Below are 40,640 nucleotides of genomic sequence, written 5' to 3'. Positions count from 1 at the left end.
TGAAACAGTCAGGGCTGGGGCGTGAAGGCGGGCATGAAGGCATGCTCGAATTCATGGAAACGCAATACATCTCGGCCAGCTGGTGAATGTGATGACAGATGTAATCGCCTCTCCTTCCGTCCGCACCCTAGCAGGTCAAAAAGGCATTGATCTGGAAAAACTGGCCCGCGATCTGGGCCGGACCACCATCGCCCGCGAGGATCTGACGGGCGATGCCAAGCCCGCATCACCCCAAAGCGATCACACCAAATACTGGGATGTGGATCACAGCCAGTTCGGCCCTGTGACCGAAGAACCGCTGAGCCGGTTTGCCCAGGTTGCGGCCGGAAACCTTGGTGCTGCAAACACCATGATCCCGCAGGTCACCCACCACGACCGCGCTGATGTCTCGGCGATTGAGGCACTGCGCAAAGAGTTGAAACCGGAGGCGCAGGCACGCGGTGTCAAGCTCACCGCCCTTGCCTTTCAGGTCAAGGCACTGGCACGGGCCCTGCGTGAATTCCCGCGTTTCAATGCGTCGCTGACACCGGATGGCAAGACACTGATCCTCAAGGATTATGCCCATATCGGGATCGCCGTTGATACCGCCCACGGTCTTATGGTGCCTGTGATCCGTGATGCGGACCGCAAGGGTCTTTGGCAAATCGCAAGCGAGATCACCGATCTGGCGACGCGCGCACAAGCCCGCAAGGTGGGCCCCGATGAAATGGGCGGCGCGTCCATGTCGATCAGCAATCTGGGCGGGATCGGCGGCACAGCCTTTACCCCCATCGTGAACCCGCCCGAGGTGGCAATCCTTGGCCTGACGCGTACCGAAATCACGCCCGTCTGGGATGGCGAGGCCTTTCAGCCCAAACCGATGGTGCCACTTGACCTGAGCTATGATCACCGCGTGATCAATGGCGCGGAGGCCGCTCGCTTTGTCAGCTATCTGGCCGGTCTACTGGGTGATCCCCGCAGGATTATGATTTAACGGACAAGCCACCGATCCGCTAGCCGTCAGGCGAAAGCAAATGATCCCGCTGGTCTCGCAAAGCGGCATTTCCACTTTGATCAAAGCGCTCTAGGGTGCGGCTATGCAGGATCAACTGACGCAGATTTTTGTACTACTGGGCTTCGTTTTCGCGCTGCTTGTCTGGGGGCGTATCCGATACGATCTGGTGGCATTTGGCGCACTTATCATCGCGGCGACAATCGGGCTTGTCCCCACCGAGGAGATTTTTTCGGGGTTCGGGCATGCGGCTGTGGCGATTATTGCACTGGTCCTGATTGTCAGCCGTGGTCTGTCATCGTCCGGTGCAGTGGAACTGATCGCGTCGCGGCTGATCAACCCTGACCGGCCCGTCCAGTTGCATATCGCTGTTGTCGGCGCGCTGGCTGCGGGATTGTCCGCCATCATCAATAATGTGGCCGCCCTCGCACTGCTCATGCCGCTTGATGTTGAAGCCGCAAAGAAGGCCAAGCGCGCGGCAGGGCAAACGCTGATGCCGCTCTCTTTTGCGACGATCCTCGGCGGCATGATCACCTTGATCGGCACGCCCCCGAATATTGTCATATCCGAATACCGACAGAGTGCCCTTGGCGAACCCTACGGTATGTTTGATTTTGCCCCTGTCGGCCTTGCCGTGGCCGTTGCAGGCATTGCATTTGTCTCGCTGTTCGGTTGGCGGCTTTTGCCGTCGCGTACTGCGGTCATGGACCAGAAAAAAGAGGTCAGTCAGGGCCGCTATATCGCGGAACTGCGGATCGGCGAACAATCCTTGCAAGACGGGATGGTGGTCGCTGATCTTTACCCCAAAGCGAATGATGCCGACGTCCATATTCTCGGCCTGATCCGGCGCGGCAAACGTATCCGTGGCCTTGCGCGCCGCGTTGAGCTGCGGTCGGGTGATTTTCTTGTGGTCGAAGGTGATCCCAAGGCAATCGAGGCCTTCATGGGTCAGGCTGGGCTTGATTTTGCAGGGTCCGAAAAACACGAAGGCGGTGTCGTCGCACCTGGTCTTACGCTGACCGAGGCCATCGTACCCGAAGGTGCGCGCATTGACGGGCGCACGGCGCGCAGCCTCAATCTGTTGCAACGCCATGCGGTGACGCTTTTGGGTGTGTCGCGGGGTGGGCGGAATTTTCAGGACCGTGTGCGCCTTTTGCCGATCCGGCCCGGTGATGTGCTGCTTCTGCTCGGGCCACCGGACCGCGTGGCGGACGCCATGGATTGGCTTGGCGTGTTCCCTCTTGAAGGACGCCAGACCGAGGTTGTCCAGCGGAGCAAGGCGGGCCTGTCCATTGCGGTCTTTCTGGCCGCTGTCGGATTGGCGGTTTTGGGGCTCGTGCCTTTGTCGGTTGCGCTGGGTGGTGCGGTGATCGCCTATGTCGCGTTCGGCCTTGTCAGTGCCCGCGAGGTCTATGCCTCGGTGGAATGGAAGGTCATTGTCCTGCTGGCCAGCCTGATCCCGCTGGCTGAGGCGTTCGACCATTTCGGAGGTGCCGATCTGGTCGCAAGAGAAATTGTGAGCCTGAGCGAAGGATACCCTGCCTGGGTGTCGCTTGTCGCGCTGATGGTCGTGACGATGACCCTGTCAGATTTCCTGAACAACGTCGCAACCACATTGATCGCCGCCCCGATCTCGATGTCGATCGCAACCGCGACGGGCACAAACCCCGACACTTACCTGATGACCGTTGCGGTCGCCGCATCCTGCGCGTTCCTCACTCCTATCGGGCACAAGAACAACACCCTTATTCTGGGCCCGGGCGGATATCGTTTCGGCGACTACTGGCGCATGGGCCTTCCGCTGGAAATCATCGTGATCTGCGTTGCAGTGCCGACAATCCTTGTGGTCTGGCCCTTATAAACAGACATTTCCTGGCAGGTTCCCGCAGCCATGTTCCGCAATGTGGCTACCGCAAGAGATTGAGGTCATCCATGTCGATCCCGAGTGGTGTGCTCAGATCGTCGATGGAATCGTAAAGAAGCTCCAGCGTGTATTGCGGATTATGCGCATAATTGCCCGGATCGGCGGTGACCAGTTTCCAGTTGAAGGCAGTCCGCAGGCTTCTGGGGGTCCATGCCTCGTAGGCGACGGGCGCACCGTCAACCATATCAATAACGCCGTCACCGTTCGCATCCGTAAAGAAATAGGGGTAACGCGTGCCGTCATAGATCACCGGCACCCCGACCACCTCACGTGAATAATCTTCGATCATGTCCAGCAGAGTGTCGGCATTCGCCATGATGTCGGACCGGATCCCGACAGATGTGTCACCGCTGCCGTCATAGCTTTGGCGTGCAATCCGGATATCCTGCGGGCTGTTGGCTTCGTGGCAGGTCAGGCAGGGCTCGAAAGCAACCTCAAGCGTGTGTGGTTCATGACATGAATTGCAACTGGCGACGGGGCGTGCGTGAAAGAAGCGCCCGCTGTAGGTACGGTCTTCATATTGAAAGCCGGCGCGCCCGTAGCCGCCCAGCCAGGTTGCGGCAGCCGTCGCATAATGCGGGTTAATGAACCGCAACGTGCTGTCTGGCGCATCAAGCGCCTTATCTGCTGTTGCCCGTTCGACAGTCAGACCAGCAGCGCGGCCTTGGTGGCAGGTCAGGCAAGAGGCTTCGACACCTGTGACCGGATGCACGATACCGCTTGGAAATGTCACTTCGGAAATCTCTGCCAGTCCGGCATTGTGGCAAGTCCCGCAATCGACAACACCGCCCACATCAATTGTCCCGTTCACGACGCCGACCTCTGTTCCGTCCAGACCGTGAAAGTCCCGGAATCCTTCGCCCGAATGACAGGTCGCACAGGCGGCGCGCACCTCGCCGTCATCATCCCAATGGCTGAATGCCTCTGAGGCGGCATTGGCATGGGCCGAGCGGAACCAGTCGCTAATCGCCTTGTCATTCCCGATCTCGATCTCCGCCGGTGTGAACGGTCCTGATTTGGGCAAAGCGAAGGGAATAAGCGCATGGTCATCCTGCACTTCTTGCGCTGTCTGGCTCGCGGCCTGACTGAAATAAAAGACAGCGGCAAGTCCGGCAGCAAGACACAAAGACATTGAGAAATTGGATGAAGGCAAAGGCATGAACGGTCTCCTGTGCTGGAACCTCAAAGGTTGTTTTAAACCATACCGTGCAAGCAACCGCTCGCTTTGATCTATGTCATGTCTTGGATCGCCTTCAGGCTGTAGACGTTGAGGGAGTGATGCGCGGGGGTTGCTGCGCGCAGCAGGCGTTGGCACATGTGATCGGAGGGCAGATGCAAATTCTTGGTTCCGGGACAGGTTTAAACCCGGACTTTCCGTCTCCGCCGGTGACACCAGGGATACAGGACGTGGTCACCGAGGAAGCGGCGGTGGCCGCTCCGGAAGGCTCTGAACTGAAAGTAACCACGCTTGTCAAAGAAGGTGATCCTGTTGCGCAGGGTGCGGCTGTCGCATGTCTGCGGCATGCCCCGGACGTCTGTTTTGTTGCGCCCTTTGCTGGCCGCGTGGCACGAATTTCGCTCCTGGCGGGAAAAAAGCTGTCTGAAATCGTTCTGTTTCGCGAAGCTTCGGATGCGGTCGAAACGCACGATGTGACAGGTACCAAGACCGATGCCGGATTGCGTCATCTGATGCAAAGCGCGGGCCTCTGGCCATTGCTGCGCCGCAGACCTTTCGGGGGTTTGCCCTATCCGTCAGAGAAACCCGCCGCAATCGTTGTCATGGCAACGGATACCCGACCGTTTGCGCCTGATCCGCAGATTGCCCTTGAGGGACGCGAGGATGACTTCGCGCGCGGTCTGGCTGCGCTGGCACAGCTGACCGAAGGGCCGGTTCTTGTGTGTCAGCAAGCAGATGCGCCGGTTCTTGCACCTCCCAAAGGTGACAATAAGTTCAGGTGCGTCACCTGTGGCCCGCGTCATCCACAAGGTCTGGCTGGTCTGCCCATCCATCAACTCTTTCCCGCAGGTCTTGATGCGCCCGTCTGGGACATCCATGCCGAAGATACCGCAGCCCTTGGCGCGCTTTTGAAAACCGGCGTGTTGCCAATGACACGGCTTGTCAGCATTGCCGGACAAGCGCTGCGCGAGGCACAACTGCTGCGCACACATCCGGGTGCCGACCTGCGGCAACTGACGCAGCGCATCGTTCTGCCCGGACCGCATCTACTGATGACGGGATCACCACTGGATGGCCATCCGGCAAGATGGCTGGCACCCCGCGACAGGCAGGTCACGGCGCTGCCCCGCGAGACAGCGCAAAACAGACCCCACTGGTTCATCGCCGCCCTGACGCGGTCTGCGGGCAAGACACCTGCCATCCCGACCGCCGCATTGACCCAGTCTTTCGGGGCCGGTCTTCCGGCTATCCCTTTTTTGCATGCGCTCAGTGCAGGCGACGATGAAACCGCGCTCAGCCTTGGCATTCTTTCACTGCTGGAAGAGGATGTGGCGCTTGCCGACTATGTGCTCAGTGAAAACGGGCAAATCACCGCGCAGTTGCGTGCCATGCTTGACCGGATCAAGACGGAATTTGCAGCATGAACCGCGGTTTGTGGAACCGCGAAACCGTCGCAGCCATCCTGATCGCGGCCTATCTTCCAATGGCACTATTCTGGCTTTGGCTGGAAGGCACCGACGCGTTGGCGCGGCTGGGTTTCACCGCGCTTGTCATCGCTGTCTGGCACTTGGTCTTCATGTTGACGCGCGCGCAGGCGCCTTCCCTCGCAGCCGTCACCGCCGCATTTGCAATCGCGATGCTGGCGCCAGAGGACCTTGGGATCTTCCGTTTGGCGCTTGGCATCAGCTTTGGTGTGGTGATGGGTGAGCTTGTGTTCGGCGGATGGGGGCGCAACGTCGTGCATCCGGCAACCGTTGCGCTGTCGTTTCTGGGATACGGCTTTCCAACTGCTGCATGGCCGGTGCTGGACGCGCCCATCGCATGGGCCGCAATTCCTGCCGCACTGATCGGCATGGCAACCGGGGTGATGCCCGCGCAGGTTATTGCTGGCGCGGTTCTCGTTGCTGGCGGGGCGGCGGCGGCGGGCCTTTTGGGGGAACCCGCGCTTTTGGCCGGAGGCATTGTTTTGGTGCTTCTGGTGGCTGATCCGGTCACCAGCGCGATCACCCTGCCCGGGCGCTGGATCAACGGCGCACTCTATGCCGCGCTTCTAACACTTTTTGCAACCGGCTGGGCCGGGGCTGCCCCCATTCAAATCGCAGTGGCCGCGGCCCTGCTCACATCACTTGCGGCCCCGCTTTTGGACGAAGCCGTGTTGGCGCTTTGGGTTGCACAACGTCGGAGGCGACATGGCAGGACGTGAATGGAACCCCTGGCGGCGCCTGTTGGCCTTGCCAAATGAAAGCCGCGCGAAAACAGTGATCATTGCCTTTCTGGTGTCAGCGGTTTGTGCGGCATTGGTCAGTAGCGCGACAGTGGTGCTGCGCCCGATCCAGACGGCCAATCGCGCGGCAGAGGAACAGGCCCGCATTGCCGCACTGGTACAGGGCATCCCCGGGATGGCGACACTTCTCGAACAGTCGGGCGGCACGCTCTCGACCGTTGTGATCAACCTCGAGACCGGTCGTGCCGCCACCGCCGTGACACCCGCGAACCTTGAGGCAACGTTGCGTGATCAAACAAACTGGACCGAGCTGGATGCCGCACAGGATTTGGCCGGTCTCGGACAGCGGCCCGATTTTGCGCAGGTGTTCTTGCTGCGTGAAAATGACAGGGTCTCGCTGGTGCTTTTGCCGATCAGCGGTCAGGGCTATGGCGGGCGAATTGATGCGATCATTGCGCTGCATGGTGACATGAACACCATCGCGGGGATTGCGGTAACGCAACACGCCGAGACACCCGGTCTCGGGGGGCGGATCCAGGAGGCATCATGGCAAGGCACATTCCCCGGGACGGCATTGCGCGATGAAAACGGTGACATGCGTTTTGAAATGGCGCGCGGTCCTGCCTCTACCGCCTATGAGGTTGATGGCATTACCGGGGCCACGCGCACCGGACGCGGGGTAACACAGATGGTGCGGTTCTGGCTGGGGCCGGACGGTTACGGCCCTTTGCTTGACGCAATCCAGCGGCGGGAGTTCTGAGCGATGCCGCAAGTCCCCTCATATTGGAGCACTCTGACGACGCCGCTCATCCGGCAGAATCCGGTGACTTTGCAGATTCTCGGGATTTGCTCGGCGCTTGCGGTGACGACCTCGCTTGTGACCGCCCTGACCATGTCGGTATCCCTGACTGTGGTTCTTACGCTTGCCGCAGGTCTTGTCAGTGTCATCCGCCGCCATATCCCCGATACAATCCGGCTGATTGTGCAGATCGTGATTGTCGCCTCTCTCGTGATCGTCATCGACCAGATTTTACAGGCCTATTTCGCCGAAATCAGCCGTGCACTTTCGGTCTATGTTGGCCTGATCACGACCAATTGCCTCGTGCTGGGCCGGACCGAGGCCTATGCCAGACACCACCCCCCGCTGCCTGCGATGGTTGACGCGTTTGGCAACGGGCTTGGCTATTCCCTGATCCTGATCGTGATCGGCGGGCTGCGCGAGCTTCTGGGAAAAGGTCAGCTCTTGGGCGCGCAGGTTCTGCCGCTTGCGGATGCTGGCGGGTGGTTTACGCCGCTCAGCCTGATGCTGCTTGCGCCATCGGCCTTTTTCCTGCTGGGCCTCCTGGTGTGGGCCGTGCGCAGCCTCTATCCTGCGCAAATCGAGCAGCCTGAATATGCGCCAGCACAACTAAAAAGCCCCGCCGAATGACGGGGCTGTGGGATATCTTTGTGACTGCGGCTTTTGTCGACAACATGCCGCTGACGCTTTTTCTGGGCCTGTGCACCTTTCTGGCCCTGTCCAAACGCCCCGAGGCCGCATTGGGCCTTGGCGTGGCAATGACGGGCGTGCTGGGGTTCACGGTGCCGCTGAATTACCTGATTTACCAAGGCCTTCTGGCACCCGGCGCATGGGTTTGGGCGGGCCTGCCGGACTTGGACCTGTCCTATTTGGCCCTGATTGCATTCATCGGGGTGATCGCAGCGGCGGTACAGCTTCTTGAGATGGTGCTGGACCGGTTCTTTCCAAAAATCCACGCGGCGTTTGGTGTCTTTCTGCCACTTCTGACAGTGCAATGCGCGATCCTTGCCGGCAGCCTTTTCATGGTCGAGCGGAGCTATAACCTCGCAGAGTCCGCAGCGTTTGGCTTTGGCAGCGGGCTGGGCTTTGCCCTGGCCGTTGCCATGCTTGGCGCAATCCGCAAACGGCTTGTCTATGCTGACCTGCCGGCTGGTTTGCGCGGCCTCGGGATCGCGTTCTTACTTGCAGGGCTGATGTCGCTGGGGTTTGCCTCTTTCGCGCAGATGGCGGTGGCGCAATGACAGAGGTTCTTTTTGGCAGTCTGATCATCGTGGTCCTGATTTTGGGGCTCACGTCCGTGCTCTTGCTGCTCAAGGCGCGTCTTGTGCCCGATCACGGTCTGGACGTCGCGGTGAACAGCGATTTGCACCTGACGGCACGTCGCGGTGATCGGCTTTTGGGTGTGCTGCATAACGCAGGCATCATGATCCCTGCGGCGTGTGGTGGCACAGGCACCTGCGGGCTGTGTCGCGTCACTGTGACGGGACAAGGCGCAGGCCAGCCACAGGCCACCGAACGCGGCGTGTTGTCGCCCCGTGACCGCCGCGCGCATATCCGGCTCGCCTGCCAGACCACATTGCGCGGCGATTGCGCAGTCAAAGTCCCCGATGACATCCTGAGCGCGGGCGGCGGGTTTACGTGCAAAGTGTCTTCCACCCGCATGCTGGCGCCGCTGATCCGCGAGATCATGGTGGACCTTCCGACCGATCACGCCTCCGACTTTCGCGCGGGGGATTTCATGCAAATCACCGCACCACCCTATCAGCTGGACTTCGACACGCTCGCCCTTCCCGAGGCCTTCCGCGATGCATGGCAAATCGCAGGATGGCGCAGCATGCGGGTCGGCTCCGACACAGAGGTAACACGCGCCTATTCCCTTGCCAGCAGGCCCGAGGACAAAGGCCGCGCCGTGTTCAACATCCGCCTCGCCGTCCCCCCCGCAGGGCGTGAGAACGAGGTCCCGCCAGGTATTGTGTCGTCATGGCTCTTCTCGGTGGCGTCGGGCGACGATATCACACTCTCGGGTCCGTTCGGCGATTTCCATGTGCAACCGACCACGCGGGAAATGGTCTTTGTGGGCGGCGGTGTCGGCATGGCGCCACTGCGCGCGATGATCCATCAGGAACTCGGCAGGGGTACCAAGCGGCGGGTGCGGTATTTCTACGGTGCGCGTGCAGCGATTGATTTGCTCTATGCCGACGAATTCGCAGCACTGGCCGAACGGCACAAGAACTTCAGTTGGACGCCTGCCTTGTCCGATCCTGCCCCGGGTGATCGCTGGACCGGGGCCACCGGTTTCATACACGAGACACTGCGTGCCGAAATGGGTAGCCATCCCGCACCCGAGGATTGCGAATACTACCTGTGTGGCCCCCCTGTGATGATCTCGGCTGTCCTGTCCACCTTGGGTCAGCTTGGGGTCGACCCTTCTTCAATCTTTTACGATGATTTCGGAGCTTGAGCATGATGCAACCTGTCTTTCAGCCCTCCCGCCGCAGCGCACTGACGATGCTCGGGGCCGCGCTGCTCGCGCCGCGTGTCAGCCTTGCGGCCCCTGTCGAAATCATGTCAGGCGCAGCGTTCGGCACATATTGGCAAATCAGCGCACCCGGTGGCGGCGGCGCATCGGAACTTGCCGCAGACATTCAGCAGTTATTTGATGGCATCGACACAGTGTTTTCACCGTGGCGGGCCGACAGCACAATCAGCCGGTTCAATCGTGGTCGTGCCCGCGCGACCGATCATGCGTTCATAGAGGTGACAACGGCCGCGCTTGACATCGCGCGCAAAAGTGAGGGCGCCTTTGATCCCACGGTGGGGCCGTTGGTCGCGCAGTGGGGCTTTGGCCCTGTGATGCAAGGCAGCGCACCGGATTGGCGGGCGTTGTCGGTCGGTCCCGATCTACTGACAAAGGCGCGCGCTGATCTGACGCTTGATCTTTGCGGAATTGCCAAAGGCTGGGCACTCGACCGTGCTGCTGGGCTGGCACGCGACGCGGGCTTTGACAACCTACTGATAGACCTTGGCGGAGAGCTTTATGCACAGGGACAACACCCCGCAGGCCGCGACTGGCATGTCGCCATTGAGGCGCCATTGCCAATGCACAGCGCACCTGCGGTGCTTAGGTTGCCGACGGGGGCCGCTGTTGCCACATCCGGTACGCGGGCCCAGAGCTATCAACTCAACGGGCGGACCTATAGCCATATTATTGATCCCCTGACGCGCGCCCCTGCGTCGGGTGGTTTGCGATCTGTGACCGTCGTAGCGCCCGACGCCATGACCGCTGACGGGTGGGCCACGGCATTATGTGCGGCTGGTGCCAGCGCCGGTCCGGACCTTGCGATGACGCAAGACATCACGGCGCTTTTCCTGATCGAACAGGACAGTGCGTTGCGGGCTGTGCGCACCGGCCAGATCTCCCAGTTCATTCTATAGGGGGCGTCAAATGGAAGTCTTGTTCGCCATTGTCATTATCAGCCTTGCTGCAGGTGGGATCGGTCTCGGGCTCGCTCTGGGGCGGGGTCCGGCGCGGACAAGTTGCGGTGCGGCAGATGATCTTGCTGTCGGGCGGTGTGCGGATTGCCCGTTGCGACGGCGCGGCGCACGAAAGGAACCGACATGACCGAATACACAATCAGTGCGATCATGCGCACCGATATCATCACACTGACCGGCGAGACACCGATCCGGCGCGCAGTTGCTGCTCTGGTTGACGCCAAGACGCCAGCGGCACCTGTGCTTGATGAAAACGGGAACCTCGTTGGCATCCTGACCCAAAAGGACTGTTTCCGCCCGACACTGCATGCCAGCTATCACCGCGAATGGACCGGTCAGGTTGCCGATTTCATGTCGCGCGACGTGGTCTGTGTTGATGTCACCGATGAAGTCATTCGTATCGCGGAGATGTTTGTCAAAGAACCGCACCGTGTCTTTCCGGTACTGAGAGCCGGTCAGGTTGTGGGGCTCGTCCATCGCTCGGATATACTGGCATTCCTGACGCGGTTCGGCTGAGACGCCACTGCCGGATTGATATCGGTCAATGCCGCGCGCATCTGACGTGCAAGACTCCGTCTCAAGTGCTGCAATCTGCGGCAGGGAGAGGAGGACCATGCCTGTTCAACGCATCCGAAAAGCCGTGACCCAAGCCAACATGTCTGACTATGATGCCTTGCGCGACAGTTTCGATTGGTCAGACGCACAAGCATTGCTGGATGGTCTGCCTGACGGGCACCTCAACATCGCCCACGAAGCACTCGACCGGCATGTGGCGGCGGGGCACGGTGATCAGGTTGCGCTGCGCTGGATCGACAAGTCAGGCAATCGCACCGACTACACATATGTTGACCTCGCGCAGCAAGCGAACCGCTTTGCCAATGTCTTGCACGCGCGCGGACTGCAAAAGGGTGACACGGTCTATAGTCTGCTGGGACGCGTGCCAGAGCTTTACATCGCGGCACTTGGTACACTGAAAGCAGGCTGCGTTTTCTGCCCCTTGTTTTCCGCCTTTGGACCAGAGCCTGTTCAGGCGCGTTTGCAGATCGGTGAAGCGCGCGCGCTGGTCACGTCCACCCGGCTTTATAAACGCAAGGTCGCTGGTATCCGTGATACCGTGGCAACCCTCAAGGATGTGTTCACCATTGACGGTGCGGCAGAGGGCACGACCGACCTTGCGCCATTGATGGCTACAGCCTCGGACATATTCACAACCGCTCTGACCCTGCCCGAAGACCCTGCCCTGCTGCATTTCACATCAGGGACAACCGGCAAACCCAAAGGCGTGGTGCATGTGCACCAAGCCGTTGTGGCCCACGATACGACCGGCAGGATCGCCCTCGATCTGCGCGCCGGTGATGTCTACTGGTGCACGGCCGATCCGGGCTGGGTGACGGGCACATCCTACGGGATCATCGCGCCGCTGACGAACCGCGCCACAATGATCGTGGATGAAGCAGAATTTGATGTGACCCGCTGGTACGACATCCTCAGCACCGAGGGCGTGAACGTCTGGTATACTGCCCCTACAGCCATCCGCATGTTGATGAAGGCCGGGGCCGATGCCATCGGCGTGCGCAGCTTTCCGGACCTGCGGTTCATGGCCAGCGTGGGCGAGCCATTGAACCCCGAGGCTGTCATGTGGAGCAATGACACCTTCGGGATGCCATTCCACGACAATTGGTGGCAGACCGAGACAGGCGGCATCATGATCGCCAATTACGCCGCGATGGATGTCAAACCGGGCTCCATGGGCAAACCGCTGCCCGGCATTACCGCGGGAATTGTCGAGGTTTCGGGCGATACCGTCACCGAATTGACCGCGCCTATGGCCATGGGTGAACTGGCGCTGCGCCCCGGCTGGCCGTCGATGATGCGGGCCTATCTTCACGAGGAGGCGCGCTATCAGAAGTGCTTTAAGGATGGCTGGTATCTCAGCGGCGATCTCGCGATGCGCGATGCCGACGGCTATTATTGGTTTGTGGGCCGCGCGGATGATCTGATCAAGAGTGCGGGCCATTTGATTGGCCCCTTCGAGGTGGAAAGCGCCTTGATGGAGCATGAAGCCGTCGCCGAGGTCGGGGTGATCGGGTTGCCGGATGAAACCGCCGGCCAAATCGTCAAAGCCTATGTTGCGCTGAAACCGGGCTATGCGCCAACCGATGACCTGCGTCTTGACCTGATGGGTCATGCCCGCAAGCGGCTGGGACCGGCCGTTGCCCCCAAAGAGATCGCCTTTCGCAAGAACCTGCCGAAAACACGTAGTGGCAAGATCATGAGACGCCTGTTGAAGGCCCGCGAAATGGGGCTGCCCGAGGGCGATATTTCAACGCTGGAGAGTGACGAGACATGACCGTGACCCGCACGAAGCCCCGTCTTGATAGCGCCCACGTGCGCGAACTGCTGCACAGCATGCTGCGTATCCGCATGTTCGAGGAGAAATGTGCCGAGGCCTATACGCAGGAAAAAATCCGCGGGTTTCTGCATCTTTATGACGGGGAGGAAGCGATCGCTGCGGGCATCATTCCTTTGCTGGAGGATCACGACAGGCTTGTTGCGACCTACCGCGAACACGGCCATGCGCTGGTACGCGGTGTGCCCATGGGGGCTGTGCTCGCCGAGATGTACGGCAAATCGAATGGCTGCGCGGGCGGGCGCGGCGGGTCGATGCATCTGTTCGATGCGGATCGCAACTTCTATGGCGGGAATGCGATTGTGGGGGGCGGTTTGCCGCTTGCCGTGGGGCTTGCGCTTGCCGATCGCATGCAGGGCAGACAAGCGACAACCGCCTGTTTTTTTGGCGAAGGCGCCGTCGCCGAGGGGGAATTCCACGAAAGCCTGAACCTCGCCAAGCTGTGGGGACTTCCGGTTCTGTTTGTCTGCGAAAACAACGGCTATGCGATGGGCACACGGCTGGACCTGACCGAGGCCGAAATCGATATCACAACCAAAGCGCGGAGTTATGCGATTACGGCAGAAGCCGTTGACGGGATGGATGTTGTTGCTGTCGAGGCCGCGGCCCGCAGGGCCCTGCAAACCATCGCGGAGACCGGCAAGCCCTACTTTCTGGAGTGCCGCACATACCGGTTCCGCGCCCATTCCATGTTCGATGCCCAGCTTTATCGCCCCAAAGAGGAAGTGGCCGCTTGGCGCGAGAAAGGCCCGATTGTGCGGTTTCAGAAATGGGCCTTGCAAAGCGGGCTTTTGCACGCGCATGACATCGATGAAATCAAGGCCGGGATCGCGACCAACATCAGTGATGCCGTTGCATTTGCCGAGGCTGGCGCGGATGAACCGCTGGATCATCTGACCCATTTCGTCATGGCCCCTGACCGCCCCGCCCCGCCCAAAGTCGCAGTGCCGGCAAAGATGATCGAGACCACCTACCGCGAGGCTGTCAAGGCGGCGATCACGGACGCGATGACCCGCGACGACCGTGTGTTTCTGATGGGTGAGGACGTGGGCCATTACGGCGGGTGCTATGCCGTAAGCAAGGGCCTGCTTGACCGGTTCGGTCCGGACCGTATCCGCGATACGCCTTTGTCGGAATCCGGATTTACCGGTGCGGGTATCGGGGCGGCCATCGCGGGTATGCGCCCGATTGTCGAGGTGATGACAGTGAACTTTTCCTTGCTGGCGCTAGATCAGATCATGAACACAGCCGCCACCCTGCGGCATATGTCCAACAACCAGTTCGGCGTACCTGTAGTGATCCGCATGGCAACAGGTGCCGGCAAACAGCTCGCCGCGCAGCACTCGCATTCATTGGAAGGTTGGTATGCCCACATTCCCGGCCTGCGCGTGCTGGCCCCTGCCAGCATGGAAGATGCGCGCGGGATGCTTTGGACCGCCCTGCAAGATCCCGATCCGGTGCTGATCTTTGAAAATGTCATGCTCTATAATCGCACGGGCGAACTGGCCGAGAACGCAGGCCCCGTTGATATTGACCGTGCCGTGGTGCGGCGCGCGGGGCGCGATATCACGCTGATCACATATGGCGGATCGCTGTTCAAAACGCTTGAGGCCGCCGAAGCGCTGGCGCGCGACGGTATTGATGCCGAGGTGATTGACCTGCGCAGCCTGCGACCGCTGGATATGGCGACGATCAAGGCTTCGGTTGCCCGCACCCACAGGGCGTTGATGGTGGATGAAGGCTGGCGCACAGGGAGCCTTGCAGCCGAAATCGGGATGCAACTGGCCGAGGATGCGTTCTACGACCTTGATGCGCCTCTCGCGCGGGTCTGTAGCGCCGAGGTGCCGATCCCCTATGCGGCCCACCTTGAACAGGCTGCCATCCCGCAAGTGGACAGCATCATTACCGCAGTAAAACAGGTCATGGAGGATAAGCCGTGAGTACATTCCTCATGCCCTCTCTTGGCGCAGACATGGAGGACGGAACCTTGGTTGAACAACTCGTAAACCCTGGCGATGCGGTCACGCGTGGCGATATCATCGCAGCGGTTGAGACCCAGAAAGGGGTGATTGAAATCGAAGTCTTCGAAGACGGGTTTCTGGATAAATGGCTGGTCCCGCTTGGCACGAAAGTCCCTGTCGGAATGCCCATTGCGATGATCCGTGCCAGCCAAGACCCTGACGAACCCGCGGTCCCGCAACCCGCCGATCCGGCCCCTGCACCGCCACCGCCTGAGGCCCCACAGCCCGAAGATCCTGTTGCGCCGCCCACCATGCCGGAAGAGCCGCCCGCCGCGCCAGAGCAACCAGCCGAGCCGCCGCAGGAGCTGTCACAACCGATCCGCCAGCGTGTCAGTCCCGCCGCCCGCAGACGGGCCGCACAAACGGGGTTTGATCTGGCAAGTCTCGGGACAGGCAGGATTATCTCACTTGCCGATGTTCCCGACGCCACGGACAAGCCCGACACGGAACCCCTCTCGGCGATGCGGCAGGCGATTTCGGCGGCAATGACGCGCGCGAAACGCGAGATCCCGCACTATTACCTGTCTGATACGATTGACCTGACGTTGGCAGAGGCGTTCATCGGTAACTACAATGCCGATAAACCGCCCGATGCCCGTCTCGCGCTGAGCGTGCTCTATATCCGTGCGGTTGCCCTGGCCGCCCGAAAGTACCCCGACTTCAACGGCCATTTCGAAAATGACCAGTTCAGCCCTGCCGACGCCGTGCATCTGGGTATGGCGATCAACCTGCGCGGTGGCGGGCTTGTCGCCCCTGCCCTGCATGATGCGGACAAAGGCGACCTCGCAACACTGATGACACGGCTCAGAGACCTTGTGACGCGCGTGCGTCAGGGGCGGTTTCGGGCGCGTGAATTATCAGACCCGACAATCACCCTGACCAGTCTGGGCGACCGAGGTGTGGCCGGCATCACCGGCGTGATTTTTCCGCCGCAGGTGGCCATTGTCGGGATTGGCACACCCGGCCTCCGGCCAGCGGTTGTTGACGACAAGGTTCAGCCGCGCCGCCTTGCACAAATTACCCTTGCCGCCGATCACCGCGTCAGTGACGGACACCAGGGGGCAAAGTTCCTCCGCACGATCATCAAACACATGCAGACACCGGAGCAGCTATGACTGACGATCCCCTACGCGACTTGCTGATCAGACATCTGGGGCGCATCGCCCCCGACATTTCCTTGGACGACGTCGATACGGGCGCCGATCTGCGCGAGGAATACGACATCGATTCGATGGATTTCATGACACTGATCACTGCTTTGGGCAAAGAGCTTTCCTTGCCGATGCCAGAGGCTGATTACGACCAGATGCGCAGCTTTGATGATCTGCTCGCCTATCTCCACCGTCAAAGCTCGACACAGGCCAAACCGACATAGAAAGGCCCAGATGATCGCTTTACGCCTCACTGACATCCAGAAAACCTATGGCGATAACCACGTCCTCTGCGACGTGAACCTGACCATTGAAGACGGAGAGTTCATCGTCATCGTCGGCCCCTCAGGATGTGGCAAGACAACCCTGCTGCGCGTGATCGCAGGGTTGGAAACACCCGATGCAGGCGAGATCATGCTTTTTGATACAGTCGTGAACGAAATGTCGCCCGCCCAGCGCGAGGTTGCGATGGTGTTCCAGTCCTACGCACTCTACCCGCATTTGACCGTCTTCAAGAACTTTGAGTTTGCGCTGAAGCTGGCAGGCATGACGTCGGAGCAGATACAGCAACGCATTAATGAGGTGGCGCAAACCCTTTCGCTCTCAGACTATCTTGATCGCAGACCGTCAGAGCTCTCGGGCGGGCAGCGTCAGCGTGTGGCCTTGGGCCGTGCGCTTGTGCGTAAGCCGCGCATGTTCTTGTTTGACGAACCCTTGTCCAATCTTGATGCCGCTTTGCGTATGAATACCCGCATCGAGATTGCCGATCTGCACCGGACCCTGAATACACCCATTCTCTACGTCACCCACGACCAGACAGAGGCAATGACGCTGGCTGACCGGATTGTGGTTATGCGCGCGGGCCGGATTGAACAAATCGGCGCGCCGCTTGAGCTTTATAATACGCCCAATAACCGTTTCGTGGCCGGTTTCATCGGATCACCTGCGATGAATTTCATCGAACCTGATCTTCTGCCGGGCCTGGAGGCCGCATGCATTGGCGTGCGCCCCGAACACTTGTTTATTGCCGAAGATGGCCGCTTGTCCGGCAAAGTGCTGTTGCCCGGGCAATGGGAATTCGAGCGCGGCGCGCCCATCGCCTTTGACTTCGCTAATGCAGATGCGGTGCTCTTTGATGCGCAAGGCGACCGGATCGTCTCAGATCGGGAAGCCCTCTAGCGTTTGCTGCCCGGCCTCTTCGGGTCGAGCCGGAAAATCAGCGGAACAATGGCGATGACGCAGACCGCCGCCAAGAGGAAGGGCGCACCCGGCAGATAAAGCCCCTCATCATTGACCGATCTTTCAAACACACCTGTCAGAAACAGCGGTGCCGTGACGGCCGCGACTGACGACAAGGATGCGATCACACCCTGCACCAACCCTTGCTGGTCTTCGTCCACCCGATTGGCGGCGAAAGCGGTAATCAAAGGGGGCGCCATATCCGACAAGGCTGCGATGGGCAGGAACAAGAACACCGCCCAGACCGCAGTTGTTGCGCCGAACCCCACCAGTCCGATGATGGCGGCGGCAGTCGCGATCAGCAGTGTCTGGTAGTCACCATAGCGCCCCGTCAGACGCGGCAGAATACCTGCCTGCACCAATGCGATCAGAATACCATAGCCCGAGAGCGTCAGCCCGATCGTGAAACCGTCCCAACTGAACACCTCGCGTCCCCAGAACGCCCAGAGCGTCGGGTAGACCATATTGGCAAATTCGAACACAAAGATACAAACCAGCGGCACAGCAAGTCCCGGAATAAGAAAGGCACGCATTATGGTGCCGAAGGGGTTCAGATCGCGCCGCCCGAAGGGACGCCGGTTTTCGGGTTTGAGCGATTCAGGCAGCAGGAAGAACCCGAAGGCCACATTGAGCGCAGACAAACCCGCAGCGATCCAGAATGGTGCTGTGATATGCCACCCCGATGCCAAACCGCCAAGTGCGGGGCCCATGACAAACCCCACACCGAAAGCCGCGCCGATCATACCAAAGGCCGCCCCCCGCTCCTCGGGTTTTGCAATATCAGCGATATAGGCCGTGGCCGTGATGTAGGTGGCACCCGCCATCCCTGCGAGGACACGGCCCACAAGCAAAACCCAATAGGTCCCTGCCAGCGCCATGATCACATAGTCGATGGTCAGCGTCACCAATGCGAAAATCAGGACAGGCCTGCGGCCATAGGCATCTGACAAGCTGCCGATAATTGGGCCGAAAAGGAACATGGCGGCCGCATAGGCCGACATCATGATGCCGCCTAATAACGCGCCCTCCGCAGTGCTGGTGGCACCAACACGGTCCATCAGATCGGGCATAATGGGAAAGACAATACCCACCCCGATGGCATCGATCACGAGCGTCATCAGGATGAAAAGAAAGGGGCCGTTCAACTTCATGCCACACCGGACACGCTAAACGCGAGTGAGACAACCCTTAAAACGCAAATCTGTCAAAAAGTTACAGATTTTCGGGTCATGCCGTGACGGGGGACACATCCGAGATGAGGATATAGCCTGCGCCGTAGATCGTCTTGATGATCTTGGGGTCTTTGGTGCTGTCCTTGAGCTTGGCGCGCAAGCGGGAGAGGCGCACATCAATCGCACGATCAAAGGATTCCGCGTCGCTTTTTTCGTTCAACTCGTCACGCAATTGATCACGGGTGATCAACCTATTTGGACGGGACAGGAAAATACGCAACAGCATCGCCTCGCTGGCCGACACCCGCGTGCTGTTGCCGTCTGCGTCGATCAGGTTGAATTGAGCAAAATCTATCGTCCAACCCGAAAACGTCAGCTTCTCGGCCTCATTCTTGGCCGTTGTCGGAGCCTTGCGCCGCAAGAGCGCACGCACCCTTGCGATCACTTCGCGTATCTCGAAAGGCTTGGCGAGATAATCATCCGCCCCCAGTTCAAGGCCGACGATCTTGTCTTGCAGGGTCGAACGGCCCGAAATCACCAAGGTGGCCGTCGCGCTGTTGGCCAAAGCCGCAACTATGCTCAGGCCGTCCTTGTCAGGCAGGCCCAGATCGACGACGCAGACTTCGGGCTGTTTGGTGGCGAGCGCGCGTTCAAAATCCGCAGCACGGGCAAAGCTTTGCGTCGTGAAACCCGCATCGGTCAACGCCGCCGACAACATATGCCGGATATCGGGGTTGTCGTCGATGATGGCGACATAGCCTTGCGTGCTCATAGACTGGCCCTCAAAAATGCGGCCTCGAATGTGGCGAAATCGAACGGTTTTGGCAGAACCGGATGCGCGGCCTTGGCTTTTTGATGCAAAGCGTCAGAGGGCGGCAAACCGGTCACGATCAGGACCGGTATGCCTGACGGCGCTTTCTCTGCGACATCAAGGCCCGAGCCCTCGCCGATCGCCAGATCCGTAACAACATGTGTCAGCCCTTCAAGCGACATCAGCTTTTGCGCCTCCTCGACCGAGGCCGCCTCAACCACAGCATGGCCCGAGCGGCGCAGGAAACTGCGCATGGTCTGGCGCACATCAAGCGTGTCATCCACCAAGAGCACCAGCCCCGCCTCGACGGTACGTGCGGGTGTGTAAGGTATGCGCAGTGTCACAACAGCGCCGCCCGAGGCATGGTTGCGCAAGCGCACAGTGCCACCACTTGATTTGGCAAAATCGAATGCGGTTGTCAGACCCAGACCGCGCCCGATCTTGCCGCTTTTGGTGGAATAGAACGGGGCCAACGCATTGGCGAGCGCGTCTTCAGAAAACCCGGGTCCATTATCGGCAACGATGATTTCCAGCATCCCGTCCGCTGCCCGATGCATGCGCGTGGTGATCGTCGCGGGCCCGTCCTGCGCCTCGGCGGCATTGAGAACAAGGTTCAGAATGGCATCCTGCGCAAAGCCCGGATCAAAGGTGAGGCGCGCATCGGGTATATCATAATTGATCTTCAGCACAGCATCATCCGGCACAGCTGCACGCGCCAATTGCAGCACATCAGCGACAAAATCGGCAACCTTGACGGACACCGGATTGAGGCTGCGATGTGCTTCGATCCTTGAGAGGTTTTCAATCAGCTCGCCACCGCGTTTCGCCGCCGAATTGATCGTCGCGGATACCTCGGCCAGGGCCGGATGAAGTGACGCCAACTCATCCAGCTTGGCCTGTTGGCCCAGAATGATCGTCAGAAGATTGGCGAAATCATGAGCCATCCCGCTGGTTAGTTGGGTGGCCAGTTCCTTGCGCCGCGCATGGGCAAGGGCCGCACGGGCCGAGACTTCTTCGGTTACATCAACTGTCAGGATATAGGCCCCCTGAACAGTGCCATCCCCCGCCATGTCGGGGGTCATCGCAAGACGCATGAAACGTCCCGATGCCTCGTCACGGATTTCCGATGTGGTCGGTTTGCCTTGCAGGACCCGCGCGAATTGCGGGGCAACCTGCGCCCAGACAAACGGACCCAGCACATTTTCAAACGACTGCCCGACAATTTTGCGCTCACCCACAGGCAGGATCGTGGGCAGGTTGCCGTTCGAGTGGGTATAGACCCCTGCCGCATTCACATGCGCGATATGGCCCGGTGTCATCGTGTTCATCAGTGCCAGATGTTCGCGACTATCCGTGACCTCTTGCTTGGCCACTTCCAGCGCATTCACTGTGGCCGACAAGGCCCTGTTGGCCAGCGCAAGGTCTTCGGAGCGCTGCAACAGCTTTTCGGAAAGGGTTTCGGTATGCGAGCGGAAGAAATTCTCTTGCCGCTTGGTTTCGGTGATATCCGTGTAGACCGAAATCCAGCCACCCTGCTGGAACGGGCTGCCTTCGACCGAGATGGCCGTTCCGTTTGAACGCGTGCGTTCGAAATAATGCGGCTTGAAGGTAAAGGCGAGACGGACCTTTTCATCTACAAAACCGGCAATGTCATCGACGTGCCCGTATTCGCCCTGTTCCGTCAGGTACATCACAATATCACGAAACTCGGCCCCGGGAGCGACAAGCCTGTCCGGCAAGGAAAACATCTGTTGAAAACGCCTGTTGGCGGCAACAAGGCGCAGTTCCTCGTCATGCAAGGAAATCGCCTGCTTGATCAGGTTCAGCCCCGACAGGATCATGTCGTGGCGCGATATGTCGGTCACTCCCATGACAGAATTTCTAGCAGCAAAGCCTTGCAATGTGACAGCGGAAAGAGCGCTGTAAGAATTCGTTAGGATTTAGAAGAAAACTAGCAAGGATCACAGATTACCCCTAGTCTTGTCAGAAGGGGGGAATTTCATGACAACAGACGTGTCGCGTGATGCACCACAGTCCTTGCCGGCCTTGCTGGCACGTAACGTTGCACGTTTTCCCGACAAACCTGCCTTTCGTGAAAAGGAATTCGGCATCTGGCAAAGCTGGACATGGGCCGAAACAGCAAAAGAAATTGATGCCTTCGCCCTTGGCCTGCTGACCCTTGGGGCCAGCGAGGGTGACCATATCGCCATTATCGGGCGCAACCGCCCTGCGCTTTACTGGGCGATGGTTGCGGCGCAAAAGGTGGGCTGTATTCCTGTCCCGCTCTATCAGGATGCCGCCGCGGAAGAGATCGCCTATGCGCTGAACCACTGCGGCGCGCGCTATGCCGTGGTGGGTGATCAGGAACAGGTGGACAAGATCGCCGATGTCCGCGCCGATGTGACGGCACTCGAGCACGTGATCTACCTCGATGGGCGCGGTCTGCGCAAATACGACCACAGCCATATGACATCTTACGCAGACATTGCAGCCAAGGGCGGCGACCGCGCGGAGATGGAGCGCCGGACAAATGCACTGACCTATGATCATACCAGCGTGATGCTTTATACCTCTGGCACCACAGGGCGCCCGAAAGGGGTAGTGCTGTCGAACCGCAATGTGATCGAGACCGCCAAGAATTCCTCCGAGTTTGATCACCTCCTGCCGACAGATGAAGTCCTCGCCTATTTGCCAATGGCTTGGGTCGGGGATTTTATCTTCTCTGTCGGGCAAGCAATGTGGACGGGTTTCTGTGTGAACTGCCCCGAGTCTGAGCACACCATGCTGACCGATCTGCGCGAAATCGGGCCCACGTATTTCTTTGCACCACCCCGCGTATTCGAAAACCAGCTGACCTCGGTCATGATCCGGATGGAGGACGCGGGCCGGTTCAAGAAGTGGCTGTTTGACCATTACATGCGCGTCGCGCGGCGGGTTGGCCCCGCCTTGCTGGATGGCAAACCTGTCAGCTTTGGCGACAGGCTTTCCTATGCGCTTGGCAATATTCTGGTCTATGGCCCGCTGAAAAACACACTGGGCCTGAGCCGTATTCGTATTGGATATACCGCTGGCGAGGCCATCGGCCCCGAGATTTTCGATTTCTACCGCGCGCTCGGGATCAACCTCAAACAGCTCTATGGCCAGACCGAGGCGACTGTCTATATCACCCAGCAACCCGATGGCGAGGTGCGCTCGGATACGGTTGGTGTGCCCTCGCCCGGTGTCGAGTTGAAGATCGCGGACAATGGCGAGGTATTTTATCGCTCACCCGGTGTGTTCGTGGAATACTATAAAAACGCGGAAAGCACCGCATCGACCAAAGATGCCGAAGGCTGGGTCGCCACGGGCGATGCGGGCTTTATCGAGGAAGGCACAGGGCATCTGCGCATCATCGACCGCGCCAAGGATGTGGGCAAAATGGCGGATGGATCGCTTTTCGCGCCCAAGTATGTTGAAAACAAACTGAAATTCTATCCCAACATCCTTGAGGCCGTTGTCTTTGGCGCTGGCCGCGACCGCTGCTGCGCCTTTATCAATATTGACCTGACGGCGGTCGGCAACTGGGCCGAGCGGAACAATATCGCCTATTCCTCCTATCAGGAATTGTCCCAGCACCCGCGAGTGCTGGAGATGATCGACGGGCATGTAGCCGAGGTGAATGCCTCTGTCGCGCAGGATGAAATGCTGGCGGGCTGCCAGATCCACCGCTTCCTTGTGCTGCACAAGGAACTGGACGCCGACGACGGCGAAATGACCCGCACCCGCAAGGTGCGCCGCGCTGTTGTGGGGCAAAAGTTCGATGACCTTGTGAACGCGCTCTATAGCGATGCGACCGAGATCTACACAGAGACAGAAGTCACCTATGAGGACGGCCGCAAGGGTAAGATCAAGGCAACGCTGAGCATCCGTGATGCGATTGTCGCCCCCACGATGAAGGTGGCTGCGGAATGAAAGATATGCTGACACCCTATGTGACCGATGATGGCCGCCAGATTGGCGAAACCCTGATGGATATGCGCAATATTACCCTGCGTTTCGGCGGTGTTGAGGCGATCAAGGATATCTCTTTCAATATCCAGGAGGGCGAGATCCGCGCGATTATCGGCCCGAACGGGGCTGGCAAATCGTCCATGCTGAACGTGATCTCCGGCTTCTATAACCCACAGGAAGGCGAGGTCTGGTTCCGCGGCAAGAAACGCCCGCCGATGAAGCCGTTTCAGGTCGCCCGCCTTGGCATCGCCCGCACCTTCCAGAACATCGCACTGTTCGAGGGCATGTCCGTGCTGGATAACGTCATGACGGGCCGGTTGAACCACATGAACGCGGGCCTGTTTTCGCAGGCGCTTTGGAAGGGTCGCGCGGAACGTGAAGAAACCGAGAACCGCGAGGCGGTGGAACGGGTCATTGATTTTCTGGAAATTCAGGCGATCCGCAAGACACCCGTCGGCCGCCTGCCCTATGGCTTGAAAAAACGGGTCGAACTGGCCCGCGCGTTGGCGGCGGAACCAAAACTGTTGCTGCTGGACGAGCCGATGGCAGGCATGAACGTCGAGGAAAAAGAGGACATGAGCCGCTTTATTCTGGACGTGAACGATGAATTCGGCACCACGATTGCGCTTATCGAACATGACATGGGTGTCGTGATGGACCTGTCAGACCGCGTCATCGTGATGGATTACGGCCGCAAGATCGGCGACGGCACACCCGACGAGGTGCGCAACAATCAAGAGGTGATTGATGCCTATCTGGGGGTGGCGCATGACTAAGGGGGGCGGTCGCGATGTCAGCTGATTTTCTTTACGGCATTGAAGTTATCATCAACGGGCTGATGGCCGGTGTGCTTTATGCGCTGGTGGCGCTCGGGTTCGTGCTAATCTTCAAGGCATCCGGAATTTTCAACTATGCCCAAGGGGTTATGGCGCTTTTTGCAGCTCTTACGCTGGTCGGCATTATGGAAGGCGAAGTCCCGTTTTCCCATCTTATCAACGCCGTCTTCGGCACGGAGATTCACCACTTCGGGTGGGAGGTCCCCGCTCTACTCGCGATCCTGTTGACGCTGGTGGTGATGATCTTCTTTGCATGGGCGGTGCAGCATTTCGTGTTCCGGCATCTGGTGGGTCAAGAACCGATCATCCTGTTCATGGCAACCATCGGTCTGGCCTATTTCCTTGAAGGCGTGGGTGATCTGATGTGGGGGTCGGACATCAAGACGCTGGCACTTGGCTTGCCGCAGGGCGGCTCGCTCTGGGTGGAAGATATAACATCGGGCCTGGGCGGCGATGATTTCTACGGCTTCTTTATCGACAAGCTCGACATGGTGGCGACTGTCGTGGCGATTGTGCTGGTGACCGGCCTGATCCTCTTTGCGCAATACACCAAGCAGGGCCGCGCCATGCGCGCAGTGGCCGATGACCATCAGGCGGCCCTGTCTGTCGGCATCTCGCTCAACTTCATCTGGGTGCTGGTCTGGTCGCTTGCGGGGCTTGTGGCGCTCGTCGCGGGCGTCATGTGGGGTGCGAAATCCGGTGTGCAGTTCTCACTTTCGCTGATCGCACTCAAGGCGCTGCCGGTGCTGATGCTGGGCGGGTTTACCTCGATCCCCGGCGCGATTGTCGGCGGCCTGATTATCGGGGTCGGCGAGAAGCTCTTTGAATATATGATCGGCCCGATGGTGGGTGGTGCGACCGAGAACTGGTTCGCCTATGTGCTTGCGCTGATCTTTCTAGTGTTCCGCCCGCAGGGCCTGTTCGGGGAGAAAATCATTGAGAGGGTTTGATCCACGCATGGCCCACAAGCGAAATTTGACCAAACGGGAGGCCCAGCATGCTTTATCGTGAGGCCGGAGATTTCAAGACGTCCTATCAGGAAGACAGCCAGACCTTCCCGATTGCCTTTGACCGGTACCGGTATTGGGCCGTCTTGGCCTTCGCCTTTCTGGTCGTCCCCTTCGTGATCAACGACTACTGGGCCAACGCCATTCTGGTGCCGTTCCTGATCTATGCGATTGCTGCGATCGGCCTGAATATCCTGACGGGCTATTGCGGGCAGGTGAGCCTTGGTACCGGCGGTTTCATGGCTGTGGGGGCCTATGCCTGCTACAAGCTGATGACGTCCTTTCCCGATGTCAGCATCGTCATTCACATCATTCTGTCGGGCGGGATCACCGCAGCGGTCGGCGCGGCCTTTGGCCTGCCCTCTTTGCGGATCAAGGGGTTCTATCTGGCTGTGGCCACGCTGGCGGCACAATTCTTTCTGGTCTGGCTCTTCAACAAGGTGAGCTGGTTCTACAACTATTCCGCCTCGGGCCAGATCAACGCGCCGGAACGCACCGTCTTTGGTGTGCCGGTCACAGGCCCCAATACAGAAGCCTGGGCGCAATATCTGATCTGTCTGGTGTTCGTGACAGTCTGCGCCATCATCGCGCGCAATCTGACACGCGGGTCATTGGGGCGCACGTGGATGTCGATCCGCGATATGGATATCGCAGCCGAGATTATCGGGGTGAACCCGCTCAAGGCCAAGCTGACGGCCTTTGCTGTGTCTTCCTTCTTTATCGGGATCGCCGGTGCGCTGTTCTTTGCCGTCTATCTGGGCGCAGTGGAAGTGGGCGAAGCCTTTGGCATCCAGAAGTCTTTCCTTGTGCTTTTCATGATCATCATCGGCGGTCTTGGCTCGATCTTCGGCAGCTTTGCAGGGGCTGCGTTTCTGGTCGTCCTGCCTGTTGTGCTGAAACTGATCGGTGTCGATCTTTTGGGCTGGCCCACCGATCTGGTGGCGCATTTCCAACTGGTGATCGTGGGCGCGCTGATCATGTTTTTCCTGATCAAGGAACCACACGGACTGGCCCAGCTATGGCGGCTGGCAAAAGAGAAACTGCGGCTTTGGCCGTTCCCTTATTAAATGCGGCGCGCGCCCTGCGCGCGCCTAAAGATCGGGGCAAACCCCGGCGTGACAATCGGACCAACCATGGGAGGAGAAACCCGATGAAACTGAAGCAACTGGCCGCAATGGCCCTGACCGCAACACTGGCCGCAGGCGTGGCAAGCGCGGAACTGGTGATCCCTGATCTGAGCTACCGCACCGGCCCATACGCGGCAGGTGGCACGCCGTTCTCGGATGGCTATCAGGATTATTTCAACATGCTGAACGCCCGTGACGGCGGGATCGGCGGTGAAAGCATCCGTATCGTGGAATGCGAAACCGGCTACAACACCGAGAAAGGTGTGGAATGCTATGAAGCCACCAAGGGCGAAGGCGCGTTGATCTATCAACCACTGTCCACAGGTATCACCTATCAGCTGATCCCCAAAGCCACCGCAGACGGCATTCCGCTTCACACCATGGGTTATGGTCGCACCTCTGCTGCCAATGGTGAGGTGTTCAACTGGGTGTTCAACTACCCTGCGAACTATTGGGATGCTGCATCGGTGATGGTAAACTACCTTCTGGAGGAGAATGGTGGCGATCTGTCGGGCAAAAAGATTGCGCTGATCTACCACAACTCTGCCTACGGCAAGGAACCGATCCGCACGCTCGAAGAGCTGTCGGCAATGCATGGTTTTGAATTCACCCAACTGGCCGTCGACCACCCCGGACAAGAACAGAAATCACAGTGGCTCCAAATCCGCCGTGAACGTCCCGACTATGTTCTGATGTGGGGCTGGGGCGTGATGAACCAGGTTGCCGTGCAGGAAGCTGCCAACATCGGTTTTCCGATGGAAAACTTCATTGGCAACTGGTGGGCCGGCGCTGAGCATGACGTCACCCCTGCGGGGGCTGCGGCAAACGGCTATAAGTCGCTGAACATGAACCGGATCGACGCCAACCTGCCTGTCTTTGATGACATCCGCACCTTGGTCCACGACGCGGGCAATGCGGCCGGTGACGGTTCGAACATGGGATCGGTGCTTTATACGCGGGGCATGTACGCCGCGATGCTGGCCGCCGAAGCCATCGCCAAAGCGCAGGAAATCCACGGCGTGTCCGCTGTGACCCCTGCGATGGTGCGGGACGGAATGGAAGCACTGGAAATCACCGATGCGCGCATGGAAGAACTGGGCATGGCCCGTGTCGGTCCTGCGTTCAGTGTGAGCTGCCAGAACCATGGCGGGTCCGGTCTGGGGATCGTGCAGCAGTGGGATGCATCTGCGGGCAACTGGGTTGCCCTGACCGACTATATCGCGCCCGATATGAGCGTGATCCAGCCTTTGGTTGCCGAAGACTCTGCTGCATTCGCGGCCGAGGCCGGGATCGAGCCGGGCTGCCTCTGACAGAAAAAACACCGGGCGGCCCATCTCCGGGCCGCCCGCCACGATGAACACAAATGGAGCCGCGCCCCATGCTGGATGACAAACCGGTTGAGACCCTGCTTGAGGTCAACAACATCGAAGTGATCTATAATCACGTGATCCTTGTGCTGAAAGGCGTGTCCCTGACCGTGCCCAAAGGCGGCATTACGGCCCTTCTGGGTGGCAATGGTGCGGGCAAGACAACAACGCTCAAGGCGATCTCCAACCTGCTGCATTCCGAACGCGGCGAAGTGACCAAGGGCGCAATCACATATCGCGGTGAACCCGTCCAAGACCTGTCGCCCGAGGCGCTGGTCAAGCGCGGCGTTGTGCAGGTCATGGAAGGCCGCCATTGTTTTGAACACCTGACCATTGAGGAAAACCTGCTGACCGGCGCCTATACGCGCAGCGACGGCGGTGCAGCCGTGCAGGCTGATCTAGAGATGGTCTACAATTATTTTCCGCGCCTGCGCGAACGGCGCAAATCTCAGGCGGGCTATACCTCGGGCGGGGAACAACAGATGTGCGCGATTGGCCGCGCCCTGATGTCCCGACCCGAGACGATCCTGCTCGATGAACCCTCAATGGGGCTTGCACCGCAACTGGTGGAAGAAATTTTCGGGATCGTGAAATCCCTGAATGAAAACGAGGGCGTGTCCTTTCTGCTGGCCGAGCAGAACACAAACGTCGCCCTGCGGTTCGCCCATCGCGGTTATATTCTGGAATCGGGGCGCGTTGTCATGGAGGGCCCCGCGGCGGAACTGCGCGAAAACCCCGACGTGAAAGAGTTTTATCTCGGCCTCTCTGACGAGGGGCGTAAATCATTCCGTGATGTGCGCAGTTACCGGCGGCGCAAAAGGTGGTTGGCATGAGCATGAACACCCTCGAAACCCGTTCTCAGGACGAAAGACTGGCCGCGCAACTCAAAGCGGCACAAGAGATTTTTCCGGAGGCGGGCCTTGCCTGTTTGACGGATCTGGCGCGTCTGCCGGTCATGCGCAAAGACGCCCTCTGCCGTGGGCAGGCCGAAAACCCGCCTTTCGGCGCAGTCCCTGCCCGCAACGTCAGTCACATCTTCCAGTCGCCCGGCCCGATCTATGAACCGGGCAGCACACGGCCGGATTTCTGGCGCATGGGGAGGTTTCTGGCCGCGATGGGCTTTGATGCATCGGACGTGGCCCAGAACACATTTGCCTATCATTTCACCCCAGCAGGCATGATGTTTGAAAGCGCCGCACGCGCGATCGGGATGGTGGTCTTCCCCGCAGGTCCCGGCCAGACCATGCAACAGGCCGAAGTCGCTGCCGCGATTGGCACGACCGCCTATATCGGGACGCCGGATTATCTTGCCACGATCCTCGCCAAAGGTGACGAGATCGGGCTTGATCTCAGCCGGATCACGAAGGCGGCTGTGTCCGCCGGCCCGCTGTTTCCCCAGATGCGTGCCGCCTATGAGGCGCGCGGTATTCTGTGCCGCCAATGCTATGCAACCGCAGATGCGGGACTGATCGCCTACGAAAGTGCTGACAGCACCGATGGCATGATTGTGGATGAGGACGTGATCGTCGAGATCGTCACCCCTGGCACCGGTGATCCTGTGGCGGCAGGCGAGATTGGTGAAGTTCTGGTCACCGTGCTGAACCCCGATTACCCGCTCTTGCGGTTCTCGACCGGTGATCTGAGTGCAATACTGCCTGGTCAAAGCCCCTGCGGGCGGACCAATACACGCATCGTCGGCTGGCGCGGGCGGGCGGATCAGGCGACCAAGGTCAAAGGCATGTTCATCCGTCCCGAACAGGTGGCGACCCTGGTTGCGCGCCATGCAGACGTGGCCAAGGCCCGTGTCGAGGTGCACCGCGGTGCGACCGGTGACGAGATCACCGTGCAGCTGGAAACCGAAGCAACCGATCCGGCCGCGTTTCAGGTGTCGGTCTCCGAGATCCTGAAACTGCGCGCCAGAATCGACCTTGTCGCCATCGGCGCCCTGCCCCGCGACGGCGTTGTCGTCTCGGACCAGCGCCCTACACTTGAGCAGGCGGTCGCAGGCGCATAGACCTGTCTGGATACAAACCATCCCCCTGCGAAGATGCAGGACCGGGTGGCCTGTCCGAAATCATTTCTCCGGTCTTTCAGGATCCGCCTGTTTGCGCAGCAAGGTATGAACAAGAAACCTTGCGCGCTGGCGTACCCAATGGCAAAATTATCCCGCGAGAGGCCAACAGCTTGCGTTATCGGGCGTTTGGGATTGTGCGGTGGTGCAAAGGCAAAATCTGCGTATCCCGCATTGCTTTCATCCAGCACTGAGTGGGTATCGCGCATATAGCGGATGTAACAGCAAGAACATTATCACTATAGGATAGGCGTATCCTGCGCATACGAGAGCGCTGCCATGCCGGGTCATTGACCACGGCGTTCTGTTTTGTTCCATTTTAAACTTGAAGGCGAGCGCTGTTACTGCGACTGTTCACGCATGAACGCGCGTTTTGATGATGGCGCCCCGAACAGATCACCCCGGTGACCTCTGGTGCGGTAGCCGTGCAAACACCTGAAAAGCAAGAGCTGAGCGATCGGGCAGAAGTACGTTTCCGCGTCATGCGCGCACTTCAGCAGGACCCGAAGATGTCGCAACGCGATTTGGCGCGGGATCTCGGGATTAGTTTGGGTGGCGTAAACTACTGCCTTAAAGCCCTGATCAACAAAGGCTCTATCAAAGTTGAGAACTTCCGCGCCTCAGACAAAAAGATACGCTATGCGTATATCCTGACACCTGAAGGCCTGGCCGAAAAAGGGCGCATGACGGCGCGTTTTCTAAAACGAAAAATGCGTGAGTATGAAGCATTGAAAGCCGAGATAGAGGGGCTGCAAGATGAAGTTTACATTGAGAATAGTGACAAAAATCGCTGATTTTATGCAGTTTCGCATTTGGGTTGAGCAAAAACTATTAGGAGTGATCTTGGTAGCCAAAATTACTTGCAATCGCAATCCTGAATAGCTGGAGTAAGCCAACCAAAACCTCTCCCGCCAACGGCTGAACTGGCTTACCCCTTCATTTGTGTACTCGACGAACCGCGTTTTTCCGCTCCCAGTGTCAAATCATCATCGTATTTGGCAGCCTTAACGACTATTTGCGCTGGAAATAGACCACCAAGACTGGGCCCCTGCTACGATCAATATCGGCTTGGAGCTCCTTGGATGGAATTGACATTCGGTTTTGTCATTACCAAGAGAGGCAACTAAATTTGACAAATGGTTGGAAATCGGGGCTGCGCTCGCTGCCCCGCAAGTTTCTCGGTGACGTGCGCACAGAACAGGTCAAGCGCTTGCTGGCAGTTCTTAATGAGGGGCGATGGCAATGCATGTTCTCTACTTCACATACTAATGCAGCATGCTCTCTGTCGGAGTTCTCAATTCGAGGGCGTGATGTATTCTTTGGCTACTACGACAAACGGCAGCTGTCGTTGGATGGGAAGCGCCTCCTAGCTTGCTCTGTCACCTCTAGCTTGAACAAACAACACGAACCTCAGGGGGTAATGGACGTCGGCTGGTTTTCTGTTGATGGAGGAGGTTTCAAGACACTAGGTGCGACAAAAGCATTCAATTGGCAGCAAGGCTGCATGCTCAGATGGGTTCCGAACACGGAGGACCAGTCAATTACATTTAACGACTTCCTGGAAGGCAGATTTGTGAGTGTCCTAAAGGATGCCGGAACAGGACAAACAATTAGAATACGACCATACCCATCCTATGACTGCTCGCCGGATGGCAAGATGGTAGCGACCTGCGATTTCTCTCGCTTACACCACTGCAGACTTGGCTACGGATACTGGCAAGAGGGCTCCAATAGCACTCGGGCTCACCCAGAATCCAATCGAGACCAGCTCCTCGTTGTCTATGATGCGAAGACGGACGCGAAATTGCACCAAGTCACGATCGGCGATGCTGAAAAAATCCTTGGTAGCTTCGATGACCTAGAGCACGTCTACATCAACCACCTTCATTTTTCGTCAGGCTCAAAAAACCTGGTGTTCTTGCTCTTCTGGCGCAGCGGGACTCAGGACAAGATGGCAACGCTTGTTCTTGACTTGGACACAAGTAAACTGAAGCTCGTCACGAGAATGTATATGTCACATTTCTGCTGGGAAACCGACGCTTCATTAGTCGCTTGGGCTGAAAATAAAATCGGTCACCAAGCCTATTTTCGGTTCGACGTCGATAGTGGAGAGCAAACAGAGTACTGGGATGAACCATCATTGTCTGATGGTCACTGTAGCATCGCGCGTAACGGGACAATGTTGTCGGACACATACCCAGATACTGCCGGCTTTCAAAGTCTCTTTATCAAAAGGCCCGGAGCTTCCGCCTGTCAGCTAGCAAGCTTCAAGAACCCAGCTAGGTTCATTTCGGACTTGAGGTGTGATCTGCATCCTCGCCTGTCTAGCCTTCCCGACAGCTTCACTTTTGACTCTGCACACTCGGGACACAGACGAACCTACCTACTCCGTACTAATGTATAAGGTGTACCTTTTCATTCCGACCCTCTCGTTTGTGACAATAAGAACGGGGAGTACCCCGACAGTTTTCACATTTGGAGAAAAGGTATAATCCAGCGCCACTGAAGTGACAGATTTTGGCAAATTGACCCAGAGCTATTAGCAATCGCCTCAGAGTGCGTAGACGGAAGAAATACCTCGCAACAGCGCTCCACAGTCAGAAAACATATCTCGGAAAGGCGGCTAAACGAGAAAAAAATGCTTATAAATTTTCGAAAGCTATTTACTGCGAACGTCATCGTTGGAATTCTGGGGCTCGTCTCGCTGACATTGGTTTCCAGAGAGCTCGGGGCCGCCGCATTTGGAATATTTGCGGTAGCGGTTAGCATCAGCGCCTTCGTCGAACAGCTTTCTGGCTTTCAAGCATGGCAGGCGGTGACGAAATTCGCCACGGAGGAAAGAGAAAAGAATGACCCAAAACGCTTTTGGAAGATTGTAGGCCTCGGAGTCGCACTAGACTTTATAGGATGTTTCCTAGCAGCCCTTCTGGGGTACTTCGGCGTCTTGGTGTTTGCATCGACACTTGGCATTCCGCAGCAATCAAGCGCAGCAGTAGCATTCTATATGCTTGCTCTAGTCTTTGCTTTTTCGGGAACGCCAATGGCCGTCCTGCGGATATACGAGAAGTATGACACGATAGGCTGGGTGCTGGTCTCAGTCTCAGCACTGAAGTTGCTATTGCTCTCTATCTTTTTTAGTAGTGGACTAACAACGAACGCTGCACTCGCAATTTATGCGGGGACCATGATGCTGCAGCATCTTACTTTTGTTTACCTTTTGGCTCGGATCGCCCGTCGCGATCAGCGCTTGTTGAAACTTTCGGACCTTCGATGGAGCGATTTCAAGAAGTTCCCTGGGCTGCTACGCTTTGTTGGCAGCGTCTATTTGAGTGCTACAGTACGCCACATATCCCAAGAACTGGACACGCTCATTCTGTCTGCTGCCTCAGGTCCAGCAATTGCTGGCCAATATAGACTGGCAAAACAATACGGCTCGGTAATCTTGCGAGTGATCGAACCGGCACAACAAGTGCTTTACCCTCGGGTCGCTAGACTTGTTACTCTAGGACAGTTTGACACTTTGGCTGCGCTCTCCAAAAAAGTGGTTTGGCTCGGCGTGGGGTTCTCGCTGATCTTAATAGCAGCATACTATTTTGTTGGGTCACATATCGTATCAATAGCGGTCGGAGAAGAGTACAACCGGGTACCAATGTTCCTCGGACTATACCTCGTAGCGCTATCAATTTTTTGTTGTCTGTTCGTCTTGCGCCCCTTGGTTCTCTCGTTTGGGAAACCAGACGCTATTCTTCTTATCTATGTGGTTGCGACTGTTACGTTCTTGCTGAGCTACTATTTTCTTAGAGAGCTTTTGGGACCTGCAGCAATGATGATAGGGCAAATTGCTTTCTACTCGGTTTGGGCAGTCGGCATGGTCATTACAGTGTATGTATGCTGGCGCTCCAAAATTCGCGATGCCACCGCAGCTTCAGACTTAGACTCAGATGCGTTGAAGGGTCCCTAACAAATGGAAGAAGATGTGAAAGCCATTCCTATCGTTGTATCAGGTTACAACCGTAGACAATCCTTGGCACGAGTCCTTCAATCATTAAACCAAGCAATCTATCGTCGTGCCGATATTCCCCTGTACGTCAGCTTAGACGACGGTGGTGCCGACGGGACTCTGGAGGTTGCTCGTGCATTTCAGTGGCGACACGGGCCCAAATCCATTCTACCACACAGTCGACCGCTCGGCATGCGAGAGCATGCCTTCAAATGCATGGAATTACCCTCGGAGTTCGAGCAACTGATTTTCATAGAGGATGACTCGTACGCTGGCCCGGAATTCTATGAATTCGCCGTTCAAGTCGCACACTGTGTGAATGTTGATGAGGAGGTCTTCGCGGCCTCACTCTATTCATTTGACATTTGCGAATTTGATAGGCTCCGCTTCGCACCTCTGCAGACGGGGGAGGATGCATATCTTTCCAAGAGCGCATCAACGTGGGGTATTCTTGTAGACAAACGGAAGTGGCAGGGTTTTCGGGATTGGTATGAAACTAATGGTCAAGTGGAGACCGGAGCGCTTTATGTTCCGGATCAGGTAAATTTTTGGCCCAAGACATCATGGAAGAAGCACCTAAACAGATATCTTTCTGCGAAAGGCTTATCATTCATCTACCCAGTTAACTCTCACCTTACTCATTTCGCGGATAGGGGCACACATTATGCCTCATCCTCAGCGAATTTTCAGGTGCCTTTCGTACACCGTCGCGCCGAAGGGTCAAGCCGTTCGGCTAGGCTCAACACCAACAATATGGCGCGCTACGACGAGTTCTGGGAACTCATTCCAGACCAAGGCTTGATTGATGCAATCGGCTTGGAATTCGAATTTGATATCCGCAGGTTGAAACGAACGACACAACTGCGTAGTCCATACGTCATAACATCGCGCCATATCGAAAAACCGCTGAAGTCTTTTGGTCGCGACCTCTTTCCGTTGGAGGCAAACGTGCTTCAGGGCTTTCAAGGAACTGATCTGAATTTGACAAGTAGTGACGCCATTCCCAACGTGACACACCCAGCCGACGCACAGGAAGTCAGACTCTACATGAAGGATTTGGGCACACGCCGCGAAATATTGCTCACTGCTGATCGTCTTCTTCGCAAACTTCGTTTGAAAAACTGACGGTAGGCAACTGGTCATGTCAATGGAGAAGTTTTACGTTGTCCCTTAATCTCATAAGCCGCATAGCAAATAATCTACGCATGATGCGAACGCTAAAGCGCGAAAATGGATTGTTGAGCAGTCTCACAATCCTTTCATTCAACTCTCTACGAATAGAGCGTATCGTTGGTATCAAGTACAAAGGCACTCAACTCCGGGTACGGACCTCCTCTCCAGATATCTATGTCGCGATGGAGACGCTTGGAGGAGAGTTTGACAGTATAGTTGATCTCCCACTTTCAGATCCGCTCTTCATCGTCGATGCAGGCGGATACATCGGGACTGCTAGCTTGGCACTCAATAGCCTCTTCCCAAGCGCCACGATCATCAGCATAGAACCTTCACCAGAAAACTTTGAGCTCCTCAAAGCCAACACTCGTTCGATCCCGAACATTCACGCAGTCAACGCAGCACTCGTCGAAGATGGTGGACCCAACACTGTTGGCCTAGCTAAGTCCAATACTGGCCATTGGGGCTATCAAGCCAGCAGCGATACACCCGTAGAACATGTCCAAATTCCCACAACAACGATAGCGAAGATCTTGAGCGAATACGATCGGGATCAACTGGACATCTGTAAGATGGACATCGAAGGAGGCGAAGCGCCACTTTTGCGCGCTCCGCGAGACTGGCTGGAACGGGTGGATGTCCTAATAATTGAACTGCACGAGCGAAAACGACCAGGCATTGAAAGAGACTTCAAAACTGCCACATCCGCTCGGCTGAACTTTCAACTTCCTGGTGAGAAAGTTCTATCTATTTCACAGCATTTTCTAATGAGAAACTTGTTGGATAACTAACCAGAAGCAATACTGATCCATCAGAACTGCTTATATTGTTAGATCGCGTTACATTTGGGCGCCCATAATTTCCAATGTTAAGGCAGAATGGACCAGCTACTAGAAATGAACCACAACGATTTGGCCCAACCACTCCTCTCTATCATCATAGCGACTTACAACAGCGCCGAGTCACTGCAAACCTGTCTCGACAGCATTCGTGCTCAGACTTATTCGGCGATTGAGATCATTATTGTCGATGGCGCCTCAAGCGATACTACTGTTGAGGTAATTCGGCGCAACACCGATTTGCTAGAGCGTTGGATCAGCGAGCCAGATGATGGTATCTATGATGCATGGAACAAAGCGCTTGGACTTGTAGCCGGAGACTGGGTCTACTTTTTAGGCAGCGATGATGCCCTCCATTGTCCAGAAGCGATTGAGAGAGCTATGCAAAGGCTTAGACACGTACCAGCGGGCACGCTAATCGCGTACGGATGCGTAAATTATGTATTTCCCGATGGCAGAATTCACAAACTTGGAAAGGTATGGGACGATGTTAAGGGCAAAATGTACTCGCAAATGGCATTGCCCCACCAAGGTGTCTTTCATGCAAATGAACTATTTGTAAGATTTGGCAAGTTTGACAGCCATCTGCAGATCGCTGGCGACTACAAGATCATCATGCAGTCTTTGGCTGTATCAGCCCCTAAATTTCTGGGTGATATTATCATAGCGGACCAACATGCCGGTGGCAAATCAGGGCTGAGAGAAAACAGGACCATTGCTTTGTCCGAGTTTCGGACAGTTCAGAGAGAACTTGGGTATCCGGTGTCGGTTCGTTGGGCATGGGCCTATCTGAAAGGGATCGTCTGGTTAGCCTTGGCTAATAGCCGGAGGGCCATTTCTATGCTGGCTGTCAGAAGAACAACCGAGAAGGATTCATTCTAGTTGCACCATGCAAGAAAATGAGGGCCAAACTGCCCAATTTGAAGGTACCAAATTTTGCCGATCTATCTTCTGATTGGCAGCGTTTGAAGTGCATCATGCATGTGTGCTTGGGCGAAAAGTGAATAGAAACGGGATTCAGAACTAGGTGCTTGATCTCAAGGTTGTCAACTTCAGGAGCTGTATGTGACTTCGTTGATCCTTTACGGCATGATCCCATTAGCGATGTTAGCCGTCGCTCTAATCACCAGAGTAGCTCAGTCACCGCTGTCTTGGCTGTTCGGCCCGTGGGTCCTAGTGTTTCTCCCCATTTGGACCGGAGTGATTGAGTACCACAACCCGCCAATAGGTGCATTTGTCGAGATGTTCGTAGTCTTTCATCTATGCGTTATCTATTTGGGCTACATAAGTGTCTTTATTGTTGCAGGGTATCCTCGATATGCTCGAGCGCTATTGAGCCCTCCACAAGAGACACGAGCTCGGGAACTCCGTCAGCTAGGCCCTCTTGTGGATTTCGTGGTTGCAATGGGCTGTTTGGGGTCGATTCTATTTTTAGTCGATGCCTTCGTTGTTAGCGGTTTCGCTGGTGCGGAGAACGCACTTGAAGTCCGCACTAGTTTTATTGAAGCGGACACTTCTTGGTTAGGTAGGCTCGCGCCAATCTTGGCTTGGGGTAGTTTTCTTGCTATAATTTCGATTTGTTGGTTTGGCCCCAAGCTGCTTGGAGGTCGCCTGATACCATACATAGTATCTATTGTACTCCTTGCAGGGTTTTCCTACCTTAGTGCTGGCCGTCAGATAGTGTTTCAAATCCTTCTATTCAGTCTTATTGGTTGGCTGATTTTGCGACGTCCTACCAATTTTAGATCCGTTAAGCCGAAAGTTCTCTTATATGGCTCAGTAATTATTATTATGGCGGTTGTTGCTTTTGGATACATGGCCAACCTATTTTCAAACCGAGAAAGCGCAGATATTGCCAGCGTGTCGGAGTATCTTCTGTTTATTTTTGGAGCGGAGCTTAACGATAACCTTCGACAGCTTCTGAGCGGCGCATCAGATGAATTCCAGACAATGCTAGTCGGCTCCATCATTTATTTTTCGAGCCAACTCTCGAGCCTCTCCGCATTTCTATTGCCGGAGGCGCAGGATACTATGGCTATTGGCAAGGGTGGCATACAATTCCCTTGGCTCTACAGACGATTGGTCTCGCTTGGTCTACCTAGCTTCGAGGAATTCATGCAAATTCGTAGAAGCTACCTAAGCAGCCGTGGATACATGTCTGTCTCGTGGAGCACTGCCCTTGGCACATTTCTTAACGACTTTGGCTTCTTTGGCGCTTTCTTGTTTTCATACTTCGTAGGAGTTGTTGGGGGCCAAGTGCTTGTTGGTTACCAGCGAAAGCCGTCGGTGTTTTCCTTTGGGCTCTTGATCGCCAGTTATGTCTATTTATTCTATCTGATCTTGCTACCTGCCTCAGCTGAAACCATGTATTTCTTCCTGATAATCGGACTTTTTCTCCTTCAGAAACGATATGTCAGAACAGTAAGTGGAGAGATACATTTCCGTTCTTTTCGAATACGGATCGCATAATCGAGCGGAGTGACACGATCTTCTCTTTCTCGACCAAAATCCAACGGATGAAGCTATTGTTAAATACTAAAGTTATGGCTTAACTCAATAGAAGCCAGAATCCAGAAGCCAGAAGCCAGAAGCCAGAAGCAACAAATGCCTATAATCAAACGAAGCAAAATAGCCATTTGGTCTACAAAGTATTCTGAGGTGACCGGCCAGGGAATTGTCACACAACATGTCGCCAAAATCATCTCAAGTGACAGCAATGGCTGTATTGAGTACATTTTTTCCCCTGGCATGCGCTCGCAGGCGCTATGGGACTGGATCAAGGCGTGGAGCACTTTATGGAAAGACATCTATTTTGGCAAAGTGGAGACACTCTACCTAGTTTGCTCTCGCTCAAATGGCGGCTTTCTGCGAGACATTCCGGCTTTGCTTGCCGCTCGGTTTGGTCTTAGGGTGATCGTCCATTCACATGGCTCAGATATTGTTAGCCTTTTGCAAGATCGTCGCATCTCCCGAGCAGCACGTTGGCTTTACCGGCCCTGTGAAATGATCGTTCCTTCAGTCCACTTGCCAAGCATGGTGAACGGATTTGTGAGGTCAGTTGTCGTTTGTGAGGGTTTCTATGCATCGGCTGAGGACTCTGCTGACAGACCACAAACGCAACATAAAGAACTACGGGTCATGTGGAACTCGAACATAATGGCGAGCAAAGGGTTCTTTGATCTGGTGGAGGCGGTGAAGAGGCTGCATGAGCGCGGAATAGAGATACGCCTTTCTAGCTTAGGAGCACCAACCGCTGACGAAGAGATGGGGGAACACGAGGTTCGAAGAGACCTCGAAATTCTCCAAGATGTTGCTTGGTTTGAGCATATTGGTGCGGTCGAACACAAAGATGCTTTGTCACTACTCACCGAAGCGGACGTCGTGGCCCTACCTTCGCGATATTCTTCTGAGTCCCAAGGCCTTGCAATCATCGAAGCAATGTGCGCCGGAAAAGGCATCCTTGTTTCAGATATTGCGGCACTTAGGGCTACCGTCGGGGATTATCCTGCTGAATTCGTTCCCATCCGATCCGTTGATGCAATTGCTACGTCGTTAGAACGTATCCGCGCCGAAAAGAATGCTGATCCATCACTCTTCTATGAACGCCGAACGCAGGCAGCTAGAAATGCACGAAAGCGCTACTCTGTCCAGCGATTTGAGCGGGCGATACGAGGGATACTACTGACAAGGGAGTTCTAGCTCATATGTTCAAGGTGTCCGCCGTCAGAGTTTTTGGGGCAGTTAGCGGCCTGATCTAAGAGAGGTTCTGGCTCATCTGGTTGGTCTGATTATGCGGCGGATTTGCGGTGAAGCAAGCGTCGCGTTTCGATGGTCTTCCGTTTGATCCTTTCTCGTTGTTTTAAAATGGTCTGGCCGTGCCCGAAGTAGACATCGGCCGGTGTGAGGTTTTGCAGGCTCTCGTGATAGCGCTGGTGGTTGTAATGCTCGACAAAGGCATCGATCTGTCGCCTGAGATCACCGGGCAGGTAGTAGTTTTCCAGCAAGATGCGGTTCTTCAGGGTCTGGTGCCATCGCTCGATCTTGCCTTGGGTTTGCGGGTGATATGGGGCACCGCGGACATGATCCATCTGCCGGTCATCCAGCCAGTCGGCCAGCTAGCCCGAGATATAACTCTGATCCTCCCCCACTGAAGTGGTCCTCCGCTATGTTTAGGAAAACGGAGGAAACACATGGCCAACAAGCGACCAAAGCCGGAAGAGATTGTCACGAAGTTACGGCAGGTTGAGGTTCTGACGGGGCAAGGGATGCCGCGTCTGGATGCAATCCGCCAGATTGGTGTGACTGAACAAACGTTCTACCGTTGGAAGAAGAAATACGGTGGAATGGGCACGGATCAATTGAAGGAACTTAAGCGTTTGCAGAAAGAGAACGAGCGGCTCCGCAAGGCCGTTTCTGATCTTACGTTGGACAAGCTGATCTTGGCTGAGGCTGCAAAGGGAAACTTCTAAGCCCCGCTCGCCGCCGTGCTTGCATTGATCGTGTTCGAGCTGAACTGTCTGTCTCAGAACGCCGAGCGTGTCGCGTTCTGAGACAACACCGATCCACACAACGCAAGGTACCAGTTGGTCGCCCAGACGAAGAACGTTTTGTGGCTGATATGATCGAGTTGACCCGGCAATACGGCCGCTACGGCTATCGTTGGATCGCAGCGATGCTGAGAGATGCAGGCTCGCATGTGAATGACAAGCGCGTTGAGCGACTATGGCGGCGGGAGGGGCTGAAAGTGCCAATGAAACAACCGAAGAAGGGGCGGCTATGGCTGAATGACGGATCGTGCGTTCGATTGCGGCAAGAA

General features: G+C 56.8%; 35 protein-coding genes and 2 pseudogenes. 32 read left to right on the top strand and 5 right to left on the bottom strand.

Going from position 1 to position 40,640, the window contains the following annotated elements:
• The first annotated feature begins 91 nt into the window (after positions 1-91).
• On the top strand, positions 92-973 hold the full coding sequence (locus C7964_RS18455) for a 2-oxo acid dehydrogenase subunit E2 (protein WP_110281056.1): 882 nt from the start codon (positions 92-94) through the stop codon (positions 971-973).
• Positions 974-1,076: 103 nt separating this feature from the next.
• The gene (locus C7964_RS18450; RefSeq protein ID WP_110281053.1) at positions 1,077-2,852 is read left to right on the top strand and encodes an SLC13 family permease; all 1,776 of its coding nucleotides are present in this window, start codon (positions 1,077-1,079) and stop codon (positions 2,850-2,852) included.
• Positions 2,853-2,898: 46 nt separating this feature from the next.
• Here the strand turns inward: C7964_RS18450 and C7964_RS18445 are convergent, their stop codons facing one another.
• Entirely contained in the window at positions 2,899-4,074 is a 1,176-nt protein-coding gene (locus C7964_RS18445; RefSeq protein WP_286164060.1) for a cytochrome c3 family protein, read from the bottom strand.
• Between the two features lie 173 nt (positions 4,075-4,247).
• Here C7964_RS18445 and C7964_RS18440 point away from each other — a divergent pair, with 173 nt between their 5' ends.
• From C7964_RS18440 to C7964_RS18380, 14 genes are all read left to right on the top strand, one after another.
• Positions 4,248-5,516 (top strand): Na(+)-translocating NADH-quinone reductase subunit A, encoded by a 1,269-nt coding sequence (locus C7964_RS18440; RefSeq protein ID WP_110281054.1) that lies wholly within the window; start codon positions 4,248-4,250, stop codon positions 5,514-5,516.
• Entirely contained in the window at positions 5,513-6,295 is a 783-nt protein-coding gene (locus tag C7964_RS18435) for an RnfABCDGE type electron transport complex subunit D (RefSeq protein WP_110281052.1), read from the top strand. Before C7964_RS18440 ends, C7964_RS18435 begins: the two co-directional genes overlap by 4 nt.
• Positions 6,282-7,076, top strand: a complete 795-nt coding sequence (locus C7964_RS18430; RefSeq protein WP_110281051.1) for an FMN-binding protein — start codon at positions 6,282-6,284, stop codon at positions 7,074-7,076. Before C7964_RS18435 ends, C7964_RS18430 begins: the two co-directional genes overlap by 14 nt.
• 3 nt (positions 7,077-7,079) lie before the next feature.
• Positions 7,080-7,745 (top strand): NADH:ubiquinone reductase (Na(+)-transporting) subunit D, encoded by a 666-nt coding sequence (locus tag C7964_RS18425; RefSeq protein ID WP_110281050.1) that lies wholly within the window; start codon positions 7,080-7,082, stop codon positions 7,743-7,745.
• Complete coding sequence (gene nqrE / locus C7964_RS18420; protein ID WP_110281049.1) at positions 7,742-8,356, top strand: NADH:ubiquinone reductase (Na(+)-transporting) subunit E; 615 nt, start codon at positions 7,742-7,744, stop codon at positions 8,354-8,356. The genes C7964_RS18425 and nqrE overlap by 4 nt, the downstream gene beginning before the upstream one ends.
• The gene (gene nqrF, locus C7964_RS18415) at positions 8,353-9,576 is read left to right on the top strand and encodes an NADH:ubiquinone reductase (Na(+)-transporting) subunit F (protein ID WP_110281048.1); all 1,224 of its coding nucleotides are present in this window, start codon (positions 8,353-8,355) and stop codon (positions 9,574-9,576) included. Before nqrE ends, nqrF begins: the two co-directional genes overlap by 4 nt.
• 2 nt (positions 9,577-9,578) lie before the next feature.
• Positions 9,579-10,550: an FAD:protein FMN transferase gene (locus C7964_RS18410; RefSeq protein WP_110281047.1), complete on the top strand. Its 972-nt coding sequence runs from the start codon at positions 9,579-9,581 to the stop codon at positions 10,548-10,550.
• 10 nt (positions 10,551-10,560) lie between these two features.
• The gene (locus C7964_RS20060) at positions 10,561-10,737 is read left to right on the top strand and encodes a hypothetical protein (RefSeq protein WP_181417244.1); all 177 of its coding nucleotides are present in this window, start codon (positions 10,561-10,563) and stop codon (positions 10,735-10,737) included.
• Positions 10,734-11,126 (top strand): CBS domain-containing protein, encoded by a 393-nt coding sequence (locus C7964_RS18405; RefSeq protein ID WP_110281046.1) that lies wholly within the window; start codon positions 10,734-10,736, stop codon positions 11,124-11,126. Before C7964_RS20060 ends, C7964_RS18405 begins: the two co-directional genes overlap by 4 nt.
• A 97-nt stretch (positions 11,127-11,223) precedes the next feature.
• Entirely contained in the window at positions 11,224-12,960 is a 1,737-nt protein-coding gene (gene acsA / locus C7964_RS18400; protein WP_110281045.1) for an acetate--CoA ligase, read from the top strand.
• Positions 12,957-14,960, top strand: coding sequence for a pyruvate dehydrogenase (acetyl-transferring) E1 component subunit alpha (gene pdhA / locus C7964_RS18395; RefSeq protein ID WP_110281044.1), 2,004 nt, complete (start codon positions 12,957-12,959; stop codon positions 14,958-14,960). Before acsA ends, pdhA begins: the two co-directional genes overlap by 4 nt.
• Positions 14,957-16,156, top strand: a complete 1,200-nt coding sequence (locus C7964_RS18390) for a dihydrolipoamide acetyltransferase family protein (RefSeq protein WP_110281043.1) — start codon at positions 14,957-14,959, stop codon at positions 16,154-16,156. Before pdhA ends, C7964_RS18390 begins: the two co-directional genes overlap by 4 nt.
• Positions 16,153-16,416, top strand: coding sequence for an acyl carrier protein (locus tag C7964_RS18385; protein ID WP_110281042.1), 264 nt, complete (start codon positions 16,153-16,155; stop codon positions 16,414-16,416). Before C7964_RS18390 ends, C7964_RS18385 begins: the two co-directional genes overlap by 4 nt.
• Before the next feature lie 10 nt (positions 16,417-16,426).
• On the top strand, positions 16,427-17,371 hold the full coding sequence (locus C7964_RS18380) for an ABC transporter ATP-binding protein (RefSeq protein WP_110281041.1): 945 nt from the start codon (positions 16,427-16,429) through the stop codon (positions 17,369-17,371).
• Here C7964_RS18380 and C7964_RS18375 read toward each other — a convergent pair.
• From C7964_RS18375 to C7964_RS18365, 3 genes are all read right to left on the bottom strand, one after another.
• Entirely contained in the window at positions 17,368-18,582 is a 1,215-nt protein-coding gene (locus tag C7964_RS18375; RefSeq protein WP_110281040.1) for an MFS transporter, read from the bottom strand. The genes C7964_RS18380 and C7964_RS18375 overlap by 4 nt on opposite strands.
• A 76-nt stretch (positions 18,583-18,658) precedes the next feature.
• Positions 18,659-19,375, bottom strand: a complete 717-nt coding sequence (locus C7964_RS18370) for a response regulator transcription factor (protein ID WP_110281039.1) — start codon at positions 19,373-19,375, stop codon at positions 18,659-18,661.
• A complete protein-coding gene (locus C7964_RS18365; RefSeq protein ID WP_110281038.1) occupies positions 19,372-21,285 on the bottom strand; it encodes a PAS-domain containing protein in 1,914 nt (637 codons plus the stop codon). The genes C7964_RS18370 and C7964_RS18365 overlap by 4 nt, the downstream gene beginning before the upstream one ends.
• A 130-nt stretch (positions 21,286-21,415) precedes the next feature.
• Between C7964_RS18365 and C7964_RS18360 the strand changes: the two genes are divergently transcribed.
• The 15 genes from C7964_RS18360 to C7964_RS18290 all read left to right on the top strand — a co-directional run bounded on the left by C7964_RS18360 (position 21,416) and on the right by C7964_RS18290 (position 39,523).
• A complete protein-coding gene (locus C7964_RS18360) occupies positions 21,416-23,365 on the top strand; it encodes an AMP-binding protein (RefSeq protein WP_110281037.1) in 1,950 nt (649 codons plus the stop codon).
• The gene (locus C7964_RS18355; protein ID WP_110281036.1) at positions 23,362-24,180 is read left to right on the top strand and encodes an ABC transporter ATP-binding protein; all 819 of its coding nucleotides are present in this window, start codon (positions 23,362-23,364) and stop codon (positions 24,178-24,180) included. The genes C7964_RS18360 and C7964_RS18355 overlap by 4 nt, the downstream gene beginning before the upstream one ends.
• 14 nt (positions 24,181-24,194) lie before the next feature.
• Positions 24,195-25,190 carry a branched-chain amino acid ABC transporter permease gene (locus C7964_RS18350; protein WP_110281035.1) on the top strand — a complete coding sequence of 332 codons (996 nt, stop codon included), beginning with the start codon at positions 24,195-24,197 and terminating at the stop codon, positions 25,188-25,190.
• Between the two features lie 47 nt (positions 25,191-25,237).
• Positions 25,238-26,314, top strand: a complete 1,077-nt coding sequence (locus C7964_RS18345; RefSeq protein ID WP_110281034.1) for a branched-chain amino acid ABC transporter permease — start codon at positions 25,238-25,240, stop codon at positions 26,312-26,314.
• 83 nt (positions 26,315-26,397) lie between these two features.
• On the top strand, positions 26,398-27,684 hold the full coding sequence (locus C7964_RS18340) for an ABC transporter substrate-binding protein (protein ID WP_110281033.1): 1,287 nt from the start codon (positions 26,398-26,400) through the stop codon (positions 27,682-27,684).
• Positions 27,685-27,752: 68 nt separating this feature from the next.
• Positions 27,753-28,574: an ABC transporter ATP-binding protein gene (locus C7964_RS18335; RefSeq protein ID WP_055293221.1), complete on the top strand. Its 822-nt coding sequence runs from the start codon at positions 27,753-27,755 to the stop codon at positions 28,572-28,574.
• Positions 28,571-29,755 (top strand): phenylacetate--CoA ligase family protein, encoded by a 1,185-nt coding sequence (locus C7964_RS18330; protein ID WP_110281032.1) that lies wholly within the window; start codon positions 28,571-28,573, stop codon positions 29,753-29,755. Before C7964_RS18335 ends, C7964_RS18330 begins: the two co-directional genes overlap by 4 nt.
• A gap of 461 nt (positions 29,756-30,216) precedes the next feature.
• The gene (locus C7964_RS18325; protein ID WP_286164059.1) at positions 30,217-30,606 is read left to right on the top strand and encodes a MarR family EPS-associated transcriptional regulator; all 390 of its coding nucleotides are present in this window, start codon (positions 30,217-30,219) and stop codon (positions 30,604-30,606) included.
• Positions 30,607-30,941: 335 nt separating this feature from the next.
• On the top strand, positions 30,942-32,216 hold the full coding sequence (locus tag C7964_RS18320) for a hypothetical protein (protein ID WP_110281030.1): 1,275 nt from the start codon (positions 30,942-30,944) through the stop codon (positions 32,214-32,216).
• 234 nt (positions 32,217-32,450) lie between these two features.
• Entirely contained in the window at positions 32,451-33,773 is a 1,323-nt protein-coding gene (locus C7964_RS18315; RefSeq protein WP_110281029.1) for a lipopolysaccharide biosynthesis protein, read from the top strand.
• A gap of 3 nt (positions 33,774-33,776) precedes the next feature.
• Positions 33,777-34,937 (top strand): glycosyltransferase family protein, encoded by a 1,161-nt coding sequence (locus C7964_RS18310; RefSeq protein ID WP_110281028.1) that lies wholly within the window; start codon positions 33,777-33,779, stop codon positions 34,935-34,937.
• 80 nt (positions 34,938-35,017) lie between these two features.
• On the top strand, positions 35,018-35,776 hold the full coding sequence (locus C7964_RS18305) for an FkbM family methyltransferase (protein ID WP_110281027.1): 759 nt from the start codon (positions 35,018-35,020) through the stop codon (positions 35,774-35,776).
• An 87-nt stretch (positions 35,777-35,863) separates the two neighbouring features.
• Positions 35,864-36,706, top strand: coding sequence for a glycosyltransferase family 2 protein (locus C7964_RS18300; protein ID WP_110281026.1), 843 nt, complete (start codon positions 35,864-35,866; stop codon positions 36,704-36,706).
• A 183-nt stretch (positions 36,707-36,889) separates the two neighbouring features.
• Entirely contained in the window at positions 36,890-38,293 is a 1,404-nt protein-coding gene (locus tag C7964_RS18295) for a hypothetical protein (protein ID WP_110281025.1), read from the top strand.
• 135 nt (positions 38,294-38,428) lie between these two features.
• Positions 38,429-39,523, top strand: coding sequence for a glycosyltransferase family 4 protein (locus C7964_RS18290; RefSeq protein WP_110281024.1), 1,095 nt, complete (start codon positions 38,429-38,431; stop codon positions 39,521-39,523).
• A gap of 89 nt (positions 39,524-39,612) precedes the next feature.
• On the opposite strand, the pseudogene C7964_RS18285 reads toward C7964_RS18290, so the two are convergent.
• Positions 39,613-39,939: pseudogene (locus C7964_RS18285) on the bottom strand (integrase core domain-containing protein); the annotation flags it as partial.
• A 75-nt stretch (positions 39,940-40,014) separates the two neighbouring features.
• Between C7964_RS18285 and C7964_RS18280 the strand changes: the two are divergent.
• Positions 40,015-40,640 (top strand): annotated as a pseudogene (locus C7964_RS18280) (IS3 family transposase); the annotation flags it as partial.

It is taken from the genome of Loktanella sp. PT4BL (genome assembly GCF_003201935.1).
GTDB lineage: Bacteria > Pseudomonadota > Alphaproteobacteria > Rhodobacterales > Rhodobacteraceae > Yoonia.
This window is presented reverse-complemented; position numbering and strand designations above follow the sequence as displayed.

Excerpts from the sequence above, each read along its gene's own strand:
- C7964_RS18455 (WP_110281056.1), top strand. The coding sequence starts at position 92 with ATGACAGATGTAATCGCCTCTCCTTCCGTCCGCACCCTAGCAGGTCAA.
- C7964_RS18450 (WP_110281053.1), top strand. The coding sequence starts at position 1,077 with ATGCAGGATCAACTGACGCAGATTTTTGTACTACTGGGCTTCGTTTTC.
- C7964_RS18445 (WP_286164060.1), bottom strand. The coding sequence starts at position 4,074 with ATGCCTTTGCCTTCATCCAATTTCTCAATGTCTTTGTGTCTTGCTGCC.
- C7964_RS18440 (WP_110281054.1), top strand. The coding sequence starts at position 4,248 with ATGCAAATTCTTGGTTCCGGGACAGGTTTAAACCCGGACTTTCCGTCT.
- C7964_RS18435 (WP_110281052.1), top strand. The coding sequence starts at position 5,513 with ATGAACCGCGGTTTGTGGAACCGCGAAACCGTCGCAGCCATCCTGATC.
- C7964_RS18430 (WP_110281051.1), top strand. The coding sequence starts at position 6,282 with ATGGCAGGACGTGAATGGAACCCCTGGCGGCGCCTGTTGGCCTTGCCA.
- C7964_RS18425 (WP_110281050.1), top strand. The coding sequence starts at position 7,080 with ATGCCGCAAGTCCCCTCATATTGGAGCACTCTGACGACGCCGCTCATC.
- nqrE (WP_110281049.1), top strand. The coding sequence starts at position 7,742 with ATGACGGGGCTGTGGGATATCTTTGTGACTGCGGCTTTTGTCGACAAC.
- nqrF (WP_110281048.1), top strand. The coding sequence starts at position 8,353 with ATGACAGAGGTTCTTTTTGGCAGTCTGATCATCGTGGTCCTGATTTTG.
- C7964_RS18410 (WP_110281047.1), top strand. The coding sequence starts at position 9,579 with ATGATGCAACCTGTCTTTCAGCCCTCCCGCCGCAGCGCACTGACGATG.
- C7964_RS20060 (WP_181417244.1), top strand. The coding sequence starts at position 10,561 with ATGGAAGTCTTGTTCGCCATTGTCATTATCAGCCTTGCTGCAGGTGGG.
- C7964_RS18405 (WP_110281046.1), top strand. The coding sequence starts at position 10,734 with ATGACCGAATACACAATCAGTGCGATCATGCGCACCGATATCATCACA.
- acsA (WP_110281045.1), top strand. The coding sequence starts at position 11,224 with ATGCCTGTTCAACGCATCCGAAAAGCCGTGACCCAAGCCAACATGTCT.
- pdhA (WP_110281044.1), top strand. The coding sequence starts at position 12,957 with ATGACCGTGACCCGCACGAAGCCCCGTCTTGATAGCGCCCACGTGCGC.
- C7964_RS18385 (WP_110281042.1), top strand. The coding sequence starts at position 16,153 with ATGACTGACGATCCCCTACGCGACTTGCTGATCAGACATCTGGGGCGC.
- C7964_RS18380 (WP_110281041.1), top strand. The coding sequence starts at position 16,427 with ATGATCGCTTTACGCCTCACTGACATCCAGAAAACCTATGGCGATAAC.
- C7964_RS18375 (WP_110281040.1), bottom strand. The coding sequence starts at position 18,582 with ATGAAGTTGAACGGCCCCTTTCTTTTCATCCTGATGACGCTCGTGATC.
- C7964_RS18370 (WP_110281039.1), bottom strand. The coding sequence starts at position 19,375 with ATGAGCACGCAAGGCTATGTCGCCATCATCGACGACAACCCCGATATC.
- C7964_RS18365 (WP_110281038.1), bottom strand. The coding sequence starts at position 21,285 with ATGGGAGTGACCGACATATCGCGCCACGACATGATCCTGTCGGGGCTG.
- C7964_RS18360 (WP_110281037.1), top strand. The coding sequence starts at position 21,416 with ATGACAACAGACGTGTCGCGTGATGCACCACAGTCCTTGCCGGCCTTG.
- C7964_RS18355 (WP_110281036.1), top strand. The coding sequence starts at position 23,362 with ATGAAAGATATGCTGACACCCTATGTGACCGATGATGGCCGCCAGATT.
- C7964_RS18350 (WP_110281035.1), top strand. The coding sequence starts at position 24,195 with ATGTCAGCTGATTTTCTTTACGGCATTGAAGTTATCATCAACGGGCTG.
- C7964_RS18345 (WP_110281034.1), top strand. The coding sequence starts at position 25,238 with ATGCTTTATCGTGAGGCCGGAGATTTCAAGACGTCCTATCAGGAAGAC.
- C7964_RS18340 (WP_110281033.1), top strand. The coding sequence starts at position 26,398 with ATGAAACTGAAGCAACTGGCCGCAATGGCCCTGACCGCAACACTGGCC.
- C7964_RS18335 (WP_055293221.1), top strand. The coding sequence starts at position 27,753 with ATGCTGGATGACAAACCGGTTGAGACCCTGCTTGAGGTCAACAACATC.
- C7964_RS18330 (WP_110281032.1), top strand. The coding sequence starts at position 28,571 with ATGAGCATGAACACCCTCGAAACCCGTTCTCAGGACGAAAGACTGGCC.
- C7964_RS18315 (WP_110281029.1), top strand. The coding sequence starts at position 32,451 with ATGCTTATAAATTTTCGAAAGCTATTTACTGCGAACGTCATCGTTGGA.
- C7964_RS18310 (WP_110281028.1), top strand. The coding sequence starts at position 33,777 with ATGGAAGAAGATGTGAAAGCCATTCCTATCGTTGTATCAGGTTACAAC.
- C7964_RS18305 (WP_110281027.1), top strand. The coding sequence starts at position 35,018 with ATGATGCGAACGCTAAAGCGCGAAAATGGATTGTTGAGCAGTCTCACA.
- C7964_RS18300 (WP_110281026.1), top strand. The coding sequence starts at position 35,864 with ATGGACCAGCTACTAGAAATGAACCACAACGATTTGGCCCAACCACTC.
- C7964_RS18290 (WP_110281024.1), top strand. The coding sequence starts at position 38,429 with ATGCCTATAATCAAACGAAGCAAAATAGCCATTTGGTCTACAAAGTAT.